Source organism: Magnetovibrio sp. (assembly GCF_036568125.1).
Taxonomy (GTDB): domain Bacteria; phylum Pseudomonadota; class Alphaproteobacteria; order Rhodospirillales; family Magnetovibrionaceae; genus Magnetovibrio.
Window position 1 is genome coordinate 111,385 of record NZ_DATCTF010000014.1, and the last position, 55,309, is coordinate 166,693.

The following is a 55,309-nucleotide window of genomic DNA, read 5'->3' on the forward strand; positions in this document are numbered from 1 at the left end:
ACATCGACAGATTTCACCACGCCATGTTCGTCGAAAACGATCGCCACGATTTGGCGATCAATCACTTCGGGTGCGAGAAAGGCCAAAGTTTCGGTGCGTTCGGAGATGTAATACCAAACGTCATTGCCGAAGTTCGCGGTGCTTGAAGGCGATCCCAGCTTGCTCAGAACGTGATCTTGGGTGAACACGCCCGGTTCGACCGCAGCGATGTCGTCCATGTGAATGGCGTTGCCGCGAGTGTCGACGCGCGGCGAACATGCGGTCGTCGCGCCCAGCACGATCAAGGAGGCCACCCAAAGCGCGCGGCGACGGGTACTTTTGCGGGGTCTATTGTCAGCGGGGGCTTTTTTAATTGTCTTCATTGCCCTACATTCTGCCCAGTGTCTGAGAACCTCGGTTCCTGAGAACACGGCCCTGATTGAAAAGAGCCCCGAAAATCGCACCTGACGCGGTGCGTGTCAATGCGGGGCGATGCATTTGAGGCCGCAGCATACCCCGAAAACTGAACCAATTGAGAAAAGTCGATCCCGCCATGAAGGCCTTGCTGAAAAAATTGGGCTTTAGCCGCCCCGATCCCATCGCCGTCGCATGGTACGCGACCGCCGTCAAAGCCGCCCGGCAAGTCGAATACTTCACCGATTTGGGTGTGCCCGACACCGTGGACGGACGTTTCGACATGATCTCGTTGACCGCCGCCTTGATCAATCGCCGCATCGGGCTGGTCGACAGCCAACACGCCGCACGCATCCAGGAATTGGCCCAGGAACTATTCGACGTGATGTTCGCCGACATGGACATCAACCTCCGCGAATTGGGGGTTTCCGACGAGGGCATGAAGCACCGCATCAAACCCATGGCCAGCGCGCATTTGGGACGGGTCAAGGCGTACACCGACGCGCTCAGTGCCGCCAGCGCCGAAGCCCGGCTGGTGGAATTCACCGACGTCGTGAAACGCAACATTTACCGTGCGGTCGAAGACGACAGCGGCGCACAGACGTTGGCCGCGCGCATGATCGCACTTTCCGAAGAACTGGACCGTGCCAGCGACGACGACATCCTCAACGCGCGATTCGCGTTTTCCACCCAGGCGGGCGAGGGGCAGTAAGATGACGCAAGCTATCACGCCGCCCAAACCCGAACTGTCCCGGATCGTGAGGGTCGAAAAGCTGGGCCTGCAGGAATACGCGCAAGATATCGAGGCCAGCGACCACGAACGCCAGGCCTTGGCCGAACGTTTCAAGATCGACAGCCTCGATGCGCTTACGGCGCAGGTTTCTTTGCAATTGCTGGCCAACGACGACGTGCTCATGACGGCGCACTTCGAGGCCCGCGTCACGCAGACCTGCGTGGTCACGCTGGACCCGGTCGAAAGCGAAATATCTGCAAATTTTACAATGACTTATTCACATTCTCCGGATGAAGAGGGCGGTCACGACGAAGAGGAATTCGCCGATTTGGACGACGATATCGAGCTGTCCGAGCCGATCATTGACGGAAAAATCGACATCGGTGAAGCGGTTGCGGAGCAATTGGCACTTGAAATCGACCCCTTTCCCCGCGTAAAAGGCGCTAAGTTCGATGGCTATTCGATCGGGAACAATGGTAAAGATGAACCGGTTCCCGAGAAAAAGAACCCGTTCGCGGTTCTCTCGAAACTAAAGGTCTCACCGGAAACCTCTGAATAAGAGGGGCGAAACGCTTGCCCCGGCGTCCTTTTTTGGTTAAGTAAGCACCCCTTGGCACCGTGCCGAGGGCACACCCTGTTGGGGTGTTTGTAATTTTAAGGAATGTTAAGATGGCTGTTCCCAAGCATAAAGTCACGACCTCCAAGCGCAACATGCGCCGTTCGCACGACGCGCTGAAGGGCAACACCTACGAAGAATGCCCGTCGTGTGGCGAACTGAAGCGTCCGCACCACGTGTGCGAAGCTTGCGGTCAGTACAACAACCGCGAAGTCGTCACCGCCGAAGACGCCGCCTGATTTCGTTTCAGGCGTTCTGCCCCTTTGGCCCTGAGGACTTAGCGCATCGTGTCGCAACACATTACCCTCTCTATTGACGCCATGGGCGGCGACAACGCGCCGGCCATGGTCGTTGAGGGCATGGACATGGCCCTTCGGGACCTGCCCGGCACGAAGTTTATCGTCTACGGTCGCTCCGAGCAGTTGGTCCCGTTGCTGGAAAAGTTTCCGAAACTGTCCGCAAACGTAGATCTGCGCCACACCGACGACGTTGTCAGCAACGATGAAAAGCCCGGTATCGCTTTGCGGTCCGGGCGTCAGTCGTCTATGCGCAAAGCCATCGACGCGGTCGGCCAACACGAGGCCGACGGCGTCGTGTCCGCGGGTAACACCGGCGCGCTGATGGCGATGGCCAAATTCGTGCTGAAAACGCTGCCCGGCATCGACCGTCCGGCGATCGCGTCGCTGTTGCCGACCATGCGCGGCGAAAGCGTGATGCTCGATCTCGGCGCGAATATCCAGTGCGATGCGGAAAACTTGGTGCAGTTCGCGGTGATGGGCGAGGTGTTCGCGCGCAACGTGCTGCACATCGAAAAACCCTCGATCGGCATCCTCAACGTCGGCACCGAGGTGCTCAAGGGCAATGATTCGGTCAAGCAGGCGGCCGCGATCTTGAGCGAGACCAAACTGCCGATCGACTTTTACGGCTTCGTCGAAGGCGACGACATCGGCAAAGGCACGGTCGATGTGGTGGTCACCGACGGCTTTACCGGCAACGTCGCGCTGAAAACCGTCGAGGGCACGGCCAAACTGTTCGCCGGCGCGCTGAAGCAGGAATTGATGAAGTCGCTCCCCGGCAAGATCGGCGCACTGGTGGCCAAGCCGGCGATTGATTCCTTTCGCGAGCGATTCGATCCACGCCGCTACAACGGCGCGATGTTTCTTGGCCTTGGCGGCATCTGCGTGAAAAGCCACGGCGGCACGGATGCCCTTGGTTTCTGCTATGCAATCAAAGTTGCGCACGAACTGGTCACGGATCAGTTGAATGAGGGCATCAAGGAGGACTATGCTCGGTTCAGTTCCGAACACCACTCCATCCCCCTCATAGCTGCGGAAGATTGATGGCCTATTGTTCCCGTATCATCGGCACCGGCTCGCATTTGCCGGACCAAATCATGACCAACGCTCAGTTGGTCGAAAAACTCGACACCTCCGACGAGTGGATCGTTGAGCGTACCGGCATCCGCGAACGGCGCATTGCGCGTGTCGGGGAAAGCACCTCGGCGCTGGCGTTCCAGGCTGCTGAAAACGCGCTCGAAGCGGCTGAAATCAGTGCCCAGGACCTCGATCTGGTGATCGTCGCCACGACCACACCCGACAACACCTTTCCGTCCACCGCAACCAAGGTTCAAGCCATGCTCGGCATGGATCACGGCGCGGCGTTCGACGTTCAGGCGGTGTGTTCGGGCTTCATCTACGCTCTTTCGGTCGCCGACAATTTCATCCGCGCGGGGCAGGCGAAAAACGTCCTGGTCATCGGCGCCGAAGTGATGACGCGCATTTTGGATTGGGAAGACCGCGCGACCTGCGTGCTGTTCGGCGACGGCGCGGGCGCGGTGGTCTTGCAAGCGCAAGAAATTGAAGCGGGCGAGCAAATCGGCATTCTGTCAACCCACCTGCATTCCGACGGCAAGCTGCGCGATCTGCTGTACGTCGACGGCGGTCCCGGCACCGACGGCAACGTCGGCAAGCTGCGCATGTTGGGCCGCGAAGTGTTCCGCCATGCCGTCACCAACCTGGCCGCCGTGGTCGGGGAGGCTCTGGAAGCCAACGGCCTCAGCCAAACCGACATCGACTGGTTGGTACCGCATCAGGCCAATAAGCGCATTCTCGACGGCACCGCCCGCAAGCTGGGCCTGAGCGCCGAACAAGTGGTGGTCACCGTGGATCGCCACGCCAACACCTCCGCCGCGTCGGTGCCCCTGGCGCTGGACGAAGCGGTGCGCGACGGGCGCATTCAACCGGGCCAATTGGTGTTGATGGAAGCCATGGGCGGCGGTTTGACTTGGGGCGCGGCCCTGGTGCGCTGGTAGAATCCACCACCGTCACCTTCTTCAAACACGCATGGTTTGCACTGCACCATGAGGGGCCTGCGAAGCAGATTCATATCGCTGCCCCATCCCTTTGATATTGACGGCTTTTGTTCGTCGCGATAGGCTCTGTATATCAACCTTTGAAAGGGGTGGGTGGATGTCCAACCGTACCATTACCCGCGCACAGCTGAGCGAAGCCGTTTATCAGGAAGTCGGCCTGTCCCGCAACGAGTCTGCGGACTTGCTGGAAGCGGTCTTGTCGATGATGTCGGATGCGCTCGCAGCCGACGAAACGGTGAAGATTTCCTCGTTTGGGAGCTTCTCGGTTCGTCAGAAGGGCCAACGTATCGGCCGCAACCCGAAAACCGGCGAAGAGGTTCCGATCCTCCCGCGCAAGGTTTTGGTGTTCCGTCCTTCGCAGGTCATGAAGGCCCGCATCAACGCCAAGCGTGCACCGAAGGCTTCTTGAGCCGCGCATGGCCGAGACGCCCGAAACGCCTGAGAAACCTGTGAAGCACAACGACACCGGCGCAAAGTCCCGAAGCGCACAAAAGTCAGATCAAGCTTTTCGCACCATCAGTGAGGTGGCCGATGAGCTTGACTTGCCGCAACACGTGTTGCGCTTTTGGGAAACCAAATTCAATCAAATTTCACCGATGAAACGTGGCGGCGGGCGACGTTATTACCGCCCCGAAGACGTCGAACTGCTGCGCACCATCAAGGCGCTGCTGCACTATGATGGCTACACCATCAAAGGCGTGCAAAAGCTGCTCAGCGCGGGCGGCGTCAAAAATCTCCCCACGACGAACACGGCAGCGCACGCCGGCGATTCCTCACACCATGACCTCCAAACGCCATCGAAACATGAGGAAGCGGCGCAAACACCGGTTTTGAGCGATACGGAACACGGTCTCGATGCCACGAAATTGGCGGTTTTGGTCCGCGAATTGGAAGAAATCCGCGATCATCTGAAAAAAACCGCATCTTGATGCTTGAGCCGTTGCAACGGGCGAGACCAGCGCGTATATTCGCGCCGATTCCAGTCCCCGCAAGGACTTAAGTAATCACCATACTGTCGGAGCGTAGCGCAGCCTGGTAGCGCACTTGACTGGGGGTCAAGGGGTCGTAGGTTCGAATCCTATCGCTCCGACCAAAATACGGGGTTGAGCCTTACGGCTCAGCCCCTTATTTGTGCCCGAACGGGGCGTACGTTTGCCAATATGGTATGGGCTGGCGCATGCCTTCACTGTTTTGTATGATCATTTCGGCAGAGCGCCCATCCGTTCTGGATGGCGTGCAACAAAGAAAAAGGCCGGTTGTTCAACAACCGACCAAAGTTTAAGTGCTCTTGAGGGTAGGGAAGAGCTCAAAGGAGCCCGCCTGCAAATAACCTTCACACGTGCCCCCATGCGGTGCTGTGACGTTGATCACACCAGCCCCCAAAAAAAGCCGACTGCAACAGCAGTCGGCTAAAGTTTGTGCTCTTGAGGGAAGGGAAGGGTTCGACATGAACCCATCCACACACACACTTTGACTCTTTTGCGCGCCGCCGGCTGTGACGACTGTCACAGGTAGATATTTTTGTGCGAAAACAATGACCTGTAATACACAACATAAGTGCGTTATATTTATATGCAGTGGTTCCGACTATAATTAGAACCATATGATCAGTTGGCTACGTATGGGAGCTACGTCCATGAGCGAAGCACACACAGACGACTACAAAAAAATGATGAACCAAAAGCGGTTTCTCAACGAAATCGAACAAGGTATTCGGATCGCCAACCGCGAAATCATCCACAAACGCATTCCCACACTGAGCAAAGACACCGTTTTGTCGTTCGCGGTCGCCATCGCACGTCTGCGCACGCGGTATCTGGAAGCCTCGTTCCGCGCTGCCGATGCCGATCACGGCGAAGCGCTGACGCCAGACGAAATCGAAGAGCTGCGTATGCACCGCGAAGCCTATGAAGAGACCAAAAAAGCTTTCGAGGCCCTGCGTTACGCCATCGAGCAAGGTTATGTCGATGTCGAAATGAGTGAAGAGTAAATCGTACATTCCGTTGCCACGATGCAACAAATGGACTGCGTACGAAGTTATTAGGTTTCAATCCGTTCAAGTAATTGTGAATGGCATTTCGGATTTCAGTCTCTAAATCTAATTGAAGACGTCCGCTTTCGGCTCAACTCCTCCTTCCCCCCACATCACCGCTGAGCCGGAGCGGACGGAAAATCCAAACGACAAACTCTCCCCGTAGATCTTTCTACGGGGCGTTTTGTTTTTAGGGGGATTTTCAGGTGTTGGTGAGAGCTGGGCGTTAGGCCACAGCCGCGCGGCCGTCGTCGGTCAATTTGCAGACGATCCAATCGGGTTTGAGCGGATTGGAAAACCACGGTTCCGCCCAACCTTTTTCAATGCAACTGCGCACCGTGCGCTCGCTGACCTGCTGACCGTCGCCGTCGAACAGCGGCAGCTTGCCGCCGGGCTGGTCGAGACCGCGCACCAGCCAGGCGTGCTGGGCCTGGGTCGGCGTGGCTTTAGTGCCGTGCCCCGTCGGCTTGGTCTTTTTGTCTTGAGCGGTTTCACTGAGCGCTGGCATTGGCGCGGGGCTCCTGTGGCGATAGAGTGAGGTGGCGCATATTTTACGATTATGTGGATCGCTTCACAACCATCGCAAACTGGGGATAACTATGCACGACGCCGCCGTTCAGATTGTCTATGTCACCGCCGCCAACCGCGACGAGGCGCTGGCCATCGCCAAAGCCGTGGTCGGCGAACATTTGGCCGCCTGCGCAAATATCGTGGAGCGCGTTACCTCTGTGTACTGGTGGCAGGGTGCGGTGCAGGAAGATAGCGAATGCGTCCTGATCCTCAAAACGCGCCGCGCCTTGGTTGACGATCTCAGCGTCCGCGTCAAAGCGCTGCACAGTTATGAGTGCCCTTGTGTGGTGGCCCTGAGCATCGACGGCGGAAGCCAGGAGTATCTCAATTGGATTGTCAACGAAACGTCACAAACCACTTAATTTTCAGACTAACGGGAAACCGTATCCGAAATTTCACGTGCGGTGCGCGCGGCTTCTTCATCGCTTTCGTCGAACCCGCGCTGAATCGATTGCGCCAGCGGTTTCAAGAGATCGATATCTTTGTGCGCGGGAAAATCACCGGCATCGAGAATGCGCTGGGTCACGTTGATCAGCGATTTACACAGCTCGCCGACATGTTCGAACTTGGTTCCGACCATCCGTCGCGAAATATCTTCGCCAACGAACAATAGCCGTTCCAACGATTTCGTCGTCGCCTCATCCGGCGCGCCGAAGGTCATAGCCGGAACGATGCGTTCGACCAGCCACGTGATCTGATGCGAATGGCGATCGAGTTTTTCCAGATTGACCTTTTTAATGCAGGCATCGATTTGCGCCTGGATTTGGTTGATGTCCGTACTGCCTTCGCCCAGCGCCTTGGCGCGCAACGTGTTGGGAACCTCGATGGGGTCGATTTTCACGCCGCGGTCATGGTCCGCACCCGGCTTGCGCCGATCGGGTCCGATATAGCCACTGGTCACCACAAAGGGTTTGCGAGATTTGATCAGTGCCTTGATGCGCTGCAACAACTGCCCAGCCGAAAGCGGCTTGGTGATCATGTCGTCCGCCCCCGACTGCACGATTGCACGCACATCTTCAGTGGTGGGCGACCATGTGGTGACGATCACCGGCAAAAACGGATTGGAGCCAACATCGTGATGGCGCAGGCCGTAAATGAAGGCGTTGAGGTTTCCGTCTTCGAGCTTAAGGTCGGAAATCAACAAATCGGGCATGCCGATGCGCATCTTCGTCTCGATATCAGCCATACCGCTGCCCACGGTGACGTGACGAAAACCGTTATCAATCAGAATATTACGCATGGTGGTTCGCACCACCCGGTCTGGATCGATAAGCAAAATATCGATCCGATCAAAAGACAATTTTTCCATCTCAAGCCCAGTTCGTCTTTTTATTGGGCCCTCAAAGCACTTTCGGTTTCATCGCTCTAAGGCGCTGTTTTCCCCGACCCCGATTCTTATAGTAAATCAACTGGCTAAGTCACGCCAGCCCGCCGATATGCGTCGTCATACTAAAGTAAATCTAAACTGCCAGTCGCACGCTCGCCAGTGCCTGTGCGGCGATACCTTCGCCACGCCCGGTGAACCCCAAACCTTCCGTGGTGGTGGCTTTTACCGAAACGCGATCCTCGTCAACGTTCAAGATATCGGCCACTTTCGTAACCATAGCTGTGCGGTGGGGGCCGATTTTCGGCGCTTCGCAAATCAACGTGATGTCGACATTGACGATCTCGCCGCCCCGTTCACGAATCAATCGGGCCGCATGGCTTGCGAATTGATCCGACGACGCGCCTTTCCACTGTGCATCGGAAGGCGGGAAATGCTGGCCGATATCGCCCGCGCCAACGGTCCCCAGCAAGGCGTCCGTCAAGGCATGCAGGGCAACGTCGGCGTCGGAATGACCGACCAAGCCCTGGCTGTGCGGAATTTCGATCCCACACAAGGTGACAAACGTGCCGTCACCCAAACGGTGCACATCGAAGCCTTGGGCGGTGCGGGTTTCGCCGTGGGCGGCGAGTAAGCGTTCTGCGCGCATCAGGTCCTCTTGGGTGGTGATTTTGAAATTGTCTTCTGCCCCCGGCGTCAAGGCAATGTCGAGACCGATGCGTTCCAGCAACTGGGTGTCGTCGGTAAGTTCTTGGCCGGCGAATTGTTCGTGGGCTTTGAGGATATCTTCAAACCGAAAGCCCTGCGGTGTTTGCGCCCGGTACAAGCCTTCGCGCGGAACGGTATCTTCGATCAGCCCGTCGCGGCCGCGTTTCAGGGTATCGGCCACGACAACACAGGGCAAGGCGCCGGGTTGCGTGTCGAGCGCGGCGATCACGCCGTCGATCAGCGCCGCACTGGCGAACGGGCGGGCGGCGTCGTGGATCAGGACCTTGTCGGGCTTAGCATCACAAAGACTTTGAAGCCCCAGGCGTACCGAGTCTTGGCGGGTCGCACCGCCGTTCACAGGGGCGAGCAGGGGCAACCCCTGTACTGCGTCCTCATACAAATCACGGTCATCGGGGTGAATGACGCAGCCGACCGCATCCACGGCGGGATGGGATATCAAACGCATGAGCGTGTGGCGCAGCACCGTGCGCGCGCCCAACTTGGCGTATTGTTTGGGCAGATCCCCGCCAAAGCGCCGTCCACGCCCCGCGGCGACCACCAGCGCTACCGTCTTGACCATATCGATACGACCTCAAAACCTTTCATTCCGGGCGCTTAAGCTAACACCACAACAATCGCGGCGGTATCATTTTCCCAACCATTTCACTTGCATCTTAACCTCTTTAAGGCAAACAATGCGGCCATGTCACAAACCGTCGCCTACAACCTGATCGCCATTTTCTCGCTGCTGCCCGCGGCCCTGGTCGTGCACCGCAAGGATGCCAGCGCCGATCACGCCCATTGGGCCGCCATCATCTTAGGCGTCATGGGCACCGGCGTGTGGGCCTTGGCGCAAACGTCCGGACAATGGCAGGCGGGGCTCAGCGCCGCGTTATGGGTCACCGTCGCCGTGACCATGGCGTTGTTCGCCATGCTGTCGTGGTCGGTCAAGGAATCGTGGCGCCTGACACCGTTGATCGCCCCCTACATGATGGCCATTGGCGCGTTCGGTCTGATTTGGACCCACGCCACGCAGCACGGCTTGCAGACCGGTAAAATGGACGGCTGGGTTGTTTTGCACATCGGCGTTTCTGTGGTCACCTACGGTTTGGTGACCATAGCCGCCGTGGCCGCGCTGGCGGCTTTTTTGCAGGAACGCGCGTTGAAGTCCAAGCGCCCGACCAAACTCACCCACAAACTGCCTTCGGTGGCCGATTGCGAATTTCTCACCGTGCGGCTGTTGGGCTGGGGCGAAGGTATCTTGGGGCTCGGACTGGTCACTGGCATGGCGGCAGAATACCAAGCCAATGGTCAGTTTTTGGTGTTCGATCACAAGACCGTGCTAAGCGTCTCGACCTTTGTGGTCATCGGCGCCTTGTTATATGCGCATCACAAAACCGGCATGCGCGGGCGTAAAGCGGCGCGCATCGTGCTGCTGGCTTATCTGCTGCTGACGTTGGGGTATCTCGGCGTCAAAGTGGTCACCGACGTGTTGCTGGCCTGATTCCATCCCATTCGCCCATATTTTCTACACTCTCGCTGTACAACAGCTTGCATTTTTGCGCGTTTTGCACAATAAATGGGCACCAATCGCCCGACATTCACATAAACGTAAGACACCCCGAATTATGAGCTATTCCATCGGCCCCGTCGAACTGAGCAGCAACGTCATGCTGGCCCCCATGGCCGGCGTCACCGACATGCCGTATCGCCGTCTGGTCAAATCGTTCGGTGTGGGCTTGGTGGTATCGGAAATGATCGCCTCCAAGGCGATGATTTACGCCAACAAAAAGACTTTGCGCATGTCGAGCGCCTGCGCCGACGAATACCCGATGTCGGTGCAACTGGCGGGCACCAACCCCGAGGACGTCGCCGAAGCGGCGAAGCTCAATGAAGACCGCGGCGCGGCGATCATCGACCTCAACATGGGTTGTCCGGCGAAAAAAGTGGTCAATCACTATTCGGGCTCGGCGTTGATGAGGGACGAACTGCTGGCCGGGCGGATCATGGAGGCCGCCGTCAAGGCCGTGAGCCTGCCGGTGACCTTGAAAATGCGCACCGGCTGGGACGACGACAACCGCAACGCCCCCAATTTGGCCCGGATCGCCCAAGAGTGCGGCATTCAATCGCTTGTGGTCCACGGTCGCACCCGCTGTCAGATGTATCGCGGCCATGCCGATTGGGACTTCATCGGCGAGGTCAAGAACGCCGTCAAGATCCCGGTGACCGGCAACGGCGACGTCAACACCTTGGACGACGCAGCCGAGCTGCTCGAACGTTCCGGCGCGGACGGGGTGATGATCGGGCGCGGCACTTACGGCCGACCGTGGTTTCCGTCGCAAGTCGCGCACTTTCTCAAGACCGGCGAGCGGTTGCCCGATCCGAGCTTGGAAGAACAGATGAACATCATCCTGGGCCATTACGACGCGATGCAGTCGCATTACGGCACCGATCTGGGTATTCGCAACATGCGCAAGCATATTGCTTGGTATTCCAAAGGCTTGCCGGGTTCGGCTGAATTCCGCGCGTCCATCTTCACCTGCACGAATAGTGAAAGCGTGGTGAATTATGTGCGCGCCTTTTTCGAGCCGCTGATCGAACGCGGATTTACACCCGAACCCAAAAGCAAGGCGGCGTAAATGGGCAAACCCGCCCTCAAAAAAAATCCTTTTAGCGGCGCGGGGGTGAACATCGAACCCGGCGCGATCCTCAATGCGCTGGGCACGGCGGTGATGGTGATTTCTGCTGATGACCGGCTGTTGTACGCCAACGCGGCGGCGGAACAGCTGTTCGCCCGTAGCCGTTCCAGTCTGGCGCGGGCGTCGATTAACACGTTGTTGCCCACCAGCAGTCCCATTTTTGAACTGATCCATCAAGTGCGCGGCGGCATGAGCGCCATTACCGAACACGGTGTGGTGCTCGACACGCCGAAAACCGGACAGCGGCTGGTCAACGTCCAGGCCGCGCCCATGGTCGAGGTTCCGGATGCCGTGGTGTTGACGTTTCAAGAACGCTCCATCGCCGATCAGATCGATCATCGCTTGACCCACCGCGACGCCACCCGGACCATAGCCGCGATGTCGGCAATGATGGCCCACGAGGTCAAAAACCCCTTATCCGGCATCCGTGGCGCGGCGCAATTGTTGGAAACCGGCGCCAACGAAGCCGACCAGGAACTCACCCGCCTGATCCAGGACGAAGTCGACCGCATTAAGGAGTTGGTCGAACGCATGGAGGTGTTCTCCGAAAGTGCGCCGATCAAGGCCGGGCCGGTGAACATTCACCAAGTGCTCGACCGGGTGCGCCGCATCGCCGAAAACGGCTTTGGCCGTCATGTTCACTTCATCGCCGAATACGATCCGTCGTTGCCGCCGGTGTCGGGCAACCGGGACCAACTGATCCAAGTGTTCTTGAACTTGATCAAAAACGCCTGTGAGGCGGTGCCTCATGAAAACGGCGTTGTGCACATGAAAACCGCCTACCAGCACGGTGTGCGCTTCGCCATGCCGGGCTCGCAAAGCCGCGTCCACCTGCCGCTGGCCATCACCATTTGCGACAATGGCCCAGGTGTTGCTCCTGAAATGCAAGACCACATGTTCGACCCGTTCGTCACCACCAAGGCGAAGGGCAGTGGCCTTGGATTGGCGTTGGTGTCCAAAATTGTCGGCGACAACGGCGGCGTGATCGATTTCAAAAGCGATCCGGGCCGCACCGAATTCCGCATTCTTTTGCCCATGTCCAAAGAACCGTTGCCACTCGAAGACATGAACGGCGCCCCCGGCGCCAACCCGGCACCGTCTCACGGCGATATTGTGTAAGGAACACCGACGCATGACCGCAGGCTCAACCATTCTCATCGCCGACGACGATGCATCCATTCGCACCGTGCTCGAACAGGCCCTGACCCGGGCGGGTTATGAAGTGCGCACCACTTCCAACGCTGCGACGTTGTGGAAATGGGTTTCCGACGGCTTGGGCGATTTGGTGATCACGGATGTGGTGATGCCGGATGAAAACGGCCTCGACTTGGTGCCGCGCATTCTGAAAATCAGGCCCAACCTGCGCATCATCGTCATGAGCGCGCAAACGACAATTTTGACGGCGGTGAAAGCGACCGAACGCGGCGCGTTTGAATATCTACCAAAACCTTTTGATATCAAAGAATTGGTGTCTGTTGTTCAGCGTGGACTTGAAGCCTCTAAACCATCAAGGCAGACCAGCATACACCCCGACGACGAAGAAGAATTGCCATTGATCGGGCGTTCCACGGCGATGCAGGCGATCTACCGCTCCATCGCCCGGCTGATGCAGACCGACTTATCGGTGATCATCAGTGGCGAGTCCGGTACCGGCAAGGAACTGGTGGCCCGAGCGCTGCACGATTACGGCGCGCGGCGCAACAAACCGTTCGTCGCCGTCAACATGGCCGCCATTCCGCGCGACTTGATCGAATCTGAGCTGTTCGGCCACGAAAAGGGCTCGTTCACTGGCGCCACCAACCGCAGCGCAGGGCGCTTCGAACAAGCCCAGGGTGGCACGCTGTTTTTGGACGAAATCGGCGACATGCCGTTGGAAGCGCAAACCCGTTTGCTGCGCGTTCTGCAAGAAGGCGAGTACACCACGGTGGGTGGACGCACCCCGATCAAAACCAACGTGCGCATCATCGCCGCCACCCACCGCGACCTAAAGCAATTGATTCGTCAGGGCGTTTTCCGCGAGGATTTGTATTTCCGCCTGAACGTCGCACCGGTGCGCCTGCCGCCGTTGCGCGAACGGTCCGAAGACGTGCCCGAATTGATCCGCCATTTCCTGGCCCAAGCGGCATCGGAAGGACTGCCGTGGAAAACCATCGCGCCGGCTGCCATGGAGCGTCTCAAGCGCCACACCTGGCCAGGCAACGTGCGCGAGTTGGAGAATATGGTCAAACGCCTGGCGGCGCTGTGCGCCGAAGAAGAGGTTGGCCTCGACACCATCGAGATGGAATTGGCCGAAGCCCCGGCCAGCATGCCCGAAAACGACGGCGGCGGCTTGGCCCAATCGGTCGAACGCCATATGAAGTCATACTTCGCCGCCCACGGCGACAGCCTGCCGTCGCCGGGCCTGTATGACCGCATCCTGCGCGAAGTGGAACGCCCGTTGCTGCAATTGACCTTGGATGCCACGCGCGGCAACCAGGTGCGCGCCGCCGACCTATTGGGCTTGAACCGCAACACCTTACGCAAGAAAATCCGCGAACTCGATATCCCCGTTGTCCGGGGCGGGGCGAAATAGGGCCCGATCCATGCCGCCGAAAGGGCGAATATGAACGAGAAGTCCGCAAATTCGATGGGCGCATTTTCCGTTGCTGTGCGTAAAAAGCTGTCGCAACTGCTCGTCAGCCGTCGCTTGGCGTTCTTGCTGGCCGCCAGCGCGATCGTATCGGGTATCGCCACGTTCGGTCTGCTGACGGGCACCTCGACGGGGACCGGCACGCCCGATCCGCAAAAATTGCAGGCTTTGTTGGCGGCCGACTTGGTGATTTTGCTGTCCTTGGCCTTGGTCATCACCCAGCGCACGGTGGGCATGTGGGTGCAGCGCCGTCGCGGCATGGCGGGATCGGCCCTGCATGTGCGTATGGTGGTGATGTTTTCGCTGCTGGCGGTCACCCCGGCCATCTTGGTAACCATCTTTGCCGCGCTGTTTCTCAATTTCGGCTTCAATTCGTGGTTTTCCGAGCGTGTGCGCACGGCGGTCGACGCCTCCCAAGCGGTGGCCGGCGCCTATTTCGACGAACACATTCAAAACATTCGCGCCGACGTGCTGGCGATGGCCAACGATCTCAACCGTGATCAGGCCTTGCTCACCGCCAATCCGCGCCTGTTGGCGCGCGCGCTGTCCAACCATTCGATCGAGCGCAATCTGACTGAAGCCACGGTGCTCGACGGCAGCGGCACGATCATGGCGCGTTCGCAGTATTCGATGCTGTCGCTGGGTGTCGGCGAAATGCCGCCGGGGGCGATCGAGCGCGCCGATCACGGTGAACTGGTGATCTTGACAGCCCCCAACGCCGACCAAGTCCGAGCACTGGTGCGCCTGGAACGTTACATCAGCGCCTATCTGCTGGTGGGGCGTTTTGTCGACGCTAAGGTTCTGGCGAACATGGAAAGCGTGCGCGAGGCTTCGCAAACCTATCTGCGCCTGGAAGAAAGCAGCGGCAAGATCCAGATCACCTTCGTCGCCATTTTCGCCATGGTATCGCTGCTCTTGCTGCTGGCGGCGGTGTGGATCGGCATGACCTTGGCCAACCAAATGGCGCGGCCCATTTCACGACTGATCGAAGCGGCCGAACAGGTCTCGTCCGGCGATCTCACCCAGCGGGTGCTGGTCGACGACACCATCGGCGAGGTCGGCACCTTGTCGAAAGCCTTCAATGACATGACAGGGCGTCTGGCCGAACAGCAAGACGGTCTGATGCAGATGAACCGCAAGCTCGATGAGCGCCGTCGCTTCACCGAAACCGTGTTGGCGGGCGTATCGGCCGGCGTGGTCGGCTTGGACGGGGAAGGGCGCATCAATCTGCCCAATCGCACCGCCAGTTTGTTGCTGGGCACCGATCTGCAAGACGTGTGCGGGCGCTATTTGGCGCAAATCGTGCCGGAAATGTCCGAGGTCCTGGCCGAAGCCATGGACCGCCCGGACCGGGTGGCGAGAGCCGAAATCACCGTCACCCGCGACGGTCACTCCCGCACCTTGATCGTCACCATCGCCGCCGAGCAATTGGAAGGCGACGTGTTCGGTTACGTTTTGACCTTCGACGACATCACCGAATTGCAGTCCGCGCAGCGAAAGGCCGCCTGGTCGGGCGTGGCGCGGCGCATCGCGCATGAAATCAAAAATCCGCTGACCCCGATCCAATTGGCGGCGGAACGCCTGAAACGCAAATACCTTAAGCAAATCAAGGAAGACCCTGAAACCTTTGTGACCTGCACCGAAACCATCATTCGCCAAGTCGAAGATCTCGGCCGCATGGTCGATGAGTTTTCGTCCTTTTCGCGCATGCCCCAGGCGGTGTTGAAACTGGAAAACCTGTCCGAAATTTGCCGCCAATCACTGTTTTTGGAAAAGAACCGCTCGACCGGGATTGTGGTGGAAGACCACATGCCCGAAACGGATGTCAAAATCCTCTGCGACGCCCAACAGGTCGCCCGGGTTCTCACCAATATTTTAAAAAATGCCGCCGAATCGGTCTCCGAACGCATGGAACGCGAAGGCGGTGACGCAGCCATTGGGTGGATTCGCTTCTCTCTGAGCCCACAAGAAACACCCCGCGGCACACGCGTCGCCATCGTCGTGGAAGACAACGGCACCGGGCTGCCGGAAACCGATTTGGCCCAGTTGACCGAACCTTACGTCACCACCCGCGCCAAAGGCACCGGTCTGGGGCTAGCGATTGTAAAGAAAATCATGGAAGATCACGGGGGTGATCTGATACTTGAAAATAGACGTGAAGGGGGCGCCCGTGCGACCCTGATCTTCCCGCAGCAAGACGACGCGCACCAACAACCGGCCGCCGATCTGGCCCAAGCGAGTGAGTAGAGAGTTTCATGGGGCAAGATATCCTCATCGTTGACGACGAAGCGGACATCCGCGCACTGGTTGCCGGCATCTTGGAGGATGAAGGTTTCCAGCCGCGCGAGGCCGCAAGCGACACCCAGGCACTGGAACTGATCGAGATGCGCCGTCCGAACTTGGTGCTGCTCGACATCTGGCTGCAAGGCAGCCAAATGGACGGTCTGCAAATCCTCACCGCCGTCAAAAAACGCCACCCCAGCCTGCCGGTGGTGATGATGAGTGGACACGGCACCATCGAGACCGCGGTCAAGGCGCTGAAGGACGGCGCTTACGATTTCATTCAAAAGCCTTTCAAGGCCGACCGTCTGGTGTTGGTGGTGGAACGCGCCATCGAAGCAGCGCGCCTCAAGCGCGAAAACGAAGAACTGCGTCTGCGCACTGACGCCGACGATAATCTGATCGGTGCCTCGTCGGTGATTTCGCATGTCCGTCAAGCCGTAGAACGCGTCGCCCCGGCCAATTCCCGGGTTCTGATCACCGGCCCCAGCGGCTGCGGTAAAGAGGTCGTGGCGCGCATGCTGCATGATCGCTCTGTGCGTTCCGCAGGGCCGTTCGTGGTGGTCAACTGCGCCACCATGGAACCGGATCGCCTGGAAATCGAACTGTTCGGCACCGAAACCCCGGCCGAAGACGGCGAAGGCGGCCGCAAGGTCGGCTATTTTGAGGCCGCCCACACCGGCACACTGTTTCTCGACGAAGTCACGGACATGCCGCTCGAAACCCAAGGCAAGATCGTGCGCGTGCTGCAAGAACAGATCTTCGAACGCGTCGGCGGGACCACTAAAGTCGAAGTCGATGTGCGTGTGGTCGCCAGCGCCACCCGCGACATTCAGGCCGAAATCGCCGCGGGGCATTTTCGTGAAGATTTGTTCTACCGCCTCTCGGTGGTGCCCATCGCGGTGCCGCCGCTCAAGTCGCGCTGCGAGGACATCCCGATGCTGGCGTCGCATTTCATCGCGCAAGCATCGCGCAGATCCGGTCAGCCGGGACGGCGACTTTCCGAAGACGCCATCGCCGCGCTGCAAGCCTACGACTGGCCGGGCAACGTGCGCGAACTGAAAAACATCATCGAAAGGCTGCTGATTATGGCGCCGGGTGGCAGCAACGACCCCATCCGCGCCGAAAATCTACCCAGTGAGCTGATCACCGGCAACGTCGCCGCAGCCACCATGAACGGCGGCAGCGAAGTCATGGGACTGCCGCTCAAGCAAGCGCGCGAAGCGTTCGAGCGCGACTACCTGCTCGCCCAGGTGGCACGGTTTGGCGGCAACATTTCGCGCACGGCTGAATTCGTCGGCATGGAACGTTCGGCCTTGCATCGCAAACTGAAATCACTGGGTCTGACCGGCGAAGAAATGACGAAAAAAAGCGGATAATCGATTTTTTTCCATAAATCGGGTATGCGTGTCTTCGAACAAATGAGGGGAAGGTAACTTCCATGAAAGTGATCGTGTGCGGCGCAGGGCAGGTGGGTTTCCACATCGCCCAACATTTGTCGCGTGAAAACAACGACGTAACAGTTATCGACCAGTCTCCGGAACTGGTCCGGCGCATTTCGGACACCTTGGACGTGCAAGGCGTGATCGGCCATGCCTCACGCCCCGACGTGTTGGAGCGCGCCGGTACTGCCGACGCCGACATGATCATCGCCGTGACCGCCGCCGACGAAGCCAACATGGTCGCGTGTCAGGTGGCGCATTCTCTGTTCGGGGTCCCGACCAAGATCGCGCGCATTCGCGCCCAGGCTTATTTGCAGCCTATGTGGGCGAACCTGTTTTCGCGCGAACACATGCCCATCGACGTGATCATCTCACCGGAAATCGAGGTTGCCCGCGCCATTCAGCGGCGTCTGACGGTACCCGGCGCGTTCGAAATGATCCCGCTGGTGGGCGGCAAGGTGAAGCTGCTGGGCGTGCGCTGCGGCAAAGCCTGCCCGTTGCTGAACACCCCCTTGCGCCAGATCAACCAGTTGTTCCCGGATTTGTCGATCACCGTCATCGGCATCGTGCGCGACGGCGACTTCATGGTGCCCGATGCCGACAGTCAAATGCAGCCCGGCGACAGCGTCTATTTCGTAGCCGATGCTGAAAAACAGGACCGCGCCATGGCCGCGTTCGGCCACGACGAGCAAGAAGCCCGCCGTTTGGTGATCTTCGGCGGCGGCAACATCGGCCTGTTCCTGGCCGAAGAGCTGGAAAGTTCGGAAAGCAAGCTCAACGTCAAGCTGATCGAATGGAACGCGGAGCGCGCAAGTCTGTGCGCCAGCCGCCTGAAGCGGACCATGGTCATCCAGGGCGATGTGCTCGACACCCAGATCATGGACGAAGCCAACGTGGCGATGACCGAAACCATCATCGCGGTCACCAACGACGACGAAAACAACATTTTGTCGTCGCTGCTGGCCAAACGCGAGGGGGCTGCACGGGCCATCACGCTGATCAACAAGGGCGAATACGAAAGCCTGATCGGTTCGTTGGGTATCGACGTGGTGGTCGATCCGCGCAACATCACCGTTTCGACCATCATCCAACACGTGCGCCGGGGCCGCATTCATTCCGTGCACACGCTGGGCGAGGGCTTCGGCGAACTGATCGAGGCCGAGGCGCTGCAAACCTCGCCGATGGTCGGCAAACCGCTGAAAGAAGCCGACTTGCCCGAAGGCATGGTGATCGGCGCGGTGGTCCGCGGCGACGAGGTCATCAGTCCGCGCGGCAACACCATCATTCAAGCCAAAGACCGTGTCGTGGTGTTCGCCACCAGCGACATCATCGCCCAGGTGGAAAAAATGTTCTCCGTCCAGCTCGAGTATTTCTAGAATGTCGATCTCATACGTGAACGGTCTCTATGTGCCGCATCGCGACGCCAGCGTTCACATCGAAGACCGCGGCTTTCAGTTCGCCGATGCGATTTACGAAGTTTTCGCGGTGCAAAAGGGCCGCCTGATCGACGAAGAGGGGCACCTGGACCGCATGCAGCGGTCCTTGGACGAAATCTCCATCCCCATGCCGATGAGCCGCGCCGCGTTGAAACTGGTCATGCGCCAATTGTTGCGCGTCAACCGCATCCGTTATGGCGGCTTGTATTTGCAAATCAGCCGCGGCGTCGCGCCACGCGATTTCCCCGCACCGGCCGGATTGACGCCAACCCTGGTGATGACGGTCACGCGCCTCAAGCCGTTCGATCCCCAAGCCGCGCTCAAAGGGGTGCGCGTCATCACCGCACCCGACATCCGCTGGAAACGCTGCGATATCAAGACCGTACAGCTTCTTGCGGGCGTCATGTACAAGACCTCCGCCCATGCCCAAGGGGCGGCGGAAGCGTGGCTTTTGGATGACAACGGCTTCATCACAGAAGGCTCGTCGTCCAACGCCTGGATCGTCACGGCCAACGGCGAACTGCTGACCCGCCACACCGACCATGCCATCTTGGGCGGCATCACCCGCCAAACGGTTCTGAAACTGGCGGCGGACAATGGCCTCAAATATCTCGAACGGGCGTTCAGCCTCGATGAAGCCAAGGCCGCGCGCGAAGCATTCACCACCTCGTCGACGGTGATGGTGCGTCCCGTCACGCACATCGACGACAGCCAAATCGGCGACGGCGCCTGCGGCCCGTTCTGCCGACAACTCATCGCGCTCTACGGCGCCTACTTGGGCCAGGACACGTCAACATGAACGACACACCCAACAGCCGCCCCAAGGCGATCATTTTCGACTGGGATAACACCTTGGTCGACAGCTGGCTGATCATTCGCGACGCGCTTAACGCGACCTTCGCCGAATACGACCTGCCGCCTTGGTCTCTCGATGAAACCAAGGTGCGCGTCGCCAAGTCCATGCGCGACAGCTTTCCCGAATTGTTCGGCGACGCTTGGGAAGCGGCGGGCAAGACCTTCTACGGACACTTCGAATCCATTCACCTGGATCGCTTGACGCCCTTGGACAATGCGGCCGAAGCGCTCGAACAGTTGTCCACGCTCGGCATCTATCTCGGCGTGGTCAGCAACAAAACCGGCAAATTGCTGCGCGCCGAAGCCAAGCAGTTGGGCTGGGACAAGCTTTTCGGGCAAATCGTCGGCGCCACCGACGCGCCGCGCGACAAACCGGCCGCCGACCCGGTGATCATGGCGCTTGCCGGCAGCGGTATCGAACTGGGACCCGACGTGTGGTTCGCCGGCGATGCGCGCATCGACATGGAATGCGCCTTGAATGCGGGCTGCACACCGGTCTTGGTGCGTCCCGAACCGCCCGCCAACGGTGAGTTCGCGGGGGCCGATCCGGCGCTCTATCTGGACACACCTCTAGGGCTTTCCAATTTCGCCAAGAACCTGTAATATCTGCGCTTCCATCTGGGGGGGCCTTTACACGGGGGCGCAAAAGAGGGGCAAAAAGCCTTTCATGTGTCATTCGAAACTCTGGCCTACATGGGAAAAATAATGGCACGGATTCCAATTCCGGAGGGTCCGTGCTGATAATCGAAAATAAGGAAGCAACCATGGCTTCGGAAAAGTCTCAAAACGTTCAAGACGTGTTTCTCAACCACATCCGCAAACAGAAGACCCCCGTCACCGTATTTCTGGTGAACGGCGTCAAACTGCAAGGCATCGTCACGTGGTTCGACAATTTTTCGGTGCTTTTGCGCCGGGACGGGCATACCCAGCTTGTTTACAAGCACGCCATTTCCACCATCATGCCGTCGCAGCCGATACAGCTCTTCGAGCCGGATGCGGGCGACAGCGAAGATTGATGCATCTTGTCTAGTCACTCCGTGGGTGGGTCCGACGGCTCCGGGGGGGAGACAGACGACGACGATAAGATGATCGACGACGCCTTGGGGGAGGACGGCGACGATTTCGCGCGCGACGACTTGGCGCGCGAAGGTTACGGTCATGAAGACTTCGCCCGCGGCGAACGCTGCCTGGTCATCCATCCTTATCTGAAATCCGCCGCACGCAAGAGTGACGGCGCGGGTGCACGTGCGCCCGAAGCGCGGCTGGCGGAAATCGTCGGCCTCGCCGAAGCCATCGAACTGAATATCGTCGCCACCGAAGTCGTCGCCTTGAGCGGCCTGAAGCCCGGCACCTTCTTCGGCAAGGGCACCATGGAACGCTTAGGGACCATCATCAATGGGCGCGATGTCGGGGTGGTGATCATCGACACCCAATTGGGCCCCGTGCAGCAGCGCAACCTGGAGCGAGCTTGGAACTGCAAGGTTCTGGATCGCACCGGCATTATTTTGGAAATTTTCGGCGAACGCGCGCGCACCAAGGAAGGGCGCCTGCAGGTCGATTTGGCGCACATGACCTATCAGCGTTCGCGCCTGGTGCGCTCTTGGACCCACTTGGAACGCCAACGCGGCGGCGCGGGCTTCATGGGCGGTCCCGGCGAAACCCAAATCGAAGTCGATCGCCGCTTGATCGATCAACGCATCGACAAGCTGAAACGGTTGTTGAAAGACGTCAAACGCACCCGCGAACTGCACCGCAAGGCGCGCCGCAAGGTGCCGTATCCGATCGTCGCGCTGGTGGGCTATACCAACGCCGGTAAATCGACGCTGTTCAATCGCTTGACCAGCTCGGACGTGTTCGTCAAAGACCAATTGTTCGCGACCTTGGACCCGACCATGCGCACCTTGGCGCTGCCGTCGGGCAAGAACATCATTCTGTCCGATACCGTCGGTTTCATTTCCGACCTACCGCACGAATTGGTCGAAGCCTTCCACGCCACCTTGGAAGAGGTCTTGGAAGCGCAAGTGATCGTGCATGTGCGCGACATGTCCCACCCCGATACCGAGGCGCAAAAAGCCGACGTTGACGTGGTTTTGAAAAGCCTCGGTCTCGACGACGAAAAAATCAGCCGTACGCAGATCGAAGTGCGCAACAAGTGCGATCTGCTCGATGCCGAAGAGCACGAACTGCAATCCAACATCGCCCGGCGCGCCGACAGCCCGGTGGTGTTGATTTCGGCGGTGACGGGCGAGGGGGTCGATCAGTTTCTCAACCTTCTCGAAGGCCAGCTGTCCCAGAACGAAGAAACCCTCTCGGTGGTGCTGAAGGCCCATGAGGGTAAATTGCAGTCATGGCTTTACACCCATGGCGAGGTGCTCGATCGCGTCGATGACGAACACGGCGTTCATCTGACGGTGCGCCTGGAACCGGCCAACGCGCGCCGCTTCGAACAGCTCCAAGCCAAAAGCTAAATCCCGTTTCGATCTCACATAAAGGCCACGGCTGCATACCTGCAGCCGTGGCCTTTGTTTCATGCCTCACACATAACGCGCTCTTTCCGATTTTCTGCACGTTTCGCATTGACTTCGCTTATCTACTAGTAGATAATAAATGGGTCTTCTTTGATCAACCCAGAAGGGGCGAAAGGACAGATCAATGGCCACGGCAGACGCACAACGCAAATGGCGCGACAAGCATCGCTTCGTGAAATCGCAATTGAACGTCATGGCGCGAAAGATCACCCATGACGGATTGAAGGAAATATCCGAAACCTTCGGCTTGCACGGCAAGGCGGAGGCCGTCGCCTTTTGCGCCTATGTGGTGCGGGCGATGAAGCAAAAGGGCGATCGGGATGCGGCGACGTATCTGTATCTCGACGCCTTGAAAGCCGGTTTCAAACGCGACCGGGATATCTTTTCGCCATAAAGACCACCGCCACGCCATAAGAACACTTGTGTGGAGGTCGCTGATGACGAAAAATGACGCCATGGACGCTTTGGTGCACGATGTAGAACAATTGCTTCGCCATGTTGGCGAGCAGGAAATTCTGACGCGCTTCAACCAACTGCAACGCCACGAAATTCAAACCAAGGACCGTCCCGGCGACGTCGTCACGACCGCCGACCTCGAAGCGGAAAATCGCTTGCGCGAAGGCTTGGGCAAATTGCTGCCCGACAGCTTCGTCCTTGGCGAAGAAGACTGCTATCGCAACCCCGACATCATTCACCGCTTGACCGGCGATCAGCCCGTGTGGGTCGTCGACCCGCTGGACGGCACCAACAACTTCGCCAAGGGCAAGCCGTGTTTCGCCATGATCTGCGCGCTGATCGAAGGCGGACAGACGCAAATGGGCTGGATCTACGATCCTGTAGCCGGGGTGTGCGCCACCGCGCGGCGCGGGGAAGGGGTCTACCTGGCAGGGCAGCACATATCCATCGAATCGCCCAACACCATCGAAGACATGACCGGATCGCTCGGCGACGGCATTCGCAAACGCATCAAAGAGCGTAAGGCCAAGGGCGAACAAGGATTGCCTCAGCATTTGGTGCGCTACCATTGCTGCGGGCGCGAGTACCTTGATCTGCTGTTGGGTAAGATCCATTTCGCCCTTTATGGCGGACGTCTGATGCCGTGGGATCACGCCGCAGGCACGTTGATGATCGAAGAAGCCTGTGGGTTTGCGCGCATGGGCGAGGGCAAGGGCGCTTACAATCCGGCGCGCATCAGCAACGGCAAGCATCTTTTGATGACGCCCAACGAACGCACCTTCGATGCTTTGCATCAGGTTCTGTTCAAGGACCAAGACATCTCTTAAACTGCCCGTCATCTTTCACTTCCCCAATTCTCGTAAGGAGCACCCGCATGAAAACCGCGTTTCTCGGCCTTGGCGTCATGGGCTATCACATGGCCGGCTATCTGCAAAAAGCCGGACACGACACCACGGTCTACAACCGTACCGCGGCCAAGAGCGAAAAGTGGGTGGCGGAATTTGGCGGATCGAAGGCCGACACGCCGGCAGCTGCGGTCGATGGTGCGGACATCGTGTTCGCCTGCGTCGGCAACGACAACGACCTGCGCGCCGTGGTGTTGGGTGAAAACGGCGCTTACGGCGGCATGAAATCGGGCTCGATCTTCGTCGACAACACCACTGCGTCCGCCGAAGTCGCGCGCGAGCTCTACGCGGCGGGCAAGGAACGCGGCGTCAGCTTCATCGACGCGCCCGTGTCCGGCGGCGAGGCCGGGGCGATCAACGGCGCGTTGACGGTGATGTGCGGCGGCGACGCGGACGCCTTCGCCACCGCCCAACCGGTGATCGACACATTTTCGCGCGCGGTCACCTTGATGGGCCCCAGCGGCAGCGGCCAGCTGACCAAAATGGTCAACCAGGTGTGCATCGCGGGTGCGTTGCAGGGCTTGGCCGAAGCGCTCAATTTCTCCGAAATGGCGGGGCTCGACAGCAAGTTGGTGCTCGACGTCATTTCTAAAGGCGCGGCGCAATCGTGGCAGATGGACAACCGCGGCACCACCATGGTCGACGACAAGTTCGATTTTGGCTTCGCCGTGGACTGGATGCGCAAGGATCTCGGCATCGTGCTGGCGGAAGCCGAAAATAATGGCGCGCAAATGCCCGTCACCGCGTTGGTCGACCAGTTCTACAAAGACGTTCAGGCCATGGGTGGCAATCGCTGGGACACCTCAAGCCTGATCCGCCGCCTCAAGCGTTAATTCTTGCGCCCTCAGGGCTTGGGCCTAGTCTGACCGACAAAGATGTAGCCATATCCGCGCACGGCCTGAATGAATTGAGGGCTGTGCGCATTTGGTTCGATCTTTTGACGGATTTGACGGATGTACACATCGATGGCTCTGGGGGAAGGACCGTCGCCCCCTTGCGCGATGACGTCGAGCAAATCGCCCCTCGACAGCGCTTTGCCCGGTTTGAGCGCTAAGGCCGATAAGATGTTGAATTCGCTTATAGTAAGCGGAACGATTGTACCGTCAGGTCGATCCAGTGAACGACGATTTAGGTCCAACCGCATATCACCGATCTGGATGCGCTGCTCATCTTCGGCGTTGGCGGATGTTCTGCGTCGCGGGTGATTGTAACGAAGCAGGTTCTTGACCCGCAGTCGCAACTCGTAAGGATCGAACGGTTTGGTGATGAAGTCGTTAACCCCGATCTCCAAGGCGGAAATCAACCGCTCATGAGACTGATCGCCAGTCAAAACGATGATTGGGACATCGTCACGAGCACGGATTTGCCGAGCCAACGCCAGTCCGTCCTCATCTGGAAGACCCAAATCCAAAATCACCAAATCAACGCGATCCGATTTGAGAACAGTGTGCATATCCAGTCCGGTCTCGACCTGCGTGGTGCGCACACTGAATTCTTCCTTGACCAGAAATGAGACCATGGCTTGGATCATTTCGTCATCATCAACAATGAGAACGTGCTGTTTCATCGCAAACTTTCAGAAGGAGTGGACAGTTCTAACATATTCCTAACATTTTACACATTATATCCAAACAATACATCTCCATACTCATGATGGCCCGTAACTCCAACCGTTGCCCCGATGCGCCCCCCGCGCACAAAAGAGAGGATGTCATGAGAACACTCACCTTTACCCTGGATACGCAAACCGGTTCCGACGCCATGGCGCCTGCCACCGTCACCATCACAGAACAAGACGATGGGACGTTATCGTTCACTGTGTCCAACGAAGGCGACGGCGACAACTTGATCGGCGACTTGCGCGGCCTTTTTTTCGACGTCTCTGACGACTTGTTGCTTGGCACACTGAATGTAAACGGTGACGATGTGACGGAAGTCAATCAAAGCGGAGAGGTTTCCAACTTGGGCGGCGGCAGCACCTCCAGCGGTGTACCTGACAGCCCTTATGAAATCGGTGTGGAAATTGGCACGCCGGGTCAAGCCGGTGACGACATACAAACCACGACCTTCATCCTGTCATCCTCTCTGCGTGGCCTGACCTTGGACGATTTGGCGTTGGAAAGCTTTACCGTGCGGCAAACCTCCGTCGGGATCGTCAACGGCGACCGTTCCGCGTCCGACAAGCTCTATGGCGACGCACCTTACCCTGTTAACGCCATCGACGATGCTCTTGCAGTAGACGAAGACCAAACCCTAATCGCGAACCTCTTCGCCAACGATATTGATCTCGACGCACCAGATAACAACAACGACGGCATAGCCGATATGACCGTCACGGCAATCAACGACAATGGCGTACTGGTGGGACAATCCATTGAATTGGCCCAAGGCGTTTCTTTCGTTGTGAGCGGGAACGGAACCATCGAGATCGATGCCCGGGATGCCGACTACCTGTCCTTCGGCGAAGAGATCTCACAAACCTACACCTACAGCGTTTATGACGGAAACGGCGGCAGCGACGACGCGCAGTTCACAGTGACCGTCACCGGTGTCAACGATGATCCGACGGCGATTTCGGATACCAACGCGACCGATGAGCAAACCGTGATCCGCGGCAATGTTCTCGACAACGACAGCGACATCGACCGGTTGGACACCATTTCAGTTGCATCGGTGAATGGTGATCAAGCCAACATCGGCGCAAAGACAATACTGGAATCAGGTGCATTGCTGACCATGTATGCCGATGGCAGCTACGATTACGACCCCAACGGTGCCTTCAACGGACTAAACGATGGGGACAGCGCACAGGACAGTTTCACCTATGAAATCGTGGATAATCATGGCGCGGTTTCAACGGCTACGGTGAATATCGACATCAGCGGCATTGGCGGCACCGTCGGCGATCCACTGGATGGCGATCATTTCGGAACCTTCACCAACAAAAAAGGCACCGCAGAGCATGAGGTTTCGAACATCGTGCTCTATCTGAAAGATGACGTTGACGCCTTCACCAAAGTGAAGATCGACGGCTGGTATGGCGGCGAAACGGATCTAGACGACGTCAACCTGAGCGGTTTTTTGAACGAAAACTACAGCGAATACGATCTGTTCGCCGTATCCATCAAGGCCGGCAACAACCACAACCGCGATCTCGGCCCCGGGGAAGGTCAATTGTTCTTGCTCGATGGCGACGAAGACATCGACTACGTCGCGGGCACAGACGCGCCTGAATCCATGTCACACGATGTCTTGGAAGCACACGCCGACATCACCCTTCAATACAGCAGCGACTTGTTCAGCTAATTCGTCGGTCGGGTTCAGTGGCTTTGCAATCAGAAGATTGCAAGCACTGAACTTGACCGCGATAGCGCTACTCGATGATGAACACCGCGCGTGGGCGCGGGCTCATGATCGAGGCGATATCCCACACCAGCCACTTGAAACGCGGATCGCGGGGATCTTTCTTTTCACTGGTGGCGTTGTGGCTTTTGACCGGCAAATCGGTTTTGACGCGGATCTGGCCTTGCATGCCCAAGCCCATCTGCTGAATGCGTTGACGGTTTTCCTTGGTGATGGATTTGCCTTCAAGAACGATATAGCCCGAATTTTCCACGTATTTGAGCTGGAAAATCAATTCGTTACGGCGGATGAACGTGACGGTCTTGGCCTTCAAAAGATCGCCGGCGCGTTCCCATTTCACGCGGAAGTGGCCTTCGCGGTAGTACTGGTATTCCTTGGTGCTGGCGTCGCGAGCGAAATCGCGTTCGATCACCGCCATCTTTTCTTTTTCTTCGGCCGGTGAAATCTTGCCGTCCTTGAGCCCGCGATAGAGGTCCACATCGGCCAAGTAACCGTCGAACTTCATCGAGTAGTAGCCCGCCTTGTCGAGTTCGATTTCCGCATCGAAGCGCGCCGGAAGATAGCACGACGCCAACACGACAGTGGCGGCGGCTAAGGAAAGGGCTTTGCCCGCGAACGCTTTGAAATTCATTTTAAACATGATCCTATGATGGCGAGAAAGCGCCCAATCGCAAGCCTAATCTTGTACCTGCTTGGCCTGATCCCACAAGCGGTCCAATTCTTCAAGCGCGGTGTCTTCGACGGTGCGCTCTTGGCTCCACAATGTGCGTTCAATGTGGCCGAAACGTGTTTCGAAGCGACCGTTGGCGTGACGCAACGCGGTTTCCGGATCGATGTCGAGCTTGCGCGCCAAATTCACGCACGTGAACAGCAAATCGCCGACCTCGTGCTCCATGGCAGGGCGGTCGCCGCGCGCGACTTCGGCTTCCAGTTCACCCAGTTCCTCGCGAAACTTGTCGAATACCGGTTGGACGTCCGACCAATCGAATCCCACCCGGGCGGCGCGTTTTTGCAGCTTGGCGGCGCGCATCAAGGCCGGCAGGCCGGGGCTGACGTCGTCGAGCGCACCGTGACGCGCGCCATTGGTGTCCGTGGCCGCCTTGGCTTTGCGTTCCTCGGCTTTAAGCGCTTCCCAATTGACGGTCTGGGCCTCGGCGTCGTCGATGCCGGTTTGCGAGCCGAACACATGGGGGTGGCGGCGAACCATCTTGTCGGTGATGGCGGCGGCGATGTCGTGAAAATCGAACGCGCCTTGCTCCTTGGCCATTTGGGCGTAGAACACCACCTGAAACAGCAAATCGCCCAACTCGTCCTTCAAATGCGCCATGTCGCCGTGATCGATGGCGTCGGCGACCTCGTAGGCCTCTTCGATGGTGTGCGGCGCAATGGTGGCGAAGGTCTGTTCCAGATCCCAAGGGCAACCGCCCTCAGGCGAACGCAATCGCGCCATCAACTGCAACAAACCGTCGAGATCGGAGCTGGGTAGGGGTGATTTTGTCATGGGGCGAATTATGACCTCACTTTACGCAAATCGAAACCCATAACCTTGCGCGGCGTACCGATCTATTGCTTTGAAGCCGATCAGAAAAATGGAATAATGGACGAGTGGAATTCCAATGACTTTTGTCCACTTGACGGGGCTATCCATGTCCGATCGCGAACTCATAAACACCCCTCAAATTTCCCCGACACCGCCTTGGCATGCCCAAGCTAGTTCGGATGTATTCTCCACCCTCGACAGTTCAGCCGAGGGCTTGAGCTCCTCCCAGGTGAGCGAACGCCTGGAACGCTATGGCCCCAACACTTTGGCCGAAGTGAAGCCCAAAGGGCCGCTGATGCGGTTTTTGGCGCAATTTCACAACATGCTGATCTACGTTTTGCTGGCCGCCGCCGCAACCACGGCGGTGCTGGAGCATTGGATCGACACCTCGGTGATCGTCGGGGTGGTGGTGATCAACGCGGTCATCGGTTTCATTCAAGAAGGCAAGGCCGAAGACGCGCTGCGCGCCATCCGCAACATGCTGTCGCCTCAAGCCATGGCGCTGCGCGACGGGCACCGCGCCACCGTCGACGCCGCCCAATTGGTGCCGGGCGACGTGGTGATGTTGCAATCGGGCGACCGGGTTCCAGCCGATTTGCGGCTGTTTCGGGTCAAAGGGCTGAACATTCAAGAAGCGGTGCTGACCGGTGAATCCGTACCTGTCGGCAAAAGCGTCGCCGCGTTGGCGGAACATACCGTTTTGGCCGACCGCCTGTGCATGGCCCATTCCGGTACTTTGGTGACGTCTGGGCAAGGGGCGGGGGTGGTGATCGCCACCGGTTCGGCGACCGAAATCGGGCGCATCAGCACCTTGGTCGCGGGGGTCGAGCAACTAACCACGCCGCTGCTGAGCAAAATGTCGGTGTTCGGCCGCTGGCTGACCGGCGCGATCTTGCTGATCGCCTTTGCGACGTTCGCGTTCGGCGTGCTGGTGCAGGGCTACACCCCGACACAGATGTTCCTGGCCGCGGTCGGCTTGGCGGTGGCGGCGATCCCCGAGGGCTTGCCCGCGATCATGACCATCACTTTGGCCATCGGGGTGCAGCGCATGGCGGTGCGCAACGCCATCGTGCGCCGCTTGCCCGCGGTCGAGACTTTGGGCGAGGTCAACGTCATCTGTTCCGACAAGACCGGCACCCTGACGCGCAACGAAATGACCGTGCGCACCATCGTCACCGCAGAGCGGACGTTTGAGCTGTCGGGCACCGGCTACGACCCCCACGGCAGCTTTCAAATCGACGGTGCGGACGTGTTCGTCGGCGATCTGGACGTTTTGCAAGAGGCGGTGGGCGCCGCGATGCTGTGCAACGACGCCGAACTGGAACAGCGCGAAGGCGAATGGCGGGTCCATGGCGACCCCATGGAAGGGGCGCTGCTGATCGCCGGGATCAAGGCCGGGAAGGAGCCTGAGACCCTGGCCAAGCTGTTGCCGCGCACCGACCTGATCCCGTTTGAATCGGGCCACAAGTTCATGGCCACCTTGCACCACGACCACACCGGCGCGGCCTTTATCTTTCAAAAAGGCGCCCCGGAACGGGTCTTGTCGATGTGCGCGAGCGTGCGCACCGATGCGGGCGAAGCGCCGTTGGACCATGCGAAATGGCACAGCCTCACCGAAACCTTGGCGGCGCGCGGCCAGCGGGTGTTAGCGGTGGCGACCAAACCCGGCCAAAGTCACGATATGGAACTGGATTTCCAAGATGTCGAAGGCGGCTTGGTGCTGTTGGGCCTGTTCGGTTTCATCGACCCGCCGCGCGAAGAGGCGATCACCGCCGTGCAAGCCTGCCAAAGCGCGGGCATCAATATCAAAATGATCACCGGCGATCACCGCGCCACGGCGTCCGCGATTGCCCGCCAGTTGGGTTTGCACAATCCCGATATGGCGTTGACAGGTTTGGATTTGGAAGCCCTCGACGACGACGCGTTGCGCGAACGGCTCAACGACATCAATGTCTTCGCCCGCGTCAGCCCCGAAGACAAGCTGCGCCTGGTCAGTTTGTTGCAAGACCGCGGCTTGACCGTCGCCATGACCGGCGATGGGGTCAACGACGCCCCGGCGCTCAAACGCGCCGATGTCGGCATCGCCATGGGCAACAAAGGCACCGAAGCGGCCAAGGAAGCCGCCGAAATGGTGCTGGCGGACGACAACTTCGCCTCCATCGCGTACGCTGTGGAGGAGGGCCGCACCGTTTACGACAACATCCGCAAGTCGATCTTGTTCATCCTCCCCACCAACGGCGGCGAGGCGCTGACCATCATCGCCGCCGTGCTGCTCGGTTATCAAGAGCTGCCTTTGACGGCACTGCAGATTTTGTGGGTCAACATGATCACGGCGGTGACTTTGGCGCTGTCGTTGGCGTTCGAGCCGCCGGAACGCGACGTCATGAAGCGTCCGCCCCGACACCGCGACGAAGCGGTGTTGTCGCCGATGTTCCTGTGGCGCATCGCGTTTGTCTCCGTCGTCTTGCTGATTGGCACCTTCGGCCTGTACTTGTGGGAGACGGAGCAGGGCGCGAGCTTGGAACGCGCCCGAACAATCGCCGTCAACACACTGATATATTTCGAAATATTCTATCTGTTCAATTCGCGTTACATCACCGCGCCGGTACTGAACGGGCACGGCCTGTTCGGCAATAAATACGTCCTGATCGCGGTCGCCTTGCTGGTGCTGTTTCAGATCGGCTTTACCTATCTCACGCCGTTCCAAACCCTATTCGGCACCACCGCCATCGGCTGGATGGATTGGCTGCGCATCGTCGCGGTGTCGTCCACGGTGCTGTTCCTGGTGGAAATCGAAAAAGCGCTGTTTCGCAAGAACCACACCAAGAAAAAACCTAAGGTGCATCGTCCATGATGCGCCGCCATTCCTCGGCGCACGCGACGTAGCGTTGATGCTCGGCCTTGTATTGGGGATCGCCTGCGGTCAGTGCCGCGAACGCCTCCATCACCGGTGCTTGTTGGGCGGCGAGGGCATGGATGTCGACCCCGCCCAAACGCGGCAAAAGGGTCGAGAAATTCACGATCACGTGCCCGCCTTGTGGGCGTAACGCCATCTTTTCCAATTCCATGCGCAGGCTCGGCAGGCTGTCGAGCATCAGCTGCGCGAACGGGCGCAGGATTTCCGCATCCTTCTCCAACGCGGTGCGCTCGTCTTCGAACGCGGCGCGCTCGACGATTTTCTTGTCGCGGTAAAGCACCGGCGCGGCGGTGGAGATGTCGCATTCCCAACCCGGCGCCGGGATCAACAGGTCGGTCTGATCGCTTTCGGCGCGGCTGCCCGAAAGCGGCATGGTGCGGCAGCGCTGCGGTTTGGTGTCATGAACGGCACAGAGCCCATCTTCGCGCAAGGCTGGGCAGGGGGTGTTCGAAGGCACGTATGACATCGCCGTCAGCCGCACGGCGGCCTGTTTTCTGTTCTTGAGCTTGATGGTGAACCCCAACCGGGCGGTCAAATCGAACGATTTCCCGCCTTGGCGCACCGGCGTCCAGAGCAAAAACAAGGGAAACCGGTCGGCATGGCGCAAAGCATCGTCCAGGGACAAGGGCAGCCAGCCCTGGCAGCATTTACCGCACGCGGTGCATTCGAAATGGCGTTCCATGCTTCGTCCCTTGGCGGTAAACTCTCGTCTGGACGAGTAAATCCGCAAAACTCATGAGATAGAGCCAGACTACATGCCCAAGCCGTTCTCAATCAAAGACTTTGCGACAAATGCGCGGCTACGCTGGGCCGTTTTGGCGCTGGTACTGTCCGTCGTGGTGCTGATCGTCTTCATCGACTGCCTGCAGACCGAAAACACCCGCTGCGCCGCCATCAGCGGCATCGTGGGCGTGATGAGTCTGTGCGTCGCCACATGGCACGGCTTGATCTACATCGCGCAGCGTCGGGGTGGGTATTGAGGCGCGCCTTAGCTCAGCCCGCGCCACAGCATTTCTTGTATTTTTTGCCAGAACCGCAGGGGCAGGGATCGTTGCGCCCGACCTTATCGACGCGACGCGGCTCGATCTGCGGGTTGATTTTACCGTCCACATACATCCATTCACCGTTTTCGCGGCGAAATTCGCCACGTTCACGGTGCGCATGCAGCTTGCCGTTCTCTTCGAACCGGGCGGTGAAGGTCACGGTGCCGGTCTCGTCATCGACACCGCCGTCGGTGGTTTCGATGATTTCCAAGCCCACCCAGGTGGTGTTTTTGGACTGCGCTTCGGCGGCGGACTTGTTGTACGTGGCGCGCGCCTCGGACGCATGGGTGTTGGCGACATGATCGAAATTGCCCTCGACGTGGGCGGTGTAACGCGAACGCATCAAGGCTTCCGCCGTCTCGGCTTTTTTCGCGCCGCTCAAAATCGGACCGCAGCAGTCGTCGTAGTTTTTACCGGAATTGCATGGGCAGGCGTCGTTCACGGACATGTCGGATACTTTCGATCAAGGAAAAGAAGAAGAGATATGCATCTCCGACATTCTATACCTGCAAACCTCCCGCTAGGGCAATGGCGACACCACGGTTTGCGCCGTTTTTCCAGATCGGCTTTATGGTCACGAAGATAGATCGAGAACGTGTTTTTTGTGGACCTTGAATCAGTTAACGCAGGCGAAACTTTTGTCGTGACCTTCCATAGGCCATACATCATTATGAGTGTGAGGTTTCACCATCCCACACCCACTGCTTTATGAGCGGTTACATGTCGATTGAAACGCAAATAATCACAACCGCGTTTGTCCTTTTCTCCATTGTTGGTGCTGCCGCAATAAGTATGGGGACGCTTGTTAAGAGCAATTGGCTGCTATTTGCGACCTGGGCGTTTCTGGTGAGCGCGCTCATGATTTTGACAAGCTTTGCTGTTGGTAGCTGGATTTGGGCAATTGCCTTTGCTGTCGCAATGTTTGCCGCTATCGCTGCAATCACATACTTGGTTGTGAAGAAGGGCGCTTAAGACAGCATTTTTGCTGAAAAGCTGGAGGCTCATGCGCACCCCCCAACCTGTTGTTTAACGGCCTTATCGCGCACGTTGCCGGTAGACTTTGGACCTACGGCTTGAGCGTAATTTTCGTTCTGCTCTCCGTTGTTTGGGCCTTTAAATCGAAAACTTTCAGGAGGCTCTTTAGTGAGTTCTTTCTCTAAGGATTGAGAACCAGAAACACCGCTGTATGACGCAAGCGCATTTTCGCCTGACGGCGAAGTAGCATCAGCTTTAGGAGCGCTGTGCTTTTCAGGGGCGGGGGCAAACGCCAACGCCGGAGCGTGGGGAAAGGTTTAAAAGAGGCGGGCCGAAGGCGGGATGTATAACCCGAGGCTGCGACACCGCGCTCCCAAAGTCACGCAGAGGCTACGACCTCCCTACGTGCGAAACAAGTTGGGGAACTAGAAACAAGTTGGGGAACTAACAGCATGCCAGCATTCATTGACTACATCACGATATTTGCATTCTTTTGGGTAATATCTGCCATTTCCTGCATAACAGCAGCCTTTGCTTTCAATGTAGTAATGCGATTTTTTGATAAAAATCAGCGTTTGACTTATGGGTTCGCCCACTGGCTTGGTGCAGCGACATTTATGTCTGCCACATGGGTGTACGTAGGATCTGCTGGCAATGAGGATTGGGTAAGTGCAATATTTTTTGCAGCCATCATGTACGCAATGATCTATCTCTACGTAGCGACTTTTCGGCTGCCCAAAATACCGGAATAAATGCGCACACAGCATAATCATGCCTGTACCCAGGGTGCTCTCATTTAGACATTGCGAACCTCCCGGAGAGAGGCATCAACTAGGTGGGGGATGTTCTCGTGAACAGAACGAGAAACCGGAACAACGTCCCAATCATTATCGCATAATGTATATTATGGAAAATTATATTATGCGTTTAATTCCAATATACTGACCTGCATATATCATCATTAAGTTTAGTGCCGTATGCCGTGCCCGGTTTGAAGTATCAGCAAGCTGCGCACGCACTGAACACGCGCCCCTCTCGATGGACTTCAGATGTCGATGGTGAGACCGTCATAGGCCATGAAGACGTTTTTCGGCAGGCGTTGCTGCACCGTCTCGTAATCCAAACCGAAACTCAGGTGCGTTAGATAGGCGCGTTCGGGGCCCACCCTTTCGATCCATTCCAGGGCGCGATCGATGTGCAGATGGGTCGGGTGCGGCTTGTCGGTGAAGGTACCGAGCATCCACACCTTGATCCCCTTCAACAGATCGAAGCCGTCTTCATGCATGGCGATCAAATCGGTCGAATAGGCAAAATCGCCAAAGCGCAGACCGAAGGTGTTCATATAGGCATGATCTTGCTCGATCGCGGTCACACGGAGCCCGGCCGCATCGAACGTGTCGCCATGGCCGAATTCATGCGCCACCAAGGTGGCCTTGTAAAACATCGTCGCTTCCGGATCCAAAGGCTCCAGAACATAGGGAAACCGGGCCCGGATGGCCGCGATGGTCGCCCCGTCCGCATAAGCCGAAATGGATCGGTTCATCAACCGGTTGATGCCGCGCAGATCGTCGATGCCATGCAGATGATCGGCATGGGCATGGGTGTAGACGACGCTGTCTATGTGTTTGATTTGATGACGTAATAGCTGCTCGCGCAGATCCGGTGAGGTGTCCACCAGGACGGTTGTTTCAGCGTCTTCAACCAAGATCGAGGGCCGTGTGCGGCGGTTTTTCGGGTTGTTGGGATCGCATTTGCCCCAGCCCGCCTCGATCGAGGGCGTGCCGGTGCTGGATCCTGAGCCGAGAACCGTGACGCGCACTAAGCTTCCCCCTTGTGCTGATCGGGACGTTGCGCTTTGGTGAACAAGCGATAGAAGTTATCGGTCGTCGCGCGTTCCAACTCATCAAAGCTTATCTGTTTGATTTCTGCTAACTTTTCAGCGGTATAGCGGGTGTATGCAGGTTCGTTGGGCTTGCCGCGAAACGGCACCGGGGCCAAATAGGGCGCGTCGGTTTCGACCAGCAAGCGCTCAACCGGCACGTCCTTGACCGCTTCGCGGACGTTTTCGGCCTTGTTGAAGGTGACGATACCGGAGACGGAGATATAAAGGCCCATCTCGACGGCCGCGGCGGCAAACGCGGCGGAGGCGCTGAAACAGTGGATCAAACCCGGAAACGCGCCCTTTTTCATCTCATCGGCGAGAATGTCGAGGGTGTCGTCGTCGGCGTCGCGGGTGTGCACGATCAACGGCAGTTGCATCCGCCGGGCGGCTTCGATGTGGATGCGAAAGCTCTGTTGCTGTTCGGGGCGCGGGCTGCGCTCATAGAAGTAATCGAGACCGGTTTCTCCAAACCCGACCACTTTGGGGTGTTCGGCCAGGCGCAGCAGCTCGTCGAGCGCCACCATATCGCCCCCAGCTGATTCGCGGCCCGCTTCGTGCGGGTGCACGCCGACGGTGCAGTAGATGTTGTCTTGGGCCTCGGCCACCGCCAACACGCCAGGAAAGCGGCTGAGTTCGGTGCCGATGGTCAACATCGCGCCGACCCCTGCTGCGCCCGCACGCTGGACCACCGCGTCGAGGTCGGCGAATTCGGGGTAATCGAGGTGACAATGACTATCGACGAGCATGGCTAGAGCCTACTTCCCCTCACCCGCTTCCGCTTCCACGTAACGCGGGAACACCCCTTCGGGCGTCGGCAACGCGGTGCCGGGCACCAGGGCGTGACCTTCGCCGATGAAATCGAAGCTGCGGTGTTCGTGCGACACCACCAACAGGTCGAGCATCTTTTCCATCGCCTGGGGCATGAACGGCTGCAACACCAAGGCGATGTGGCGGATGCTTTCGGCGAGCACGTACAAAACCGTTTCCATGCGCGCGGGGTCTTCTTTTTTGAGCTTCCACGGCGCTTGGCGATCGACGTAGCCGTTGCCGGCGCGCACCACCACCCACACATCTTCGAGCGCCAGATTGAAGGCCTGTACATCCATATGTTCGCGCACCTTGTCGATGACGTCGCGCGCGGCGTTGAGCATGCCCAGGTCGTCTTCGGTGAAGTCGCCGTGTTGGGGCACCGCGCCGCCACAGTTCTTGCCCACCATCGACAACACCCGCTGCGCCAAATTGCCCAAATCGTTGGCCAGTTCGCTGTTCATGCGCCCGACCATGGCGGCATGGGAAAAATCGCCGTCGTTGCCGAACGGCACTTCGCGCATCAGGAAATAGCGCACCGCATCCAGGCCATAGGTTTCCACCAGTTCGATGGGGTCGATGACGTTGCCCGTGGATTTGGAAATTTTTTGGCCTTCGTTGGTCCACCAGCCGTGGGCGAACACGCGCTTGGGCGGCTCAATCCCCGCCGCCATCAAAAACGCCGGCCAATAGACCGCGTGAAAGCGCAAGATGTCCTTGCCGACCATGTGCAGATCGGCGGGCCAGTAGGTCTGAAACTCGCCGTGCTGTTCGTCGGGGAAGCCGACCGCGGTGATGTAGTTGGTCAGCGCATCGAGCCACACATACATAATGTGTTCGTCGTCGCCCGGCACCGGCACGCCCCACTTGAACGTGGTGCGCGATACTGAGAGGTCAAGCAAACCGCCTTCGACGAAGCTGATGACTTCGTTGCGGCGGGTCTTGGGCAGGATGAAATCGGGGTTTTCGTCGTAGAATTTCAACAACCGCTCACCCCAGGCCGACAGCTTGAAGAAATAGCTGGCTTCTTCCACCCATTCGACCGGCGCGCCGGTGGGCGCGACGAAGTTTCCGTCCGCGCCCTTGCTCAGTTCTGATTCCGCGTAGAAGGCCTCGTCACGGACCGAATACCAACCGGCGTATTTATCCAGGTAGATTTCGCCGCGATCCTTCAAGCGTTTCCACAGCTCTTGAACCGAGATGCGGTGGCGTTCCTCGGTGGTGCGGATGAAGTCGTCGTTGGAGAAATTCATGGTGCCAAGCAGATCGCGAAAGCGCTGCGACACTTGGTCGGTGAAGGCCTGCGGGTCGATGCCTTTGTCCTGGGCCGACTTTTCGACCTTTTGGCCGTGCTCGTCGGTGCCGGTCAGGAATTTGACGTCGTAACCGTCCAAGCGCTTGAAACGTGCCAACACGTCGCACGCCAGCGTGGTGTACGCATGGCCGATATGGGGAATGTCGTTGACGTAGTAGATCGGCGTCGTGACGTAATAGCGTTTAGCACCGGCCATCGCTTAACTCTTTCTATTCAGTACCTTTTAACATTTTAGCGCGCGGCTTGAACGGTGCTTTCGATCCCCAGAAAGGCATCCAGGACGATTTGCTTCTTATCCAAATTCAAGCCGTCGACGCGCGCCACCAAGTGATTGATCTTTTCCCACACTAAGAACCAGCGATCAAGGCTTGCCTGGGACGCCAGCCCCGCCATAAACAACGCTTCGTCGTCCGCAGCGCCCGATGTGGCGGGCGTTTTGCCCGCGGCGGTAAGCACCATGCGTTCCAACCACCAGCGCAACAGGCTGGTGACGGTGCGAAAGGCATCGTCGGCGCCGGCCCGCGCCACCTTGTCGGCCAACGCGTGCAACGCTTGGACGTCGAGCCTGGGCAGGGTGTGAAGCAATGCCAGCAATTCGGCGTAAAGTTCCAGACCGCCCTCTTCCACCAGCCCTAAGGCGTGACCGATGGAACCGTCCGACAGCACCGCCAGACGCTCGGCGTCCTCATGGCTGACATCCGGCGCGTAGGTGCGCACCAAACCGGTGAGCAGATCGGAACTCAACGGGCGCAGTTTCAAGGTCCGGCAGCGCGAGCGGATGGTCGGCAGCAACCGTCCGGGATTGTGGCTGACCAAGATCAGCAGCGCGTTCTTAGGCGGTTCTTCCAAAACCTTGAGCACCGCGTTGGCGGAGTTGGGGTTCATTTCGTCGGCGCTGTCGATGACCACCACCCGCCAGCCGCCTTCGGCCGGGGTGAGGCGCAAAAACGACCCCACTTCACGGACGCTGTCGACGTCGATGACGGTTTTCAGTTTTCCGGTCTTTTCGTTGATGCGCCGTTCGATCACCAACATATCGGCGTGACCGCCGGCGACGATGCGGCGGTAGACCAGGCTGTCGGCCTCGACCTGCAAACTGGTCGGATCGACGGCAGGCAAGGCATCGCCGAACAGGCTGGGTCCGCTATCCTTTTTGCCGTTGGCCAAAACGAAGCGCGCGAAACGATGCGCCAGGGTCGCCTTGCCGATACCCTTGGGTCCGGTGATCAGCCAGGCGTGATGCAGACGACCGGAATTGTAGCTGTCCAGCAGCGTGCGTTCGGCCTCGTCATGGCCTTGCAATTGAGTGTTTTCGATCGGCCGCGGCGGCCAGTTTTCAAGATCGAAATCGTCCATCAGATGTCATCCATCACAGGTCGATCCCCAGCTTGCTGGCGACGGCGTCGTGCACAGCCATCGCCACCGCGCCGATATCGCCGGTGGCGTCGATCACTTCACAGCGCGCCGGATGCTTTCTGGCGATTTCCAAAAAACCCTCGCGCAGACGATTGTGGAAATCCAGTCCCATGCGCTCGTAACGGTCTTCGCCCTCGCCGCGTATCCCGGCGCGTTCCAACCCGGCTTCGACCGGCAGGTCGAAGATCAACGTCAGGTCGGGGTTCGTTTCGCCGACCACCAGACGGTGCAGGCGGCGTATGATCTCGCGGTCCATGCCGTGGCCGTAACCTTGATAGGCCATGGTGGAATCGGCAAACCGGTCGCAGATCACCCACGTTCCGGCGTCCAACGCGGGCAAGATGACTTTTTGCAGGTGTTCGTAACGCGCGGCGTAATTGAGCAGCGCTTCGCTCAGCGGTTCCCAGCGATTGGTCGCGCCGTTGACCAGCAGATTGCGGATTTCTTCGCCGCCCGGCGAACCGCCGGGTTCGCGGGTGGTCAGCACGGTGCGCCCGGACGCTTCAAGCGCGTCCTTGAGCAGCGCGATCTGCGTGGATTTCCCCGCGCCCTCGCCCCCCTCCAGCGTGATGAACCGGCCCCGCGTCATCGCCTACGTCCTTTATATGTCAGCGCGACCCGCCGCCCCACAAGATGTAATCGAGCGCCGCACCCAAGCGGCCCACCAGGCCTAGTTGCTCGACGCTCTCACCCGCCAAAAGCGGGATCTCGACGGGCGTCACGTCGGGCGCGGTGATGGACAGCATGGCGACGCGTTGGCCCTTTTGCAACGGTGCGGGAATTGGGCCCTCGAAGGTTACCTTCACCTTCATGCCTTGGCGCGCGCGTTTGGGCAGGGTCAGGGTCAGGTCGTTTTCGATGACCAGCGGCACGCTGGCTTTTTGCCCCAGCCACACATTGGCGTCTGTGACCACGTCGCCGGCCTTAAATAAAGGATAGTTGCCGAATTCACGAAAGCCCCATTCAAGCAAACGTTCCGATTCCGTCGAGCGCATTTTCTTCGACGACAAACCGTTGACCACCAACACCAAACGACGATCGTCGCGTTTGGCCGACGCGGTCAGACCGTAGCCGCTTTCCTCGGTGTGGCCGGTCTTCAATCCGTCAGCGCCCATATCTTTGTAAATCAATGGGTTACGGTTAGATTGCTTGATCCCGTTGAAGACGAAACTTTGTTCGGAATAGTAGTGATAATATTCGGGAAACCGTTCCACGGTGAGCTGCGCGAGGCGCGCCAAATCGTGCGCGGTGACGCGGTGTTCGGGGTCCGGCCAGCCGGTGGAATTCTTAAACGTCGATCCGGTCATGCCCAACTCGTAGGCCTTCTTGGTCATATCCGCGGCGAAGGCTTCTTCGCTGCCCGACAGGGCCTCGGCGATCACGATGCACGCGTCGTTACCCGACTGGACGATGATGCCGCGGATCAGATCTTCGACCCGCACGCGCATGCTGGGTTCCAAGAACATCGTCGAACCGCCGGTTTTGGCCCCGCCTTTGCGCCAGGCGTTTTCCGAAACGTAGAATTTGTCGTCCAAGGACAACCGCCCGTCCTGCAAGCGTTCGAACACCATGTACAACGTCATTAACTTGCTCATCGACGCGGGCGCCATGGCGGTGTCGCCATTCTTGTCCAGCAACACGGTTCCGGTCGTGGTGTCGACCATGAAAACGTGGCTGGCGGGCGTGTCCAAAGCCCACACAGATTGGACATGGACCGCACCGCTCAGCAAGGTTGCGGCCAAAACGGATCGAAAAATACGGCGAGACAAAAGCATAAGGAACGTCTAACAGCTCAAATGGATGGGAATCGGCTCAACTTTACGCGCCCAGCACCGCCAGGGCTACCCCCCTATAGTCGGGAATCTTGCCAACAGTGTGGCGCTCAATTGGTCGCGGTGCTGTCGACCACCGTGCGCGCGCCGCTGTAACCCGCATCGATGATTTGCGGCAACAAGGCATCGGCTTCCGCCACGGTGGTCAGCGGCCCGATGCGCACGCGATAAAAGTCGCGGCCGTTGACCGACACCGGCGTCACGCGGGCATCGCCGATGGTGGCCAAATGCTGCTTCACGCGTTCTGCATTGCTTGCATTGGAAAAAGCCCCGGCCTGAATGAAAAGCCGTGTCGGCGACACCGCGACTTGGGCGACTTCACCAACCTTTACAGGACGTTGGGCTTCGGTTACGGGCGCATCGACCAGCGGCGCCTGTTCGACCTTGGCCATTTCAATGGGCGCGGATTCGACACTTTGTCGCGGCGGCACATATAGCTTGGAATTCATTTTCATCTGCGGCGGTTCGGGCAGCGTCTGGCTGGCGACGGGTTGCGAGCTCACCCCCTCGGCCTTGATCGGCGTATCGGCGGCCAGCAATTGCGTGCCACCCGCTTTGGCGCGCTGGGCCAGGATGCGGCTTTCCTGAGGCAGGATTTGCACCCGCACCTGGGCGGTGCCGGATTTTTCGATATCCAGCAACTGTGCCGCGCGGCGCGACAGATCGATGATGCGGCCGGGCTTGAACGGCCCGCGATCGTTGATGCGCACCACCAAGGAGCGGCCATTGACCAGATTGGTGACCCGCACCACCGATGGCATCGGCAAGGTCTTGTGCGCGGCCGAGACTTCCCACTGATCGAAAATCTCGCCGTTGGCGGTGCGTTTGCCGTCGAAATTGGGACCGTACCACGACGCGATGCCGGTGCGGTCGTACGACATGTCTTCGCTGGGATAGTACCAAATGCCCCCGACCTGATAGGGCTTGCCGACTTTATAATCGCCTTGGGACTTGTTGGTTTCGCCCAGGCGCTTGGCCGTGTGCATGACGAATTTGGTTTCCGCACACGCCGCCAGCAGTCCGGCGCTCACCGCAACAAGGCTCAATTTGTAAATCAGGCGCATGAAGGTCTCTCAAGCCGAATGTATTCTTTCGGCTCAACTTTTACATGCCAGTGCTTTCGGAAGTGTAAACGTCCTGTGCCTACAGGCCTTTTTTCACCCGTTCCAACAGCTCCACAGACGGATGGCCGTCGGGCACCAGACCGGTCGCGCGTTGAAAATCGCGGATCGCCTCGCGGCTTTTCGGCCCCACCACGCCGTCCACGCCGCCGGTATCAAACCCCAACGCGCTCAGGCGTTGTTGAAGCTCCATGCCTTCCGCGTGGCTCAGCCCCCGCCCCCCTGCGGGACCTAAGGTGGTGAACGCAGGCAGCCCAATGATGCGGTCGGCCAGTTGACCGACGGCCAAGGCGTAGAAAATCGACCGGTTCCACACCATCACGGTGCGGAAGTTCTTGTAGACCAAGAACGCCGGGCCGTTCGCGCCCGCCGGTGCGACGATGGACGCCGTCATCACGACGTTGGTGGGGACCGGCAGATTGCCGCCGCCGACCTTGCGCACGCCCAACGCTTGCCATTCGGGCAAGGTCTTGCGCACCTTCATGTCGGCCATGTTGAAATCGAAGCCCTTGGGCAACACCACTTCGCGACCCCAGATCTCGTCGCCCTTCCAGCCCGATTTGGTGAGGAAGTTGGCCGCCGAGGCATAGGCGTCGCCTTGATTGCCCCAAATGTCGATCTTGCCGTCGCCGTCGTAGTCGGTGGCGTAGGCATCGAACGTGGTGGGGATGAACTGAAAATGCCCCATGGCCCCCGCCCACGAACCTTTCATGCGTTCCGCCGTGATGTGGCCTTGGTCGATGATTTTCAGCGCGGTGAGCAACTGTTCGCGGAAAAACGCGCTGCGCCGCCCGTCGTGAGCCAAGGTCGCCAACGCCGCGATGGTCGAAAAATAACCCTCCGCCAGGCGCCCGAAGTCCGTTTCCAAGCCCCAAAACGCCACCAAAAAGCGTGGCTGGATTCCGTATTTATCGCCGATTTCGGTCAGCAATTTGACGTTTTCGGCAAGCTTTTGCTTACCCTTTTCGATGCGCTGGCCGTTGACCAGTTTTTCCATGTACTTGCGAAACGTCCAGGTGAATTCCGGCTGACGGCGGTCCAGTTCGATCACACGGGGGATCGGCTCCAATCCGGTCAGCGCCGCGTCCAAGGTGGCCGCGGAAATGCCTTTGGCGAGGGCTTCGGCACGCAATTCCACCAGCCATTCGTCGAACGGTTGCTGTTGCCCCGTGGGATCGGTTTCGGCGTGAACGGCAAGCGGTGCGCTCAAAACGAAGATGGCGAGGATCGAAAATAACAGCCTGCGCATGGGTGTGGTGCCCCCGGTTGGAGAATCTCTAGTTGCTCACTTGTGCCACAGCGTCCCCGGCAGGGAAAGGACCGGGAAACGGCTCGTCGATTTTGCCGCGCAACCATGAAAAAGCCAGCCCCGCCCATTCGTACAGCGCCTCATTGGCAAACCCCAACCCACCGGGCCAGGTGGGCGCCCACGTTTGCGGTTCACCCGGCAAGGTCAGATAATCAGTCGGATGGGCCAACACGGTCCATCCCGCCTTGCGGAACAAACCCACCGCACGCGGCATATGGCGCGCCGATGTGATCAGCACCCAGGGCTGGTCGCCCGGCTGCAGTTGACGATAGCTCATCAGCGCGCCCTCTTCAGTGTTGCGCGAACGATCTTCGAACCACACTTTAGTGGTGTCCAGGCCGGTTTCGCGCAAGAACCGCTCAGCCACTTCGGCCTCGGACGGCTTGCGATCGAACAACCGCCCCTGCCCCCCGACGTAAACCAGTTTGGCTTCGGGATGGGCACGGGCCAAACGCATGAATTCGGTCAGCCGCTCGATGTTGCCGCCCACCGCGACCTGATCGCGCTCGCGGGTCATGACCGTGTTCACGGACCCCGCCAACACCAAGATGCCCGCAACGGAACCGGGATAATCGCGCACCGTGGAAAAGCGGTCTTCCAGTTTGTTCACTGCCCAAACGCCGACGGGAAATATCGCGAAAACGATGTAATTGAGCAGCACGAAACCCAGCAGCACCCGTCCCTTACCGGCCCAATGGCGTGACAGCATCAGAAGCAAGCTCAGCAGCAGCCCGGCGATGAACAGCGAAACCGGATTGAGAGCGAACGCAAGGATCCTGGTCAGCACGAATGTCAGCGATGAGACGTCCAAGGGATCCTCAATTGGCAGCGCCCGCCGTTTGCAGCCGCGCGATCATGGTTTTGTACAAGGCGCGATACTGCTCCAAGCCCTTTTGGTGGTCAACCGAGCTGAATTTCTTTTTCGTGTGCTGCAGCAAGGACTGGCCAAATTCGGTCCGCACGTCGACCCGCGCGCCCGATTGCATCAACACGTCGAACGATGCCATCGACGCACCGTTCACCGCCGTGACCAGGGCGGTCTGACCCAACACATCGGTGCAATCGACATCGACGCCATGGGCCAGGACTTCGCGCACTTCGTCGGGTTCGTCGAGAAATGCCGCTTCGTGAAGCTGCGGGCAGGTCCACGCGTCGGCGCTGGCGGATTGAACGCTGAGCCCGCATATCAGCACAACCGCGATGGGGCCGGCGAAACGTAAGGCGGTGATGACGTGCATGGGTAAACCCTCCGACCGGGAACGTTCGACACTCGTTGCATGTGGTCCGTATGGCGGTGTTATTCAACGCTTCTCATCGCCATGAGCATCGCCCAAAAGCTCCCGCATGGTCAAGTTCCGGCGATCTCGGGGCCGGTGCGGAACGCAAGGTTCTGGAAAATAGCTGAGATTTTCTATAAAATGCGGCCTTTGATATCGCGAGAACGCGACGAAACCGGGTAGAAACCCTCTGCAGTGCATGTACCGGCACACCGCGAACCATATCGTGCAGAGTGGCGAGAGATGATCGACAATCAGGTCCGCACCAGCTACGGATCCATGGATGCCTCATCATTGGGGGTCGGCCCTTCGTCGCGCCCAAAGGCCCGCGTCGCCGCCGCGCCTGCGCCCGCGCCCAAAACCTCGCAAGGCCCCGGTTACACCACTTACGTCACCACCCAAGCCACTTTGCTGGCCGCACAAGAGGCGCGCAACGACACCCATGTGCGCCGCGATAGTCCGTTGCGCGACCAAGGCGGCCACAGCCAATCGGGTCAAAAGCGCACATCGTCCAACTTCGATGCCGAATTGAGCGAAGAAGAACAGCAGCGCGTTCAGGAACTGAAAAAAATCGACCGTGAAGTGCGCGCCCACGAACGCGCCCACCGTGCTGCCGGCAGCAGCCTGACCGGCGCGGCGCAGTTCACCTACACCCGCGGCCCCGACGGCCAGCAATACGCCGTCAGCGGCGAAGTCTCCATCGACACCGGGCGCGAGCAATCCGCCGCTGCAACCGCCGCGAAGATGGAGGCCGTGATCCGCGCCGCCCTGGCCCCGGCCAACCCTTCCAGCCAAGACATCGCCGTCGCCGCCCAGGCCCGCCAAGTGCTGAACGAAGTCGCCCAAGAGGCGCGCAAGGAACGCTTGAACGTCGCCGAAGACCCATCCACCACGTCCCCGATCCGCGCCCAATTGAGCAAGGCCAACCAAGCCTACCGCAACAACGGCGCCGAGGACGGCCAGGCGTTCACCGCCCGCCAAGCCCGCAACGCGCTCTTTTTGAACGCGCAGCAGAGCTTCAACATCATCATCTAAGCCATTAACTTATGATGGTAGACAATTGATTATTCAGGCTTAAGAACCATTTTGCGCGCCCGAGGCACGCCCTTGCGCACGAGATGGAACGCCAGTGCATCATTGAGAATTTTGCGCGTGCTCAAGCCGCTTTTCTGCGCCAGATATTTCAGCCGCAGATACATTTCATCTTCGATGCGCAAGGTCAGCGCGACATCGTCGCTTTGGGGTTGCGAGCATGGGCGCGTGCCCGTCGAGGGCGTGCGCATGCCGACGAACGAGTCGCTGCGCAGGCGTGCCGTGGCGACCGGCTTGATGCGCTGAACCTGGTGTTGCGGCTGCGGATGCGCTTGCAGGTTCGGCTGCGGGTTCGCGTGTGCAACCGGATGCAATTGAGTCTGGTGGTGGTGCTGAGGTTGAAAGTCCTGAGGATGCGGTTGCGCCCCCCAGGCCAAGGCGGGATTGTTGTGCTGGGTCGCGGCGACGGCGGGCATCGCCTCGCCCTTACGCGCCAAAATCAACGACGCGTCGAGACGGGCAACCGGACGGGATACGGGTTTGATGCTGGTGGCCATGATGCGTGTGTCCTCCCCTCTTTAAATCACTTGGCGCACTTGGCGGCGGCCGAATACGCGCGGTTCATGACCGTTGCTGGTTCGCTGAGGCTGCGTCGTTTGCGGGCGCAGGTCCTTACCATCCTCCGGCGATGGGGCGAAACCATCCCATAAGTTCGGCCCGGTTCCGGGTGCGCCCGGTGGCGTGGCGAAGGCCCGCGGGACCGGATCGGGCACGCGTTCGAGCGGTTTGACGGCGGTCAGCGGCACCTGTTGCGGGTCCGGCGTCTCGACGATCAATTCCGGGGCTTCTTCGTCTTCGTCGCTGAATTCACCTTGCGCCGTGGACAGTGCAAACGGCTGTTTGCCGCTGGACAAGCCGTCGCGGCGGTTGAGGGCATCCAAGCCGATCGCGGTCGGCACCACCTGGGCGTTGAGACGGGCGTTGATGTATTCCCACAACCCCAGAATTTCAGTGGCGGACTGGCCGTTCGGTTCCAATTCCATGGCGGTGCGCCCGTCGATCATGGAAGACGCGAACAAGGTGCGGTGGTGAATGGTCACAGGCGCCACGGTGCCGTGCTGGCTGAGCGCGATGGCGGCCTCGAAAGTGATCTTGGCGCGTGGCGAGGCGTCGTTGAGCACGAACACCATCGGCTTGGCGCATGATTCCACCAATTTCACCGTGGCCCCCACGGCGCGCAGGTCGTGCGGGCTGGGCTTGGTCGGCACCACCACGTAATCGGCGATGCGGATAACCTCGTGAATGGCGCCGGTGATCGCAGGCGGGGTATCGATAACCACGGTGCGCACCCCGGCTTGACGCATATTGGCGAGGTGCTCGCGCAATTCGTGCAAGGTGGTCTGCACGAAAACCGGTGCGGGGTCTTCGCGTTCATTCCACCACGCGGCGAGGCTGCCCTGCGGATCGGTATCGATCACGGCGACGGGACCGTGGCCGCTGCGTTCGGCCTGCACCGACAAATGCCCGGTTAGGGTGGTCTTGCCCGAACCGCCTTTTTGCGAGACGACGGCGATGACATGCATGGAAGGTCTCCTTGGCTCATCAGTATTTCGATCAGCCTAAGGCACCGGACAAAGGTCCCGCTATGACGTCAGTCACTCGATAAAATTGCAGCTAAAATTGAGAAAAATTGCTCAAAACCGCTTAATGACGAAGCTGGTGATGTCATCGGATTGCGGCGCGCCGTCGGTGTGGCCGCTGACGAAGGCGAACACGTTGGCGGTCAGCGCGTGCGCCGACAAGGAGCGATTTTGCAGCAAGCAATCGATCAAACGTTCTTCGCTGAACGGGTTGCGCGCGGCGTCGAACGCTTCGGTCAAACCGTCGGTGTAGATAAACAAGGCGTCGCCCTTTTCCAGCCGGATCGCGTCTTGTTGATACGGCACGCCGTGCTCGAACCCCAACACCACGCCGTCGCCCGTTTCGATTGCCGTCACCTCGCCGTTTTCGCGCACCAGATACGGCGGCAGGTGACCGCCGTTGGCGAAGGTGAAGTCCCAGGTTTCGGGATTGAGCACGCCATAGAACGCGGTCACGAACATGCCCGGAATGTCGTGATCGATGAGCAAACGGTTGACTTCGGATAGGCACGCCGCCGGTCCCGGCTGGCCCTGCGCCGCTGCGCGAAACAGCGTGCGCACCACCGCCATGTAAAACGCCGCGGGAACCCCCTTGCCCGACACGTCGGCGACCACCACCGCGATGGTGCCGTCGTCGAGATCGAAAAAATCGTAAAAATCGCCACCCATTTCCTGCGCCGGGGTGGTTTGCGCGAACACCTGCAAATGTTCGGAATTGGGAAACTGCGCCGGCAAAATGCGTTTTTGAATGGTCCCGGCGAGATCCATTTCACGGCGAATCGCCGCCAATTGTGATTCGGTCCGCCACGCTTTGCGGCGCAATTCACAGTCGGCGTAGACTTTTTCCAGGGTCGCCAAGAGATCGTCCATGGCCACCGGTTTGGTGAGAAAGTCCACCGCACCTTGGTTCATGGCGCTACGGATGGCGGCCAGATCGCGGCTTTTGGTTACGGCGATGCGCGGTACCCGCAAGCGTTTGCCCTTGAGCTTGCGAAACACGCCCAAACCGCCGATGTCGTCGCTGTCGATGGTCACGGCGGCGATATCGATATCGTCCAATTCCGCCATCATCGCAAGCGCTTGGGCTTGATCGCGGGCGAAAACGAAACGGGTGTCGTCGTTGCCGGTGTCACCACCAAAATGGGCGCGGATGTGCTGTTCGAATTCAGGATCGTCGTCGATGATCAGTGTTTTGGGCATCGCCCCCGCGTCTCCATTTGTGCCAGCCCCCATGGCTCAGGAGCATACATAACACCAATTCATAGCAAAACCAAAGCAACGCAATGGTTACGATCTCATGAAAAGCGGTTGAATATCAGTGATGATCGTGGCTGAATTGGTTGCAGGCATCAAAAACAATCACAACGGGTTGCCTACACACGCCAAGGTCTACGCCTGAGGGGGACGAATGACGGCCAAAATTGCCTGGACCGACGACATGAGTGTTGGCTGCGCGGCGCTCGATAACGACCACAAAATCCTTATCCAAGCGCTCAACGATTTCGTCGACGCCCTGGAAAATGACGAGGGCGTGTTCGTGACAGACGGCATTTTTTCGGTCCTGCTGGACTATACCAATTACCATTTCGCCCGCGAAGAGGCCGTCATGGGTGCCTGCGGTTACGACGACTTGGCACAACACAAGCAGACCCATCTGGAACTCAAGGAACAGCTGCTCGACGCCCGACGGCGTTACATGCTCAATCCCTCGTCGGATTTGGAAGAGGAAATCCGCGATTTTCTCCTTAGTTGGCTACAAACCCACATCCTCATTCGCGATATGGATTATAAGGATGTGGTGGCCAGATCTGGACAAGATATCGACGCCATTATGGCCACTATTCACTAATAGCCTTCATCGCATCGTTTTCATCATCACGTAACGGATCAAATATGGGACAGGTCGTCAAATTCTTCGGCTGGCTGCTGATCGGCATCGGTGGCACGCTGGCGGTCTTCAGCCACCTGACCATGGGTTTCGTGTACGGTTGGGACAAGCTCGCCCAACAGGTGACGTCCGATCCCACCGGCACGGCGCTGTCCGTGCTGGCGTTGGTGCCGGGCGCTTTGCTGTACGGATTTGGCGTTTTTCTTGAAAAATGGTCGATCCGTTCAGACGCAAAATGGGCGGCCAAACAAGCCGCCGCAAAAGCAAAAGAAGCGGCCAACGACGCCACGCCTCCGCATCAAACGGAATCTTGAAAGAAGTCCAGTTGCCAGGACATTTCGTCCTCGGTGAACGGGAAACCGCCATCGGTACTGCCCTGCACTTCGCGCGGCGGGACTTTGGCGATGCGTTTTTGCACCAGCACCGCCGTCTGCATGCTCAGCCCGGCTTTCCAGCACAACGCCACAACGCCCTTGACGCTGGCGACGTCGAGAATGCGCGTCACCGTGCCCAGACGCAGCCCGGACTTGAGCGTCAATGCGGTTTTGACGAATTCCGTATCACCGCCTTGGGCGGCTTCACGCACGGTCTTGTCGTCCAGTTCACCTTGCTCGAACAGCTTTTTTGCCCGCTCGCCCGGCGGCCCGCCTTCGTCACGGCTGCGGCTGCGCTCTGCCGCTTCCATACGCCGTTCGAATTCCTCGCGCACGGCTTCGGCGACCTTGTCGCCCAAGTCGGACCGCAACGCCAAGGTATCGAGCAAGCGATCGGAGACATATTCCGCCAAACGCAACACCGCTTTGCGCGATAGGGTCGGCCGACCGACCAGAGGCTCGTGCCAGGGTTCGATGTCGCGCGCCCGTTCGACGATGCGGTCGAGGGTATCTTCGCGGATTTGCGCCGATTTATTGCCCAGCATCAGGCCGATGGCGTCGATGTCTTCGGAAAAATAGATTGCGTCGGTAAGGTCTTCGCTGAGGTTTTTGCGTTTGGAAATGATGCTCAACGCACCCAGCACCGGACCGGAGGTGATGATGTCGAGCAAATCCTCATCGGTCAGAACCGGCGAATGTTCCAGCACCGGCGCGCAGACCACCAGTTCGACGTCCCGCGCCAAGCGGCGGATGACATCCGGCGGGGCGTTGGCGATGTCTTTCAGGGTTTCCGACAGAATGCGCCGCACCCGCGTCGCCTGATCCTTGGCGAGGCGATCGAGAACCTGATGCGCCAGTTCTTGCACCTTGTCCAATTCGGCGGCATTTAGGCCGGGGATCAGACGCGCAATCTTTTCCGCCAGATTGAAACGCACCCCATCGTCATCGTCGCCCGACAGCAACAGGTCCGCCTGACGCGGGGTCGCGGCGTTTTTGGCGATGGCGCGGCGCACTTCCGGCGACGAATCTTCCGCCAGGAAATAGAGCAATTCAGGCGCTAAATCCTCGCGTTTGGCGAGTTTGAGACGCACCTTGACGTTTTTGTCCTGGGCGAGTTTTTTGGCCTCATCATAGCCGATGGGCTTGCCGCGAAACGTGTTGACCAGGCTTTTAAACACCGGACAAATCCTCCTCAACCGGCAAGGCTGTAGGGTGCGGCGAGACAGCAGTCACCCTTGGATTTTTGTTTCACTTCGTACATCGCACTATCGGCGCGCGCCAAGAGGCTTTCCAGGTCCTCCTTGGTGTCGGGGCGATAGACCGCGATGCCGATGGAAATGCCCAAGGGGCGATCCGGGTCACCCGACAGTTCGCGAAGCTGTTCGGACAACACCAGGAGTTGTCGCGAGCGGGCAACGGCGGCCTCTTCGTCCATGTTGTCCAGCCACAGCGCGAATTCGTCGCCGCCCAAACGCGCAATGACGTCGCCGGGACGCACGAAATCGTGCAGCAGATCACGCAGACGCATGATCGCCTCGTCGCCTTTCAAATGGCCGTGCACGTCGTTGACCAGCTTGAAGTTATCCATATCGATGTAAAACAGCGCCCCGCTGGCGCCTTCGCGTTCAAGGCGATGGAAACGGCGCGGCAGTTCGTCGTCGTAAAAGGCCCGCCGGTTCAGCAAGCCGGTCATCGCATCGGTCCGCGACAGGCGCACGATGCTTTCGTGGTTTTCGATCTGTTCGATCGCGATACCCAGCTGGTTGGATATGTCGTTGACCAGCAAGCGGTCGTCGTCGGACCAGTCGGAACGCTTCCAAAGGCATATGACGCCGTTGATTTCACCGCTGTGCTGGCACGGCGCAGCGATCACCCGCCATCCTTCGATTTCTTCTTCGCGCAGCCAGGCATCGTGCTTGCTAAACGTCAAAAACCCCTCGCCCATCTGGCCCGGTCCGCCGGTACCGAATTCGGCGGCGGGCTCGAACTCGAGACGGGCATCGATCTCCTTGCCCACAGTCATACGCAAAACGCGACAGCCGCTGGCGCCCATAGCCCGCGCGGTCGCTGCGGCGGCGGCGGCGAGCATGTCGGTGGGATCGATTTCGTCGCGAATGGTGTTGACGATATAGCCGAGCACCTGTTCGCGCTGGTGGGCATGGGCCAGGGCCACGGCGCGCTCGCGCTCCGCCGTGACGTCGCGACACACGCCGCGCACGCCGAGCGGCGTGCCGTCGTCTTCGAAAAACGGGATCGCCGACACCACCACGCAGGCCATGCCGCCGTCGGCGCGGTACATCCACACCTCCATATCTTCGATGCGCTTGTCGGATAAAAATGGAATGGGTGCGTACTCTTCCGCGCCGACGATGAAATCTTCCGGTTTTCGCCCGATCATATCATCCGCCGCATAGCCCAACGCGCCGGTGCGCGAAACGAAGATGAAACGCCCTTCGTCCCCGACTTCCCAGGAAAAATCGCTGGATACTTCGACCAAGTCTTTGAAACGCTGGCGCGATTCGATCAGCGCGTCGCGCAAATTGTTATCCAGGGTCTGGTCGTGAAACAAAAACAAAAGCTGTTCACCCAAGACTTTGGGAATGATATTGAGCTGATAGATCGACTGCCCCGAAAGGCCCGGCAGGGAAAGATTGGCCGTCACCACCTTGGCGTGATCGGCAGCCATGTCGATCAGCTGCTTGAGCTGGGCATTGACGTCGCCTTCGAACAAAGAGGCGACCCGTGATGCATGGCGATTGGCGATTGCGTGGTTGGTTTGCAAATTCAAAACCACCGCCGCTTCCCCATAACCCGACACCAACAGGGCTTCGGGGCTCATGGCATCGCTGACGGCGTGAACCACCTCGCCTTGCGCATCGGCTGGTGGAAAAATAGTGACATTGATGGGTGCAAGGCCTGTCATGGATTTCATATTAAACGCTTATTCCCCATCATTTCCATAAGCTAAAGCGCTGTATGCCCTCCTTTGAACGAAAAACAGCCCCCTGAACGGGGGCTGTTTAGGAAATGTCACGCACGCGCAATGAGCATCACGAAGCTTACGAACACGTTGCTTCCGCATCGAATTGAAAACCGCGTTTATACCAGCCCGGATCGAGCCAAACGCCAATGGGACGCCCGGCTGCGACCTTGTCGTTAACGGCGAATGACACGCGCTGATTGTCGGCCAACCGCAAGCGGCGTTGGCCGATTAAGGAATTGTCATCGGTGTAATAGAGCCGCAGCAGGCTGGTGCGCGGCCATTGGCTGCCGCGGTTGACGATTTTGAACACCGCGCCTTGGCCGACGCAAGCGGACGAAACGTCAACGCGCAATACCGCTGGTGGCGCTGCGGCGATTTCCGCCTGTGCGATGAGTTCAGCCGCGCTGGACGACGAAACGCCCACCAACCCGGCCGTGAAAGCCAGCACTGCGCCGACGATCTTTCGCGATCCCAACGCAGCGCGACACATCATGTTTACGGAGTGCATCACGTTCGACTTCCTGTCTTTTATAGCGGCGTCCTTCTGGACCCCCAGCACTTGCACGCAAGTGCCAACACTGCTTTCAATAACAGTGACTTATAGCTCCTTCTCCTTAACAATTCGTAACTTCCCCACTGGACATCCGGACTTTGAACCCCTAAATGCCAGTGAACATTCCCCTCCCCTCCACTTCAAACCAGTCGAGACCACCATGAACTCAATGAATGCCGAAAGTTTTGAAGATTTGGCCCAACAGTGCGTCATGTCTCGGTCCAAGCACCGCATGCTGTACGTATTTGTGCGCGTCGGGGCGGTTGACGGTGCGGACGAGGAAGCCACCATGGTGCAAGTGCTGTTCGACGCCCACCAACCCGCCGCACACGGCATGACCTTCAGCTCGGTACGCGACACCGCCGATGCCCATAATGCCGATTGGAACATGGTCATCGTCGGTATCGCCGAAAATTCCGACGCCAGCATGCCCAGCGAAGAACAAGCGCAAACCTTATTGGCCGACATGCGCGAAAAAATCATGATCGGCGCTATTGAAGGATATGCGCTTTTCGATCGCGACGGAAAATCGGTCGAGGTCGAGGCCGAAGTGGTCCCCATCACCGCCAACATGACCATCAACTAAGCATCTATTGCACGGTGTAAGCGTATCATCCGCTCTCTTGCACACCCTGACAAAAATGGGTATCTGATGTGGTGATTGTTTCTAAAGTAAGGAGCATGACATGGCCCTAAGCACAGGTCTCAAATTCAAGACATCCACGCCAATCAACGTGATCGAAGATTGGTTGGATGCGAATTGCAAAGGTGAATGGGACGTTGACATCGAGGCAATTTCGACCGAATTGAGACAAAAATCCATTGCGGTGTATTTCGAAAAAGAAGCCGACAGAGACGCTTTCAAAGCGGCTTATAAGTCATTTACATAACTAAACTTTCGCAATACAGCGCTCCCACAGTGCGCAAACGAGAGCCCGGCCACCGTGAACGTGGCCGGGCTTTTCCGTCGGCAAAGCCGTGCGCGTTATGTTATAGTTACTCCATGGCAACGATCGAAGCACAACCCAGCAGCGTCCGCGAGGCTTTCAACCAGGCTGTCAACGCCGGCAAGCCTGCGTCTTCGCGCGCCTCCTCGAGCGATGATCGCGCCGCCAAAACCGACGCGGATACCGGTCGTAGCGTGCATGACACCGTGACTTTGTCCGCCGGCGGTCAGAAAATCGTCAACCTGAACCGCGGCCAGGATTTGGCGCAGGAACTCAAAAACGCTCCGGTCGACCAATCCTTCGCCGAAACTCTAAGGCAAGCCACTCAGGACGTGTTCCGCATCACCAGGCTGTTCACCGAAACGGTCAAATCCGCGTTCACCTGGCGACGCTAAGGCGTCGCTCGCCACACAACGAAAAAAGGGCCCGCTCACCGGCGAGGCCCTTGTTTTTTTGGCGGATGGGGTGGGATTCGAACCCACGGAGAGCGTTAACCCTCGCTGGTTTTCAAGACCAGTGCCTTCAACCACTCGGCCACCCATCCATTGCGAGTGACCTGATAGCACCCGCCGCGAAATGGGGCAAGTCCCCTCGCCGCGCTCGGACGCGGCAAGCGCTTAAACGCCGAAATCTTCCATGATCTGACGAACCATGGCTTCGACCATGATTTCGCGGGCAAAGGCGTTGCGGTCGAGGAACCGCCGGGTCACAAAACGCGCCAGCGCGCCGGGATTGCGATTGAACGGCATCGCGGTGGCGATGTGATCGCAGTTGAGCGCACCCAGAAAGGTCGACCCCGGCATGATTTGGTCAGCCAACAACATTTGCCCGTCGTTGAGCCGGTCGATGCGGCTGAGGGCGCGGTAGGACGGCATCATGCCCGCCGACATCTCCTCCGCCCCCACAGCGGCGCAGAGGCTATACGTACGCACGCCCTCCGGCATGCGAAAGGCGTTCAAGAACGCGACACGGGTTTCGGGGCTGAGGTCATGCACCGCCGCGCCGCCGAAGCGCGCACAGGTGGGCAAAGGCACGGTGCGCTCGACCCATTTCAGCCAATCGGGCGCTAGGCCGTGCAAGGGCGACCCACACACACACCCGACCAACGAGGCCACCGC

Annotated in this window: 60 protein-coding genes and 2 tRNA genes (2 of these 62 running past the window's edge); 35 read left to right on the plus strand and 27 right to left on the minus strand. The window is 58.8% G+C overall.

Annotation, left to right across the window (positions count from 1 at the left end; genetic code table 11):
• Window positions 1-293: the 5' portion of an outer membrane protein assembly factor BamE gene (locus VIN96_RS12255; RefSeq protein WP_331896514.1), read on the minus strand. Its footprint begins 124 nt before the window's first position; only the first 293 of its 417 coding nucleotides appear in the window; it begins with the start codon at window positions 291-293; the stop codon falls past the left edge of the window.
• A 239-nt stretch (window positions 294-532) separates the two neighbouring features.
• On the opposite strand from VIN96_RS12255, the gene VIN96_RS12260 reads away from it, so the two are divergent.
• The 9 genes from VIN96_RS12260 (at window position 533) to VIN96_RS12300 (ending at window position 6,103) form a co-directional block, all read left to right on the plus strand.
• A complete protein-coding gene (locus VIN96_RS12260) occupies window positions 533-1,105 on the plus strand; it encodes a ubiquinol-cytochrome C chaperone family protein (RefSeq protein ID WP_331896515.1) in 573 nt (190 codons plus the stop codon).
• A 1-nt stretch (window position 1,106) separates the two neighbouring features.
• Window positions 1,107-1,685 carry a DUF177 domain-containing protein gene (locus VIN96_RS12265; RefSeq protein WP_331896516.1) on the plus strand — a complete coding sequence of 193 codons (579 nt, stop codon included), beginning with the start codon at window positions 1,107-1,109 and terminating at the stop codon, window positions 1,683-1,685.
• A gap of 110 nt (window positions 1,686-1,795) precedes the next feature.
• Complete coding sequence (gene rpmF, locus VIN96_RS12270; protein WP_331896517.1) at window positions 1,796-1,981, plus strand: 50S ribosomal protein L32; 186 nt, start codon at window positions 1,796-1,798, stop codon at window positions 1,979-1,981.
• Between the two features lie 48 nt (window positions 1,982-2,029).
• A complete protein-coding gene (gene plsX / locus VIN96_RS12275; RefSeq protein ID WP_331896518.1) occupies window positions 2,030-3,082 on the plus strand; it encodes a phosphate acyltransferase PlsX in 1,053 nt (350 codons plus the stop codon).
• Window positions 3,082-4,053 (plus strand): beta-ketoacyl-ACP synthase III, encoded by a 972-nt coding sequence (locus VIN96_RS12280; RefSeq protein WP_331896519.1) that lies wholly within the window; start codon window positions 3,082-3,084, stop codon window positions 4,051-4,053. The genes plsX and VIN96_RS12280 overlap by 1 nt, the downstream gene beginning before the upstream one ends.
• Before the next feature lie 157 nt (window positions 4,054-4,210).
• Window positions 4,211-4,522, plus strand: coding sequence for an integration host factor subunit alpha (locus VIN96_RS12285; RefSeq protein ID WP_331896520.1), 312 nt, complete (start codon window positions 4,211-4,213; stop codon window positions 4,520-4,522).
• Window positions 4,523-4,529: 7 nt separating this feature from the next.
• On the plus strand, window positions 4,530-5,042 hold the full coding sequence (locus tag VIN96_RS12290; protein WP_331896521.1) for a MerR family transcriptional regulator: 513 nt from the start codon (window positions 4,530-4,532) through the stop codon (window positions 5,040-5,042).
• Between the two features lie 87 nt (window positions 5,043-5,129).
• A tRNA-Pro gene (locus VIN96_RS12295) sits at window positions 5,130-5,206 on the plus strand.
• Window positions 5,207-5,749: 543 nt separating this feature from the next.
• Window positions 5,750-6,103 (plus strand): hypothetical protein, encoded by a 354-nt coding sequence (locus VIN96_RS12300; protein ID WP_331896522.1) that lies wholly within the window; start codon window positions 5,750-5,752, stop codon window positions 6,101-6,103.
• A gap of 268 nt (window positions 6,104-6,371) precedes the next feature.
• On the opposite strand, the gene VIN96_RS12305 is transcribed toward VIN96_RS12300, so the two are convergent.
• On the minus strand, window positions 6,372-6,653 hold the full coding sequence (locus VIN96_RS12305; RefSeq protein WP_331896523.1) for a hypothetical protein: 282 nt from the start codon (window positions 6,651-6,653) through the stop codon (window positions 6,372-6,374).
• 91 nt (window positions 6,654-6,744) lie between these two features.
• Here VIN96_RS12305 and cutA point away from each other — a divergent pair, with 91 nt between their 5' ends.
• The gene (gene cutA, locus VIN96_RS12310) at window positions 6,745-7,077 is read left to right on the plus strand and encodes a divalent-cation tolerance protein CutA (RefSeq protein ID WP_331896524.1); all 333 of its coding nucleotides are present in this window, start codon (window positions 6,745-6,747) and stop codon (window positions 7,075-7,077) included.
• 8 nt (window positions 7,078-7,085) lie between these two features.
• Here cutA and VIN96_RS12315 read toward each other — a convergent pair whose 3' ends face one another.
• Window positions 7,086-8,024 (minus strand): response regulator, encoded by a 939-nt coding sequence (locus VIN96_RS12315; RefSeq protein ID WP_331896525.1) that lies wholly within the window; start codon window positions 8,022-8,024, stop codon window positions 7,086-7,088.
• Window positions 8,025-8,175: 151 nt separating this feature from the next.
• Complete coding sequence (locus VIN96_RS12320) at window positions 8,176-9,327, minus strand: bifunctional 2-C-methyl-D-erythritol 4-phosphate cytidylyltransferase/2-C-methyl-D-erythritol 2,4-cyclodiphosphate synthase (protein ID WP_331896526.1); 1,152 nt, start codon at window positions 9,325-9,327, stop codon at window positions 8,176-8,178.
• A 123-nt stretch (window positions 9,328-9,450) separates the two neighbouring features.
• Here VIN96_RS12320 and VIN96_RS12325 point away from each other — a divergent pair, with 123 nt between their 5' ends.
• The 14 genes from VIN96_RS12325 to VIN96_RS12390 all read left to right on the plus strand — a co-directional run bounded on the left by VIN96_RS12325 (window position 9,451) and on the right by VIN96_RS12390 (window position 24,810).
• Window positions 9,451-10,251 carry a cytochrome C assembly family protein gene (locus VIN96_RS12325; protein WP_331896527.1) on the plus strand — a complete coding sequence of 267 codons (801 nt, stop codon included), beginning with the start codon at window positions 9,451-9,453 and terminating at the stop codon, window positions 10,249-10,251.
• Window positions 10,252-10,375: 124 nt separating this feature from the next.
• Entirely contained in the window at window positions 10,376-11,386 is a 1,011-nt protein-coding gene (gene dusB, locus VIN96_RS12330) for a tRNA dihydrouridine synthase DusB (RefSeq protein ID WP_331896528.1), read from the plus strand.
• Window positions 11,387-12,565, plus strand: a complete 1,179-nt coding sequence (locus VIN96_RS12335; protein ID WP_331896529.1) for a two-component system sensor histidine kinase NtrB — start codon at window positions 11,387-11,389, stop codon at window positions 12,563-12,565.
• A gap of 13 nt (window positions 12,566-12,578) precedes the next feature.
• Window positions 12,579-14,018, plus strand: coding sequence for a nitrogen regulation protein NR(I) (ntrC, locus tag VIN96_RS12340; RefSeq protein WP_331896530.1), 1,440 nt, complete (start codon window positions 12,579-12,581; stop codon window positions 14,016-14,018).
• A 30-nt stretch (window positions 14,019-14,048) separates the two neighbouring features.
• Window positions 14,049-16,322, plus strand: coding sequence for a PAS domain-containing sensor histidine kinase (locus tag VIN96_RS12345; protein ID WP_331896531.1), 2,274 nt, complete (start codon window positions 14,049-14,051; stop codon window positions 16,320-16,322).
• A gap of 8 nt (window positions 16,323-16,330) precedes the next feature.
• A complete protein-coding gene (locus VIN96_RS12350; RefSeq protein WP_331896532.1) occupies window positions 16,331-17,734 on the plus strand; it encodes a sigma-54 dependent transcriptional regulator in 1,404 nt (467 codons plus the stop codon).
• 62 nt (window positions 17,735-17,796) lie between these two features.
• Window positions 17,797-19,173: a Trk system potassium transporter TrkA gene (trkA, locus tag VIN96_RS12355; RefSeq protein WP_331896533.1), complete on the plus strand. Its 1,377-nt coding sequence runs from the start codon at window positions 17,797-17,799 to the stop codon at window positions 19,171-19,173.
• A 1-nt stretch (window position 19,174) separates the two neighbouring features.
• Window positions 19,175-20,032, plus strand: a complete 858-nt coding sequence (locus VIN96_RS12360; protein WP_331896534.1) for a D-amino-acid transaminase — start codon at window positions 19,175-19,177, stop codon at window positions 20,030-20,032.
• Window positions 20,029-20,691 (plus strand): HAD family hydrolase, encoded by a 663-nt coding sequence (locus tag VIN96_RS12365; RefSeq protein ID WP_331896535.1) that lies wholly within the window; start codon window positions 20,029-20,031, stop codon window positions 20,689-20,691. Before VIN96_RS12360 ends, VIN96_RS12365 begins: the two co-directional genes overlap by 4 nt.
• A 161-nt stretch (window positions 20,692-20,852) precedes the next feature.
• Window positions 20,853-21,104 (plus strand): RNA chaperone Hfq, encoded by a 252-nt coding sequence (gene hfq, locus VIN96_RS12370; protein WP_331896536.1) that lies wholly within the window; start codon window positions 20,853-20,855, stop codon window positions 21,102-21,104.
• 6 nt (window positions 21,105-21,110) lie between these two features.
• Window positions 21,111-22,556, plus strand: a complete 1,446-nt coding sequence (hflX, locus tag VIN96_RS12375) for a GTPase HflX (RefSeq protein WP_331896537.1) — start codon at window positions 21,111-21,113, stop codon at window positions 22,554-22,556.
• Between the two features lie 184 nt (window positions 22,557-22,740).
• Window positions 22,741-23,010, plus strand: coding sequence for a hypothetical protein (locus VIN96_RS12380; RefSeq protein ID WP_331896538.1), 270 nt, complete (start codon window positions 22,741-22,743; stop codon window positions 23,008-23,010).
• A gap of 43 nt (window positions 23,011-23,053) precedes the next feature.
• On the plus strand, window positions 23,054-23,899 hold the full coding sequence (locus VIN96_RS12385) for an inositol monophosphatase family protein (protein ID WP_331896539.1): 846 nt from the start codon (window positions 23,054-23,056) through the stop codon (window positions 23,897-23,899).
• 47 nt (window positions 23,900-23,946) lie between these two features.
• On the plus strand, window positions 23,947-24,810 hold the full coding sequence (locus tag VIN96_RS12390; RefSeq protein WP_331896540.1) for an NAD(P)-dependent oxidoreductase: 864 nt from the start codon (window positions 23,947-23,949) through the stop codon (window positions 24,808-24,810).
• Window positions 24,811-24,821: 11 nt separating this feature from the next.
• Here the strand turns inward: VIN96_RS12390 and VIN96_RS12395 are convergent, their stop codons facing one another.
• Window positions 24,822-25,544, minus strand: a complete 723-nt coding sequence (locus tag VIN96_RS12395; protein WP_331896541.1) for a response regulator transcription factor — start codon at window positions 25,542-25,544, stop codon at window positions 24,822-24,824.
• A gap of 146 nt (window positions 25,545-25,690) precedes the next feature.
• Between VIN96_RS12395 and VIN96_RS12400 the strand changes: the two genes are divergently transcribed.
• Window positions 25,691-27,283, plus strand: coding sequence for an Ig-like domain-containing protein (locus VIN96_RS12400; protein ID WP_331896542.1), 1,593 nt, complete (start codon window positions 25,691-25,693; stop codon window positions 27,281-27,283).
• A 67-nt stretch (window positions 27,284-27,350) separates the two neighbouring features.
• Here the strand turns inward: VIN96_RS12400 and VIN96_RS12405 are convergent, their stop codons facing one another.
• Both VIN96_RS12405 and mazG read right to left on the minus strand, forming a co-directional pair.
• On the minus strand, window positions 27,351-27,971 hold the full coding sequence (locus tag VIN96_RS12405) for a hypothetical protein (protein ID WP_331896543.1): 621 nt from the start codon (window positions 27,969-27,971) through the stop codon (window positions 27,351-27,353).
• 45 nt (window positions 27,972-28,016) lie between these two features.
• Entirely contained in the window at window positions 28,017-28,841 is an 825-nt protein-coding gene (mazG, locus tag VIN96_RS12410; RefSeq protein ID WP_331896544.1) for a nucleoside triphosphate pyrophosphohydrolase, read from the minus strand.
• Window positions 28,842-28,986: 145 nt separating this feature from the next.
• On the opposite strand from mazG, the gene VIN96_RS12415 reads away from it, so the two are divergent.
• Entirely contained in the window at window positions 28,987-31,734 is a 2,748-nt protein-coding gene (locus tag VIN96_RS12415; RefSeq protein ID WP_331896545.1) for a cation-transporting P-type ATPase, read from the plus strand.
• On the opposite strand, the gene VIN96_RS12420 is transcribed toward VIN96_RS12415, so the two are convergent.
• Window positions 31,715-32,479, minus strand: coding sequence for a YkgJ family cysteine cluster protein (locus VIN96_RS12420; protein ID WP_331896546.1), 765 nt, complete (start codon window positions 32,477-32,479; stop codon window positions 31,715-31,717). The genes VIN96_RS12415 and VIN96_RS12420 overlap by 20 nt on opposite strands.
• 73 nt (window positions 32,480-32,552) lie before the next feature.
• Here VIN96_RS12420 and VIN96_RS12425 point away from each other — a divergent pair, with 73 nt between their 5' ends.
• Window positions 32,553-32,777 (plus strand): hypothetical protein, encoded by a 225-nt coding sequence (locus VIN96_RS12425; RefSeq protein ID WP_331896547.1) that lies wholly within the window; start codon window positions 32,553-32,555, stop codon window positions 32,775-32,777.
• A 13-nt stretch (window positions 32,778-32,790) separates the two neighbouring features.
• Here VIN96_RS12425 and VIN96_RS12430 read toward each other — a convergent pair whose 3' ends face one another.
• Window positions 32,791-33,288: a YchJ family protein gene (locus VIN96_RS12430; RefSeq protein WP_331896548.1), complete on the minus strand. Its 498-nt coding sequence runs from the start codon at window positions 33,286-33,288 to the stop codon at window positions 32,791-32,793.
• A gap of 272 nt (window positions 33,289-33,560) precedes the next feature.
• Here VIN96_RS12430 and VIN96_RS12435 point away from each other — a divergent pair, with 272 nt between their 5' ends.
• Both VIN96_RS12435 and VIN96_RS12440 read left to right on the plus strand, forming a co-directional pair.
• The gene (locus tag VIN96_RS12435; protein ID WP_331896549.1) at window positions 33,561-33,812 is read left to right on the plus strand and encodes a hypothetical protein; all 252 of its coding nucleotides are present in this window, start codon (window positions 33,561-33,563) and stop codon (window positions 33,810-33,812) included.
• Between the two features lie 455 nt (window positions 33,813-34,267).
• Window positions 34,268-34,567: a hypothetical protein gene (locus VIN96_RS12440; protein ID WP_331896550.1), complete on the plus strand. Its 300-nt coding sequence runs from the start codon at window positions 34,268-34,270 to the stop codon at window positions 34,565-34,567.
• Window positions 34,568-34,860: 293 nt separating this feature from the next.
• On the opposite strand, the gene VIN96_RS12445 is transcribed toward VIN96_RS12440, so the two are convergent.
• The 10 genes from VIN96_RS12445 to VIN96_RS12490 form a co-directional block, all read right to left on the minus strand.
• Entirely contained in the window at window positions 34,861-35,634 is a 774-nt protein-coding gene (locus VIN96_RS12445; RefSeq protein ID WP_331896551.1) for an MBL fold metallo-hydrolase, read from the minus strand.
• A complete protein-coding gene (locus VIN96_RS12450; protein ID WP_331896552.1) occupies window positions 35,634-36,443 on the minus strand; it encodes a TatD family hydrolase in 810 nt (269 codons plus the stop codon). Before VIN96_RS12450 ends, VIN96_RS12445 begins: the two co-directional genes overlap by 1 nt.
• 9 nt (window positions 36,444-36,452) lie before the next feature.
• Window positions 36,453-38,015, minus strand: a complete 1,563-nt coding sequence (metG, locus tag VIN96_RS12455) for a methionine--tRNA ligase (RefSeq protein ID WP_331896553.1) — start codon at window positions 38,013-38,015, stop codon at window positions 36,453-36,455.
• Window positions 38,016-38,050: 35 nt separating this feature from the next.
• Window positions 38,051-39,175 carry a DNA polymerase III subunit delta' gene (locus VIN96_RS12460; RefSeq protein WP_331896554.1) on the minus strand — a complete coding sequence of 375 codons (1,125 nt, stop codon included), beginning with the start codon at window positions 39,173-39,175 and terminating at the stop codon, window positions 38,051-38,053.
• Window positions 39,176-39,188: 13 nt separating this feature from the next.
• On the minus strand, window positions 39,189-39,824 hold the full coding sequence (gene tmk / locus VIN96_RS12465) for a dTMP kinase (protein WP_331896555.1): 636 nt from the start codon (window positions 39,822-39,824) through the stop codon (window positions 39,189-39,191).
• A gap of 19 nt (window positions 39,825-39,843) precedes the next feature.
• Window positions 39,844-41,010, minus strand: a complete 1,167-nt coding sequence (locus VIN96_RS12470) for a D-alanyl-D-alanine carboxypeptidase family protein (RefSeq protein ID WP_331896556.1) — start codon at window positions 41,008-41,010, stop codon at window positions 39,844-39,846.
• A gap of 107 nt (window positions 41,011-41,117) precedes the next feature.
• Complete coding sequence (locus VIN96_RS12475; RefSeq protein WP_331896557.1) at window positions 41,118-42,131, minus strand: septal ring lytic transglycosylase RlpA family protein; 1,014 nt, start codon at window positions 42,129-42,131, stop codon at window positions 41,118-41,120.
• 79 nt (window positions 42,132-42,210) lie between these two features.
• Complete coding sequence (locus VIN96_RS12480; RefSeq protein WP_331896558.1) at window positions 42,211-43,437, minus strand: lytic murein transglycosylase; 1,227 nt, start codon at window positions 43,435-43,437, stop codon at window positions 42,211-42,213.
• A gap of 28 nt (window positions 43,438-43,465) precedes the next feature.
• Entirely contained in the window at window positions 43,466-44,308 is an 843-nt protein-coding gene (locus tag VIN96_RS12485; RefSeq protein ID WP_331896559.1) for a YdcF family protein, read from the minus strand.
• A gap of 7 nt (window positions 44,309-44,315) precedes the next feature.
• On the minus strand, window positions 44,316-44,735 hold the full coding sequence (locus VIN96_RS12490; RefSeq protein ID WP_331896560.1) for an ankyrin repeat domain-containing protein: 420 nt from the start codon (window positions 44,733-44,735) through the stop codon (window positions 44,316-44,318).
• A gap of 282 nt (window positions 44,736-45,017) precedes the next feature.
• On the opposite strand from VIN96_RS12490, the gene VIN96_RS12495 reads away from it, so the two are divergent.
• Window positions 45,018-45,809 (plus strand): putative metalloprotease CJM1_0395 family protein, encoded by a 792-nt coding sequence (locus tag VIN96_RS12495; protein WP_331896561.1) that lies wholly within the window; start codon window positions 45,018-45,020, stop codon window positions 45,807-45,809.
• A 29-nt stretch (window positions 45,810-45,838) separates the two neighbouring features.
• On the opposite strand, the gene VIN96_RS12500 is transcribed toward VIN96_RS12495, so the two are convergent.
• The 3 genes from VIN96_RS12500 to VIN96_RS12510 form a co-directional block, all read right to left on the minus strand.
• Entirely contained in the window at window positions 45,839-46,363 is a 525-nt protein-coding gene (locus tag VIN96_RS12500) for a hypothetical protein (protein WP_331896562.1), read from the minus strand.
• 21 nt (window positions 46,364-46,384) lie between these two features.
• Window positions 46,385-47,389: a ParA family protein gene (locus VIN96_RS12505; RefSeq protein ID WP_331896563.1), complete on the minus strand. Its 1,005-nt coding sequence runs from the start codon at window positions 47,387-47,389 to the stop codon at window positions 46,385-46,387.
• 111 nt (window positions 47,390-47,500) lie between these two features.
• Window positions 47,501-48,646, minus strand: coding sequence for a PP2C family protein-serine/threonine phosphatase (locus VIN96_RS12510; RefSeq protein WP_331896564.1), 1,146 nt, complete (start codon window positions 48,644-48,646; stop codon window positions 47,501-47,503).
• Window positions 48,647-48,854: 208 nt separating this feature from the next.
• Between VIN96_RS12510 and VIN96_RS12515 the strand changes: the two genes are divergently transcribed.
• On the plus strand, window positions 48,855-49,295 hold the full coding sequence (locus tag VIN96_RS12515) for a bacteriohemerythrin (protein WP_331896565.1): 441 nt from the start codon (window positions 48,855-48,857) through the stop codon (window positions 49,293-49,295).
• Window positions 49,296-49,339: 44 nt separating this feature from the next.
• Window positions 49,340-49,648 (plus strand): hypothetical protein, encoded by a 309-nt coding sequence (locus VIN96_RS12520; protein WP_331896566.1) that lies wholly within the window; start codon window positions 49,340-49,342, stop codon window positions 49,646-49,648.
• Here the strand turns inward: VIN96_RS12520 and VIN96_RS12525 are convergent.
• The 3 genes from VIN96_RS12525 to VIN96_RS12535 all read right to left on the minus strand — a co-directional run bounded on the left by VIN96_RS12525 (window position 49,633) and on the right by VIN96_RS12535 (window position 53,202).
• Window positions 49,633-50,886: a DUF2336 domain-containing protein gene (locus tag VIN96_RS12525; RefSeq protein WP_331896567.1), complete on the minus strand. Its 1,254-nt coding sequence runs from the start codon at window positions 50,884-50,886 to the stop codon at window positions 49,633-49,635. The two genes, VIN96_RS12520 and VIN96_RS12525, sit on opposite strands and share 16 nt — an antisense overlap.
• A gap of 14 nt (window positions 50,887-50,900) precedes the next feature.
• Window positions 50,901-52,640 carry a sensor domain-containing diguanylate cyclase gene (locus VIN96_RS12530; protein ID WP_331896568.1) on the minus strand — a complete coding sequence of 580 codons (1,740 nt, stop codon included), beginning with the start codon at window positions 52,638-52,640 and terminating at the stop codon, window positions 50,901-50,903.
• Between the two features lie 127 nt (window positions 52,641-52,767).
• Complete coding sequence (locus tag VIN96_RS12535; protein WP_331896569.1) at window positions 52,768-53,202, minus strand: hypothetical protein; 435 nt, start codon at window positions 53,200-53,202, stop codon at window positions 52,768-52,770.
• A 202-nt stretch (window positions 53,203-53,404) separates the two neighbouring features.
• Between VIN96_RS12535 and VIN96_RS12540 the strand changes: the two genes are divergently transcribed.
• The 3 genes from VIN96_RS12540 (at window position 53,405) to VIN96_RS12550 (ending at window position 54,586) form a co-directional block, all read left to right on the plus strand.
• The gene (locus VIN96_RS12540; RefSeq protein ID WP_331896570.1) at window positions 53,405-53,830 is read left to right on the plus strand and encodes a hypothetical protein; all 426 of its coding nucleotides are present in this window, start codon (window positions 53,405-53,407) and stop codon (window positions 53,828-53,830) included.
• A 100-nt stretch (window positions 53,831-53,930) separates the two neighbouring features.
• Window positions 53,931-54,134, plus strand: a complete 204-nt coding sequence (locus tag VIN96_RS12545; protein WP_331896571.1) for a hypothetical protein — start codon at window positions 53,931-53,933, stop codon at window positions 54,132-54,134.
• Between the two features lie 113 nt (window positions 54,135-54,247).
• The gene (locus tag VIN96_RS12550) at window positions 54,248-54,586 is read left to right on the plus strand and encodes a hypothetical protein (protein WP_331896572.1); all 339 of its coding nucleotides are present in this window, start codon (window positions 54,248-54,250) and stop codon (window positions 54,584-54,586) included.
• A 59-nt stretch (window positions 54,587-54,645) separates the two neighbouring features.
• Here the strand turns inward: VIN96_RS12550 and VIN96_RS12555 are convergent.
• Window positions 54,646-54,735 (minus strand) — tRNA-Ser (locus tag VIN96_RS12555).
• Between the two features lie 73 nt (window positions 54,736-54,808).
• Window positions 54,809-55,309, minus strand: partial view of a hypothetical protein gene (locus VIN96_RS12560; protein WP_331896573.1) — the 3' portion only. Its footprint extends 495 nt past the window's final position; the window shows 501 of its 996 coding nt (coding positions 496-996); the start codon falls outside the window, past its right edge; it ends in the stop codon at window positions 54,809-54,811.

Coding starts and splice junctions, on each gene's coding strand:
- VIN96_RS12495 (WP_331896561.1), top strand. CDS start 45,018: ATGATCGACAATCAGGTCCGCACCAGCTACGGATCCATGGATGCCTCA.
- VIN96_RS12280 (WP_331896519.1), top strand. CDS start 3,082: ATGGCCTATTGTTCCCGTATCATCGGCACCGGCTCGCATTTGCCGGAC.
- VIN96_RS12290 (WP_331896521.1), top strand. CDS start 4,530: ATGGCCGAGACGCCCGAAACGCCTGAGAAACCTGTGAAGCACAACGAC.
- VIN96_RS12435 (WP_331896549.1), top strand. CDS start 33,561: ATGTCGATTGAAACGCAAATAATCACAACCGCGTTTGTCCTTTTCTCC.
- VIN96_RS12405 (WP_331896543.1), bottom strand. CDS start 27,971: ATGAATTTCAAAGCGTTCGCGGGCAAAGCCCTTTCCTTAGCCGCCGCC.
- VIN96_RS12425 (WP_331896547.1), top strand. CDS start 32,553: ATGCCCAAGCCGTTCTCAATCAAAGACTTTGCGACAAATGCGCGGCTA.
- VIN96_RS12335 (WP_331896529.1), top strand. CDS start 11,387: ATGGGCAAACCCGCCCTCAAAAAAAATCCTTTTAGCGGCGCGGGGGTG.
- VIN96_RS12470 (WP_331896556.1), bottom strand. CDS start 41,010: ATGCTTTTGTCTCGCCGTATTTTTCGATCCGTTTTGGCCGCAACCTTG.
- VIN96_RS12360 (WP_331896534.1), top strand. CDS start 19,175: ATGTCGATCTCATACGTGAACGGTCTCTATGTGCCGCATCGCGACGCC.
- VIN96_RS12475 (WP_331896557.1), bottom strand. CDS start 42,131: ATGCGCCTGATTTACAAATTGAGCCTTGTTGCGGTGAGCGCCGGACTG.
- VIN96_RS12415 (WP_331896545.1), top strand. CDS start 28,987: ATGTCCGATCGCGAACTCATAAACACCCCTCAAATTTCCCCGACACCG.
- VIN96_RS12420 (WP_331896546.1), bottom strand. CDS start 32,479: ATGGAACGCCATTTCGAATGCACCGCGTGCGGTAAATGCTGCCAGGGC.
- VIN96_RS12350 (WP_331896532.1), top strand. CDS start 16,331: ATGGGGCAAGATATCCTCATCGTTGACGACGAAGCGGACATCCGCGCA.
- dusB (WP_331896528.1), top strand. CDS start 10,376: ATGAGCTATTCCATCGGCCCCGTCGAACTGAGCAGCAACGTCATGCTG.
- tmk (WP_331896555.1), bottom strand. CDS start 39,824: ATGACGCGGGGCCGGTTCATCACGCTGGAGGGGGGCGAGGGCGCGGGG.
- VIN96_RS12540 (WP_331896570.1), top strand. CDS start 53,405: ATGAACTCAATGAATGCCGAAAGTTTTGAAGATTTGGCCCAACAGTGC.
- VIN96_RS12305 (WP_331896523.1), bottom strand. CDS start 6,653: ATGCCAGCGCTCAGTGAAACCGCTCAAGACAAAAAGACCAAGCCGACG.
- VIN96_RS12440 (WP_331896550.1), top strand. CDS start 34,268: ATGCCAGCATTCATTGACTACATCACGATATTTGCATTCTTTTGGGTA.
- VIN96_RS12380 (WP_331896538.1), top strand. CDS start 22,741: ATGGCCACGGCAGACGCACAACGCAAATGGCGCGACAAGCATCGCTTC.
- VIN96_RS12545 (WP_331896571.1), top strand. CDS start 53,931: ATGGCCCTAAGCACAGGTCTCAAATTCAAGACATCCACGCCAATCAAC.
- VIN96_RS12515 (WP_331896565.1), top strand. CDS start 48,855: ATGACGGCCAAAATTGCCTGGACCGACGACATGAGTGTTGGCTGCGCG.
- VIN96_RS12460 (WP_331896554.1), bottom strand. CDS start 39,175: ATGGACGATTTCGATCTTGAAAACTGGCCGCCGCGGCCGATCGAAAAC.
- VIN96_RS12385 (WP_331896539.1), top strand. CDS start 23,054: ATGACGAAAAATGACGCCATGGACGCTTTGGTGCACGATGTAGAACAA.
- rpmF (WP_331896517.1), top strand. CDS start 1,796: ATGGCTGTTCCCAAGCATAAAGTCACGACCTCCAAGCGCAACATGCGC.
- VIN96_RS12510 (WP_331896564.1), bottom strand. CDS start 48,646: ATGCCCAAAACACTGATCATCGACGACGATCCTGAATTCGAACAGCAC.
- VIN96_RS12430 (WP_331896548.1), bottom strand. CDS start 33,288: ATGTCCGTGAACGACGCCTGCCCATGCAATTCCGGTAAAAACTACGAC.
- VIN96_RS12505 (WP_331896563.1), bottom strand. CDS start 47,389: ATGCATGTCATCGCCGTCGTCTCGCAAAAAGGCGGTTCGGGCAAGACC.
- hfq (WP_331896536.1), top strand. CDS start 20,853: ATGGCTTCGGAAAAGTCTCAAAACGTTCAAGACGTGTTTCTCAACCAC.
- VIN96_RS12520 (WP_331896566.1), top strand. CDS start 49,340: ATGGGACAGGTCGTCAAATTCTTCGGCTGGCTGCTGATCGGCATCGGT.
- VIN96_RS12400 (WP_331896542.1), top strand. CDS start 25,691: ATGAGAACACTCACCTTTACCCTGGATACGCAAACCGGTTCCGACGCC.
- ntrC (WP_331896530.1), top strand. CDS start 12,579: ATGACCGCAGGCTCAACCATTCTCATCGCCGACGACGATGCATCCATT.
- VIN96_RS12395 (WP_331896541.1), bottom strand. CDS start 25,544: ATGAAACAGCACGTTCTCATTGTTGATGATGACGAAATGATCCAAGCC.
- VIN96_RS12345 (WP_331896531.1), top strand. CDS start 14,049: ATGAACGAGAAGTCCGCAAATTCGATGGGCGCATTTTCCGTTGCTGTG.
- VIN96_RS12300 (WP_331896522.1), top strand. CDS start 5,750: ATGAGCGAAGCACACACAGACGACTACAAAAAAATGATGAACCAAAAG.
- VIN96_RS12365 (WP_331896535.1), top strand. CDS start 20,029: ATGAACGACACACCCAACAGCCGCCCCAAGGCGATCATTTTCGACTGG.
- trkA (WP_331896533.1), top strand. CDS start 17,797: ATGAAAGTGATCGTGTGCGGCGCAGGGCAGGTGGGTTTCCACATCGCC.
- VIN96_RS12550 (WP_331896572.1), top strand. CDS start 54,248: ATGGCAACGATCGAAGCACAACCCAGCAGCGTCCGCGAGGCTTTCAAC.
- VIN96_RS12265 (WP_331896516.1), top strand. CDS start 1,107: ATGACGCAAGCTATCACGCCGCCCAAACCCGAACTGTCCCGGATCGTG.
- VIN96_RS12260 (WP_331896515.1), top strand. CDS start 533: ATGAAGGCCTTGCTGAAAAAATTGGGCTTTAGCCGCCCCGATCCCATC.
- VIN96_RS12500 (WP_331896562.1), bottom strand. CDS start 46,363: ATGGCCACCAGCATCAAACCCGTATCCCGTCCGGTTGCCCGTCTCGAC.
- cutA (WP_331896524.1), top strand. CDS start 6,745: ATGCACGACGCCGCCGTTCAGATTGTCTATGTCACCGCCGCCAACCGC.
- VIN96_RS12450 (WP_331896552.1), bottom strand. CDS start 36,443: ATGCTCGTCGATAGTCATTGTCACCTCGATTACCCCGAATTCGCCGAC.
- VIN96_RS12285 (WP_331896520.1), top strand. CDS start 4,211: ATGTCCAACCGTACCATTACCCGCGCACAGCTGAGCGAAGCCGTTTAT.
- mazG (WP_331896544.1), bottom strand. CDS start 28,841: ATGACAAAATCACCCCTACCCAGCTCCGATCTCGACGGTTTGTTGCAG.
- VIN96_RS12390 (WP_331896540.1), top strand. CDS start 23,947: ATGAAAACCGCGTTTCTCGGCCTTGGCGTCATGGGCTATCACATGGCC.
- VIN96_RS12320 (WP_331896526.1), bottom strand. CDS start 9,327: ATGGTCAAGACGGTAGCGCTGGTGGTCGCCGCGGGGCGTGGACGGCGC.
- VIN96_RS12315 (WP_331896525.1), bottom strand. CDS start 8,024: ATGGAAAAATTGTCTTTTGATCGGATCGATATTTTGCTTATCGATCCA.
- VIN96_RS12480 (WP_331896558.1), bottom strand. CDS start 43,437: ATGCGCAGGCTGTTATTTTCGATCCTCGCCATCTTCGTTTTGAGCGCA.
- VIN96_RS12490 (WP_331896560.1), bottom strand. CDS start 44,735: ATGCACGTCATCACCGCCTTACGTTTCGCCGGCCCCATCGCGGTTGTG.
- metG (WP_331896553.1), bottom strand. CDS start 38,015: ATGGCCGGTGCTAAACGCTATTACGTCACGACGCCGATCTACTACGTC.
- VIN96_RS12530 (WP_331896568.1), bottom strand. CDS start 52,640: ATGAAATCCATGACAGGCCTTGCACCCATCAATGTCACTATTTTTCCA.
- VIN96_RS12325 (WP_331896527.1), top strand. CDS start 9,451: ATGTCACAAACCGTCGCCTACAACCTGATCGCCATTTTCTCGCTGCTG.